Genomic DNA, 55944 nt, shown 5'->3' with positions numbered 1-55944 from the left:
GTCGCCGCGCTGATCGGCGCGCACACCGTGCTCACCGACCCGGCCCAGCCCAGCACCGCCCGGGTCGACTGGGACGCGGCACGGGCCACCCTCGACCGGTATGGGATCGAGACCATCAACGAAGGGCTGCAAGGAGCCCTGACCGAGTCAACCGGAACCCACCACCCCGACCCCCACCAACACAGTGGACGGCCGCGGCGGCCGCAGCCCACCACCGGCCAACACGGCCAGCGGCAGGGCGCTCGGCGAACCTTCGGAACGAGCCCTCGACAACCCCGGATGAGCCCCACCACCACACCAGTGGCCAGGACCACACCGGAACGACGAGACGCACACCCCGGACTGTTCATCAAGCCCGGCATTACAACCGGACTTCGACACAGACCTTAGCGAGGTGCGTGTTCCAGCTCAACATCGCCGGCGGGGTGGTGCGGGCGATCCGGTCGGTGGTGAACCCGGACGAGCCGCGGGCACGGCCGAGGGGTGACGGGCCGCGGGACGACTCAGATCGGGTGCTCCCACGGCACGAGCGTCTCGAACGCCCGCCCCAGCAGCAGCCGCAGCGGCTCGGTGTGCTCGTGGAGGTAGGGCAGCAGCGGCGCTCCCGGCTGCGGCGGGTCGGGCAGCCCGCCGGGGTCGAGGCGGCACAGCCCAAGCAGCGCATCCGGCCCCAGCCCGGGATCGTCGAGCGCGGCGAGGGCGGCGCGAAGGTCCGGCGGCCCGGGCGGCACCGGCCGGACGTCGTCCCACCACTCGACCGTGACCCAGTCGCCGGGGAACCACTGCAGGGCCTGCCGCAGCAGCTCGGCGTGGGCGGCGACGGGCGGGCCGAAGAGCCGGTCGAGCGCGGGCCCGGCGGCGGCGAGGTTGGCCAGGGCCCGCTCGCGCCCGGCGACCGAGGCGCTCGCCTCGACCCATTCCTGCTCGTCGTCGGTCCCGACGGGCGCCGGGCCGTGGCGCACGTCGCCTTCGCGGAACAGGGCGAGCCACAGCAGCGGCACGGCCCCGTCGGCCACCGCAACGATGTGCTGCGCCTCGAAGGCGCCGTGCTGCTCGCTCGGGTAGACCTCCGGCCAGGGGCTCACGCACAGAAAGGCCTTCTCGTCCACCCTTGCACCCTATCGGCGCGGGCGCGTCAGCACTTCGGGACCGGCGGGAACGAGGAGGCGGCCGCGGCGGGGGACGGGGCTGAGGACTCCACAGTGGACGGCGACGGGGACGCCGTCGGGGACGGCGACGGGCCGCCGTACAGCAGCGTCTGGGTGGGCTGGAAGTCCTTCGGGCCGAGCGCCAGGCCCTCGACCGTGGCCTGGTGGCCGTACACGTCGGCGACACGCAGCGTGACCGGGGACGTCACCGCGCCCGAGGGGGCCGCCCAGGTGTTGTCCTCGCCCCGGCGCATCGGGGCGAAGCCGGCCGGCGTCTGCAGCTCCACAGTGGACAGCGGGTTGCCGTGGTTGTTCAGCACCGCGGTCAGGGCCGAGTAGGCGGTGCCGCCCTTGAGCTTCACCTGCAGCGGGCCGACCTGCGGGTCGCGGGCGGTGCCGTAGGTGACGGGGATGATGCCGGCGCTCAGCGCGCCTACCCGGGCGAAGGCGCCCTTGCCGAGGTCGATCTTGCCGGTCGGGCAGCTCGGGCACAGGTCCACGACCTGGACGCGCGTGGTGCCGTTCGGGCCGGTGACGTCGAGATAGGTGCCGCAGGCCTTGCCGCCGGCGTACTCCGCCCTGCCGACCGCGGCGTAGAGGCCGTCGGCCGGGGTGCCGAGGTTGCACATGCCGTTGCGGCCGGCCGAGTAGTACGACGCCGAGCCACCGGCCGCGCACGCGGCGCTACCGCCGACCTGCGTGGCGAGCACCACGGCCACCACGGCGGCGACGAAGACGGTCACGGCGGGCACGGCCCAGCGAAGATGACGGCGGTTCACGCCGCGGATTGTACGGTCTGGTAATTCATATCCATGGACTTCCCGTCGTACCTCGGCACGATGCCGATGCACGCGATCACCGAGATCTATGGCGAGCCGGGACTGCGGGAACGCTTCCGGATCGAGATCGAGCGCTTCGCGCCGCCCGACCGGCAGCGGCTGGCCGCGGCCCTCGAGCTGGCGGCCGAGCTGCACCGCGACGACCGGCGGGTGCGCGAGCCGTACCTCAACCACCTGCTGCGGGTGGCGATCCGGATCATGCACCACTACGAGGTGTCCGACGTCGACGTGATCGCCGCCGCGGTCCTGCACGACAGCGCCGAGGACCACCCGGCGGAGCTGGCCGGCCGGGACGGCGGCAGCACCGAGGAGGCCCTCACGGCGCTCGCCGCGCGGTTCGGGGCGCGGACCGCCGGGCTCGTGGCCGCGGTCACCAACCCCGAGTACGACCCGTCATACGACCGGCACGAGCAGTACCGGGAGCACGTCAGGGCCAGCCTCGACCGGGAGCCGTGGGCCCGGGTCATCAAGGTCTCCGACTTCACCGACAACGGGGTCGGTGTGATCCACACCACGGGGCCGAAAGTGGAGCGGTCGGCAACGAAGTACCGCCCCATGGTGCCGGTGCTGCGCGAACTCGTCGCCCGCCCGGACACCCCGCTGTCGCGTCTGGTGAAGCAGCACATCTTCCGTCAGCTCGACCTCGCCGAGGAGCGGTTCGCGGCCATTCTTGACGGGAGGTAAATATGCGAAGGTATTCACTGTGACGATGGTGGAACTCGCGGTCGGGTGGCTGGCGTCGCACCTGTGGAGCCACGGGCAGGCCGAGCCGCGGGAGCCGGCCGTCGAGGAGCAGCTGCGCGGGCTGGCCGGCCTGGTGCGGGCCAAGCTGGAGGACGAGCCCGCCCTGGCCTCGCTGGAGCGCGAGGCCGCCGGCTCCCCCACCCCGACCGCCGGCACCCGGCGCCGGGTGGTGCAGGCCCTCGAGGACGCCGTGTGGACCGACCCGCATTTCGGCGAGGCCCTCGCCGCGGTCGTCGAGCGCCTGCGCCCCGTCATGGCCCGGCCGGCCGACTGACGCCGAGCAGCACCACAGTCGTCGAGCGCCTGCAGCCGGTCATGGCCCGGCCGGCCGACTGACGCACAGCAGCACCACAGTCGTCGAGCGCCTGCAGCCGGTCATGCCCCGGCCGGCCGGCTGACGCCGAGCAGCACCACACCGGCGACCCCGCCGATCTGAGCCCCGCTTTGCCTGTCCCCGGCCGCCGACGGCGGTCGGGAAACTGACCGTTGCCACTCCGCTATACGCGCGTACAGTCAGCAATACGCACGTACAAGGAGGCGGGTGCCATGCCGGAGCCGGAGTTCGAGGACCTCACCGCGCGGGCGCGCATCCGCGAAGCCGCGGTCACGCTCTTCGCCGAGCGGGGCGTCGACGCCACCACCGTGCGCGACATCGCGCAGCAGGCCGGGGTGTCGCCGGGGCTGCTGCGCCACCACTTCGGATCCAAGGAGGCCCTTCGCGAGGCGTGCGACCACTACGTGCTCGAACGGCTGGTGAAGATCAAGGAGGAGCTGGTCTTCGACAACCCCCGCTTCCTGCCGGCGGTGCACCCGACGATCGTGCGCTACAACAAGTACGTCACCCGCGCCCTGCTCGACGGTTCGCCAGCCGCCGCGGCGATGTTCGACGACATGGTGCGCCTCACCGCGGAGTGGATCGAACAGCACCTTCCCGGGTTGACCGACGACCACCGCAGCTTCGCCGCCGTGCTCGTCGGCATGCAGGCCGGCCTGTTCGCGATGCACGAGCACGTCTCCCGCGCCCTCGGCGCCGACATGTTCACCGCCGAGGGGCACGTACGGATGTCCACGGCACTGATCGACTTCTACTCGAAACCGCTACTCACCCCCGACCTGGTCGCCAAGGCCCACAGCGCGCTGGACGCGCTGCGGGCCAAGGCAGAAGGAGCATGAGGACCATGACCGAGGCGATCCACGCAGACGCACTGGTCAAGACATTCGGGCGCGCCCGCGCGCTCGACGGGCTCGACCTCACCGTGCAGGCCGGGGAGGTGCACGGCTTCCTGGGGCCCAACGGCGCCGGCAAGTCGACCACCATCCGGATCCTGCTGGGGCTGCTGCGCGCCGACGCCGGGACCGCCCGGCTGCTCGGCGGCGACCCGTGGCGAGACGCCGCCGACCTGCACCGCCGCCTCGCCTACGTGCCCGGCGACGTCACCCTGTGGCCGAACCTGTCCGGCGGCGAGGTCATCGACCTGCTCGGCCGGCTGCGCGGCGGCCTCGACGCCAGGCGCCGCGCCGAGCTGCTCGAGCGCTTCGACCTCGACCCGACGAAGAAGGCCCGGACGTACTCCAAGGGCAACCGCCAGAAGGTCGCGCTGGTCGCCGCCATGGCCTCCGACGTCGAGCTGCTCGTGTTCGACGAGCCGACCTCCGGCCTCGACCCGCTCATGGAGGAGGTGTTCCGGCAGGTGGTCCGAGAGGAGCAGCGCCGCGGCGACCGCACCGTGCTGCTGTCCAGCCACATCCTGTCGGAGGTCGAGGTGCTGTGCGACCGGGTCACCATCATCCGGGCCGGCAAGGCCGTGGAGACGGGGACGCTCTCCGAGATGCGCCACCTGACGCGTACGTCGATCCAGGCCGACCTGGCCACCCCGGTCGACGGCCTGGGCTCCCTGACCGGCGTGCACGACCTGCACACGCAGAACGGCACCGTCCGCTTCGACGTGGACAACGCCGAGCTCGACGCGGTGCTGCGCCGGCTCGCCGCGGCCGGCGTGCGCAGCCTCACCAGCCAGCCGCCGACCCTGGAAGAGCTGTTCCTGCGCCACTACAACGGTTCGGAGGCGGCGAAGTGACCGCGTTCACCGGCACGCGGGCCCTCGCCCGCCTGGCGCTGCGGCTGGACCGGGTCCGGCTCACCGTGTGGGTGCTCGGCCTATCGGTGATGCCGATGGGCACCGCGGCGAACTACTTCAAGCTGTACCCCACCCAGGCCGACCTCGAGGCGGTGCGCGGGGTGCTCAGCAACCCGTCGCTGGTCGCCATGGAGGGCCCGCTCTACGGGGTCTCCATCGGCGGGCTCACCGCCTGGAAGATCGGGGTGACCGAGTTCATCCTGGTCGGCCTGATGAGCCTGCTGACCGTCGTGCGGCACACCCGCACCGAGGAGGAGACCGGCCGCCTCGAGCTGCTGCGGGCCACCGTCATCGGGCGGTACGCGCCGCTGACCGCCGCGCTGCTGGTCACCGCGCTGGCCAATGCGCTGATCGCCCTGCTGACGGCGCTGGGTCTCATGGCGACCGGCCTGCCCGTGGCCGGATCGGTGGCGTTCGGCCTCGCCACCGGCCTCGTCGGGCTGCTCTTCGCCGGCGTGGCGGCCGCCGCCGCGCAGCTCACCACGAGCGCCCGGGCCGCCAACGGCATCGCCGGCGCCGTGCTCGGCGGCACGTACCTGCTGCGCGCCGTCGGCGACACCGGCCCGACCTGGCTGAGCTGGCTCGCCCCGACCGGCTGGGGCCTGGCCATGCGCCCCTACGCGCACGAGCGCTGGTGGGTGGCCGCCCTGTTCCTGGTCTTCGCCGCGCTCTTCACCGCCGTCGGCTACGCCCTGTCGGACCGCCGCGACGTCGGCGCCGGCCTGGTCCCGCCCCGCCCCGGCCCGGCCACCGGCGCCCCGTCCCTGCGCAGCCCGCTCGCGCTGGCCTGGCGCCTGCAGCGCGGCCTGCTGCTGGGCTGGTGCGTCGCCCTGGCCCTCAGCGGCGCGGTGATGGGCGGTGCCGCCAGCGGCATCGCCGGCCTCGAGTCCCCCAGTCAGCAGCTGACCGACGTGCTGGACCGGATGGGTGGACGCGGCGCCCTCACCGACGCGTTCCTGGCCGCCATCTACGGCATCATCGGCATGCTGGCCGCCGCCTACACGATCCAGGCCACGCTGCGGCTGCGCCAGGAGGAGGCCAGCGGCCGCGTCGAGGCGCTGCTGTCCACCCCCGTCAGCCGCATCCGCTGGGCCGCCGGCCACCTCGTCTTCGCGCTGCTGGGCACCGCCCTGCTGCTCGCCCTCGCCGGCGTCACCGGCGGCCTGGTGTACGGCGCCCAGTCCCACGACGTCGGCGGCCAGGTCGCCCGCCTGCTCGGCGCCGCCATGGTGCAGCTGCCGGCCGCCTGGGTGCTCGCCGGCCTCGGCATCGCCCTGCTCGGCCTGGCCCCGCGCCTGAGCGCCCTGACCTGGGCCGCGCTCATCGTCTCGGTGCTGCTGTTCGAGCTCGGCGCGCTGTTCGGCCTCAACCAGTACCTGCTGGACCTGACCCCGTTCGCCCACGTCCCGAAGCTGCCGGGCGAGGCCTTCACGATCGTGCCCGTGCTGTGGCTGACGCTGGTCGCGGTCCTGCTCGGCGCCGCCGGCCTGGCGGGCCTGCGGCGAAGGGACATGCCGGTAGCCTAAACGCAGTGAAGCCCGTGGATTACGACGGACGCCAGCACACCGTCTACGCCACCGGCCGGGCCCTGCCCGGCGAGACGGCCCGGACCTGGGCGGAGGCCTTCTCCGCCCGGGCACCGGCCCACCGCCCGCTGACCGTGCTCGACCTGGGCTCGGGCACGGGCCGCTTCACCCCGCTGCTCGCCGGCACGTTCGGGGGCCAGGTGTACGGGGTGGAGCCCTCGTCGCGGATGCGGGAGCAGGCCGCGGCGCATCCCGCAGTGCGGTACCTGGAGGGCCGCGCGGAGGCCGTCCCGCTCCCGGACAGCAGCTGCGACCTGGCCCTGCTGTTCCTGTCCCTGCACCACTTCACCGCCCCCCCGGCCGCCGCCGCCGAGATCCGCCGGGTCCTGCGCCCGGGCGGGCGGGTCCTCATCCGCAGCGCGTTCAGCGATCGCATGCCGGATCTGCTCTGGCATCGGTACTTCCCGAGCGCCCGCGGCGTCGAGGAGCGCATCTTCCCGTCCCTGCCCGCGGTGCTGGAGCTGTTCGCCGCGGCCGGCCTGGAGTTCGTGGCGCTGGACCGGATCCGTGAACTGTCCGCGCCGAGCCTGGCCGCCTACGCGGAACGCCTGAAGCTGCGCGCCATCTCCACCTTCGAGCACCTGCCCGAGGCGGAGATCGAGCGGGGGCTCGCCGCCCTGGAGTCCGACGCCGCCGCCGAGCGGGTCCCCCGCCCGGTCCACCTCGACTCCGACCTGCTGACGTTCGCGGTTCGCGGGCCGCGGTAGACCAGGCCGCCCGGGGCCGGCGTTTGAGCGGGCCGTCGTGGGTAGCTTTCCCGCGGCGACCCGCCGGATGCCCTGGCTCGAGGAGGAATTGGCATGCTCGGAACACGGCCGACGGTGCCGGGTGAGGACCGGCGGCACGGGATCACCGTGACGGCGCAGGCCCAGCCGGACAGGTGGTGGTTTGGCATCGGCCGGCCGACGCGGCCCATCGAGTCCGGCGCCAGCCCGCCGGAGGGCGGCCGGGCGCAGACCACGCAAGGGTACGTGTGGGCGTTCACCGCCGACGAGGCGCAGCGCAGCGTGTGGTGGGGCACGGTCACCAACGTGACCGGTGGCGGGTTCGCCACGGCGGCCGGCGACTTCACCGGCACGAGCCTCGGCGTGCCGCTGCAGGCCTGGGACGACCCGGACAACGTCACGTGCGAGTTCGCGGCCTCGTACAACTCGGTGCACGGGATCCCGCCGGCGCAGGGCGTTGCCGGTGACACGGTGCCGGCGCAGGTGTGGCAGTACGACATCGCGTCGGAGACCTCGTTCAACCGGACCCCGACCGCGCAGCAGTGCCCGGACTTCGACCGGCTCGCCGGCCTGCGGGCCGCCGGGTCGCTCGGCGACGTGGTGTTCATCGGCGGTATCGAGACCGACGTCACGGCGGGCTCCCAGGCCGGTGGGGTGGTCGTGCTGCTGGCCTACCGGGCCGCCGACGGCGCGTTCCTGGGGTGGCGGAAGTACCCCGGGTGGAACAACATCAAGAACTTCGTCGTCGCGGGCGGCCGGCTGTACGTCGGCGTGGGCCTGGCCGAGCCCGGCGCGGCGGGCACCGGGTCCGGGCCGAACCCGCCGACCGGCAGCGTGCAGCGCTGGTGCGGCGACGCCGCCGACCCGTTCCGGTTCGAGGAGGTCGGGCTGCTGGGCAACCAGCCCAGCTACTTCACCGTGCATGAGGACCGGATCGTCACCGGCACCTGGGTGGGCACCGGCAGCACCGAACACGCCGGCGTCTACGTGAGCCCGCCGCTGCGCGAGCTCGCACCGGCGACCCGCGCCGGCTGGAGCCTGGTGTTCACCGCGGCGCAGCTGTTCCCCGACCCGGTCACCGCCCGGTCGATGGTGTCGTTCGCGGTCACCTCGTTCGGCGGCTGGGTGTACGGCACGTTCGGCGTGCTCACCATGGAGCCGTCGTTCACGAACCACCTGACCGCGTACCCGCAGATCCCCCGGGACACGATCCCCGACCTCGCCCTGGCCTACCTGAAAAGCTCACCGGGCGGGGTGGTGTACCGGCTCAAGGACCTCGGCGAGCCGAACCAGCAGGTCGAGTTGCTCTACGGCGAGCGGAAGTACTGGACCTTCGAACCGGACCGCGGCGAATGGGCGCTGCGCGACAACCTGCTGCACCAGGACCCGAAGTTCGGCGGCGGCGGCTTCGGCAGCCGGTGGAACGACTACGTCGGCTGGGGCGCCGCGGTGTTCCGCGGCAAGCTCTACATGGGCACGTTCAACACCGAGAAGGTCCTGCGCGACATCACCCTCAACCCCGCCACCGGGCTGCTCACCCGCCTGCTCGGCCGCTCGGTCAGCGACGTGGAGCTCGCGATCCTGCGCCGGCTGGTCTTCCGTGACAAGTCCACCGCCGGACAGGTGTGGGTGTTCGACGACGCCGACAGCCCGGCCTGGCCGCTGACCACCACCGGCTTCAACAACGCCTGCAACTGGGGCATCCGCGGCATCCTGCCGGTCGGTGACGAGCACCTCTTCTTCGGCACCAACCAGGGCTGGCAGTACCCGACCGAGCCGCGGGACGATCCGCCGCGGCGGGCCGGGTGGCAGCTGCTCAGGCTCACCCCGCCCGCGCACGACGGCTCGCCCGGGGGCCCGGTCCCGGCGTGGCTCGATCCGCTCGGCGTGCTCAACCGCGTGGCCACCGCGGTACGGCTCCCGGCGCTCACCGCCCGGCGCTGACCGAGGGCCTGAAGCCCAGGGGGCCGCGGGCCTGAAGCCCAGGGGGCCGCGGGCTCGAAGCGCAGGGGGCCGCCGCGCGTCGCTCAGAACGGCAGGGGCTTGGTGTGCAGGATGACCAGCTCGGCCACGGCCCGGGTCAGGGCGACGTAGAGGCGGCTCATCCCGCGGGGCTCGGCGGCGACGATGTCGGCCGGCTCGACCAGCACGAACTCCAGGCCCTTGACCTGGCTGACCGGCAGCGCCGAGAGCGCCTCGGCCAGGTCGTCCGGTGCGATGACCGTGCCGTGCTCGGCCGCGACCGCCTCCGCCAGGTCGTCGACCTCGCGGATCCGCAGCGTGCCGCCGGGGCGGAACGAGCGGGTGGGCTCGATCCCGGGCGGCAGGGCCAGGGCGGCGTAGTCGGCGATGGCCTGCGGCACCCGGTAGCCGGTCGGCAGGTCGAGCGTGCGGACCAGCCGCTTGCCCAGCCGCTGCGCCAGCTCCGGCCAGGACGCGGCGGCGAGGGGGTGGGTGGCCTGGCCGAGGTCGCCGACGACGGTCATCGAGGCGTGCGCGGCCCGCCGGGCGATCATCCGGCACTCCATCGGCGAGAGGTCCTGGGCCTCGTCGAGGATGACGTGCAGGTACACGTCCTCGGCCGGCTCCTCGGCGGCGGCGACGGGCAGCGGCTCCTCGAGGGCCGGCACGAAGCCCTCCTCGCCGTACGGGTCGAAGCCGTCGGCCCAGCCCGTCACCTTGTGACCCTCGCGCAGGATGATGCCCGCCGCCCAGCGCTGGGCCGCCCAGTACCCGTTGTGGTCGATCGCCTGGCCGGACTGGGCCAGCGGGGTGGCCAGGCCGGGCGCGAAGAGCTGCCAGCCGTCGCCCAGGCTCCAGCTCAGCACGAACGTCTCCGGCAGCCGGACGCCGCTGCGCAGCTCGCGGGCCTGCCACTCGGGGATCCGTTCTGCTGCCCGCACGGGCGGGCCGAGGATCTCGGCGAGCTCGTCGAGCAGCGGCACGTCGTCGACCGTCCACCGGCCGTGCTGGGCCGGCAGCACGTCCTGCGGGGTCAGCGGGGGCCACCACGCGTCGAGGAACGCGTCGGGGATCTCCCGGCCTTCGAGGAGCTCCGACAGTACCGCCGCGGCCTCCTGACGACCGGCGTTGGGCTTGACGCCGTTGGCCTCGCAGCGCCTGCGGACCTCGGCGCGGGCCCGCGCGAGGTCGTCGGCCCGCAGGGTGCCCAGCCGGTCCGGGGCGCCCGGCGGGGTGTCCCAGGCCAGCTCGGTCAGGGCGCGGACCATCTTCAGGTCGCCCTTGGCGCGGGCCACGTCGGCGGGGTCGCGCCGGGTCGCCACGACCCCGTCGAACAGCTCGCCGAGGGCCCGCAGGTGCACGCTGTCCTCGCCGAGGCCCGGCAGGACCCTGCCGATGTACTCCGTGAAGACCGTCGACGGGCCGATGACCAGCACGCGGCCGTCGGCGAACTTGCCGCGGTCGGAGTAGAGCAGGTACGCGGCCCGGTGCAACGCGACCTGGGTCTTGCCGGTGCCCGGCCCGCCCGTGATGAGGGTGACGCCGTGCGCGGGCGCCCGGATCGCCTCGTCCTGCTCGCGCTGGATGGTGGTGACGATGTCGCGCATGTGCTCGCCACGCTCGCGGGTCAGGGACGCGAGCAGGGCGCCCTCGCCGACCACGCCCTCGACGTCCTCGCCGGTCAGCACGTCGTCGTCGACGCCGACCACCTTCGGCCCGGAGCAGGTGATGACCCGGCGGCGGCGCACGCCCAGCGGCTCGCCGGGCGTGGCCCGGTAGAACGGCGCGGCGGCCGGCGCCCGCCAGTCCACGACCAGCGGCTCCCGGTCCTCGTCGCGCACCCCGAGCCGACCGACGCGGAAGGTGTAGTCGTCGTCGAAGTCGAGCCGGCCGAAGACGATCCCGTCCTCCTGCGCGTCGAGGTCGGTGATCGTCGCGGCGGCGCGCAGCACCATGGCGTCGCGCTCGACCAGCCCGGTGAGCGGCCCCGCCGCGGCCCGCCCGTGCCCCTCCGCCTTGAGCTCCCGGGCCTGCTCGCGCATGACCTCGAGCCGCGCATAGACCTTGTCCACGACCTGCTGCTCGATCGCGATCTGCTGTTCCGCCTCGGACACAGTGCTCCCCCCTGGTTGGCCCGTTGAGACTATGCGCAGGTCAGGGCCACAAAATCAGCATCCGGGACGATTTGGGCGACTTGACGGGCCGATATGATGAAAAGGGCAGGGGGGCAGAAGGAGCGGCTAGAACGCGTCTCAAAGCTGATCAGTTCAGCAGGTTGAGGAGTCGCTCGGCCTGCTGGTCGAGGGTCCCAGGCGGGTTGCGGTGCTCGGCGGGGCCGCCGGGGCGGAGCATGTGCAGCCAGAAGGTGGCGTAGAGCCGGCGCGCGTCGAGGAGCCGGTCGCCGTCGAGGTCGAACATCGTGAGGAACCCGGTCCAGTCAGCGCGCCGGGCTGAGAGGTGTTCGACCAGGTCGGCCAGTTCGAACTCGCGGTCGGACCGTCCGGCGTCTTCGAAGTCGACGATCCGGATCCGCTGCCCATCCCACAGGTAGTTGGCGAGGTTCGGGTCGGTGTGGCCCAGCACGGTGTTGCCGGCGGGGCCAAGGCGAAGCCTGCCCAGGAAGGACCGGGCCGCGCGGGCGGCCTCGCCCGCCGAGCCCGGCAGGTCCAGGCCGGCCATGCGCTCCGTCATCAGCGCGTGGATCTCGGCGGGGTGATCGCGGCGTGCGGGGAGGTCGGCGCACGGTACTGACCACAGTTGGCGCAGGGACGCGGCCAACGCGGCTTGCTGGTCTGTATCCAGGCCGTCGGTCAGTGGCGTGCCGGGCAGCAAGCCCATGCTGACGGTGGGTGGATCGGCATCCAGGTCAGCCTCAATCGGCTCGGGCACCAGGTCGGGATATCGGGCGTACACCCGGTGCAGCACGGCCCACTCCCGGCGGTGTTCCCCGCGCGACCACGACACGTACCGCTTGGTCAGTCGATCCCCGTCGACGAGAAGATGGTGCGTCTGCGACACCCGTCGAATCTAGGTCGTGGCCTGGCTGACTCGCGACGGCAGCAGCAGGGACAGCAGCGCGGCCGCCACGGCCAGGCTCGACAGGATCAGGCCGATCTCGTGGAAGCCCGTAATCGGGCCGACGACCGCGGCCCGGGCGGCCAGCAGCGAGCCGAGCACGCCCACCCCGATCGATCCGCCCAGCCGCTGCGCGATGCTGAACAGGGTGTTGCCGTCGGCCAGCTGGGCGTCGGTCAGCGGCGCCAGCATCACCGACAGCAGGGGTGTGAGGCCGAAGCCGATCGCCGCCGCCCGACCCGACAGGATCGCCGCGGTCACCCACAGCGGCGTGCCGACCGTGATCAGCAGCAGCCCCGCGCCGGCCGCCGCGAGCAGCACGAAGCCGGCGAAGACGAGGTAGCGCACGCCGTACCGCTCGGCCAGCCGCTGCCCGGCGGCCGCGCCGACGCCGGTGATGAGGCCCTGCGGCAGCAGCGCCAGCCCCGTCGCGAAGGCGGTGTGGTGCTGCACCGACTGCGTGAAGACCGGCAGCAGGAACACCGCCGCGAACGCGACCACCGACGACGCGACGCTCAGCAGCAGCGCCAGGGCCGAACGCCGGTGCTGCAGCAGGGTCAGGTCCACCGCCGGGGTGCTGCAGTGCAGGGCCCAGAAGGTGTACGCCGTGAGCAGTGCCCCGCCGCCGATCAGCGCGACGAGGGCGACGGGCCGGGTCCACCCGTCGACGGTCGCGCGGCTGGCCCCGTAGAGGACGGCGACCAAGCCGGCGCCGAGCAGGACCAGGCCGAACGGGTCGGGCCGGGCGTGGCCGTCGGCCCGCGGGGCGACCCCGGCCGGCAGGCGGCGCACGCCGAGCAGGGCGAGCGCGCCGATCGGCAGGTTGACCAGGAAGATCCAGCGCCAGCCGCCGGCCGCGATGAGCAGCCCGCCGAACGACGGGCCGATCGCGGGGGCGAGGAAGAACAGCAGGCCGGCCGTGAGCGGGATCTTCCGCGCCGCGCCGCCCCGCCCGAGCAGGACGCTCATGGCCAGCGGTACCAGCGGCGCTCCGGTGAAGCCCTGCAGCGCCCGGGCGCCGATGAGCACGCCGATGCCCGGCGCCGCCGAGCACAGCGCGGAGGCGAGCACGAAGGCGGCGAGGGCGGCGCCGTAGACGCGCATGGTGCCGAAGCGGCGGGCGAGGTACGACGTCGTGGTGAGCCCGGCCGCGAGGGCCAGCAGGTAGCCGCTGACGACCCACTGGGTGACGGGCAGCCCGGCGTGCAGCTCGCGGGCGATGTCGGGGGTGGCGACGTTGACGATCGACGAATCGATCATCGACAGCAGGGGCCCGGCGAGCAGGCCGAGCTGCATGAGCCCGCCGAGGCGGGGGCCGGCCTCGGCCTCGGTTGCGGTCCCGGTGTCCGCGGCCATCGCGCTACTCCTCGCCGGCCAGCTCGGTGAGGCGCGCCAGCCACGCCAGCTCCCGCTCGACGCGATCGGCCAGTTCGGCGACGACGAGGCCGCCCCAGTGGTGGCTGCGGCTGCTGGCGGTGCGCTCGGCCAGGTCCCGCATGTGCCGCGCCTGGCCCCGCAGGGCGTCGACGCGGGCCTGCAGGACGCGCCGCCGCTCGTCGGGGGTGAGGTGCTCGAACTGCCCGAGCCGGGTGAGGAACTCGGGTTCGTCGGCGGCCAGCTCGGCCGGCAGGTCGGCGAGCATGTCGTGCAGCAGCTCCCGGCCGAGGTCGGTGATCTCGTACACGTGCCGCGGCGGCTTGCCCTCCTGCGCCTCGGCCGTCTTGGTCACCGCCCCGGCCTCTTCGAAGCGGCGCAGCGCCGGATAGAGCGTGTTGTTGTGCAGCGCGTAGGCGGTGGTCTGGGACACCCGTCGCTTCAGCTCGTAGCCGTGCACCGGCCCGCGCTGCAGGTGGCTGAGGATCACGATGTCCATGTACATGTCGTCCAGTCTGACATAGGTACAACTGGACGAATAGCGGCGCTCCTCAGAACTGGTCGTAGCCCTGCGCTTCCTCCGTCACCTGCACGTACTCGTCCACCGTCTCCAGGCGGAACATGATGGACGCCAGGTTGAAGATCCGCGGCGACAGGACACCGACCTCGGCGGCCAGGTCGCGCAGGAGGCTCGGGTGGCCGGAGAGCTCCCGGGCCGGGGCGTCCTCGGCCAGCGCCACGGTCTCGGCCCGCAACGGGTCGACGACCGGCTTGGGGCGCGCCGCGTGCCGGGCGATCCGCAGCAGGCTGGTGAGCAGCACGAGGTCGCGGGTGCGGGTGCCCGGCTCGATCGGGCCGCCCCGGGCCCGCGCGGCCCGGTCCAGCGCGGCGAGGGGCTCGAGGAGATCCCAGGCCTCGTCGAAGCGGCCGCCCCGCTCCAGGATCCGGGCCTGCTGCACGATCAGGTCGCGGACCCGGGCGTCGTCGCCGAGCGCCGAGGCCCGCCGCCGCTCCCGCTCGCACAGCCGCAGCGCGGCCGCCTTGTGCCCGAGGCGCTCCAGCACCTCGATCTCCAGGTCGGGCAGCAGCGACCGGCCGTCGCCGCCGCGGCGCTCGGTGATCAGGGCCAGGGCCTGGTCGTACTGCCGCCGCTCGATCATCGCCACGGCGGCGGGACGGGCCGTGCGCTCCCACTGCTCGTCGTCGGCCCGGGCGCGGACGTCGGGGTCCAGCCGCAGGCCACCGATGCGGCCGGCGACGTACACCTGCGACCCGGGCGGCAGCTCGTCCAGCACCGCGGCCAGCTCCGCACCGGCCGGCTCCTCCCACCGCCCGTCCAGCTCCCGCGCGGGCCGCGCGAGCATCAGGCGGTGGTAGAGCTCCTCGCGCCGGGCGACCGGCTCCGCGCTGTGCGCGTAGTAGTCCACCGCCGCCTCGTGGATGGAACGCGCGGCGGCCGGGCGGTCGCGGGCGATGGCCGCCAGCATGATGGCGCGGACGTCGGGGCGGTGCACGAGGGCGCCGTCGCCGTCGGACGACGGCTCGCACAGGGTCGCCTCCCGCTCCAGGGCGCGGAAGATCTGCGCCGCGTCCTCGGCGGTGAGCGGGGCCAGGCCGCAGGGCCCGGCCAGGACCGCCCGGATGACGTCGGGCGTGATGCGGCGCACGACCAGGCCGGGGTGGGCGACCGCGCGGGCGCGCCGGTCCCGGACGTGTTCGAGCAGCCTGGAGTACAGCTGGCCCTGGATGTCGCCCTCGCCGAGCGCGATGAGCCGGGTCGGGTCGGTCCCCGTGCGCCGCAGCACGTCGGCCGCCAGGTGCAGGCTGAGCGGGTTGCCGCGGGTCAGCCGGGCGATGCGCGTCAGTAGCTCGGCGCCGGTGTCCGCGCCGAGCATGCGCAGCAGCATGACGCTGTCCTTGCGGCTCAGGCCGGTCAGCGGCCACACCCGGCCGGCGCCGAAGCCCGAACGGGGGCGGGCGCGGCCGGCCGCCACCACGCGCAGGCCCGGCACCAGCGCCTGCAGCACGGCCAGGAAGGCCGACAGCTCGCGGGCCACGTACTCGTCGCGGCGGGCCAGCTCCTCGAGGGTGTCGAGCACGAGCAGGAGCCGCCGGTCGCCGACGATCTCGCCCAGCCGGGCCATCAGCTCCTCCGGCACCCGCTCGATGCGCTGGCTGCCGCGGGAGGCGATGTCGGTGTAGCCGCGGCGCCCGGCCGCCTCCCGCAGCCGCGCGCGCAGCCCGGCGATCCGGCCGTCCACCGGCAGCTGCAGGGCGACCTGGCGGGCCAGCTCGTCGAACAGCGACCAGGAGCCGCCGTCCAGCAGCCACGAGCGGTCGAGGCCCGCGTAGCAGACGAGGTGACCGGCGGCGATGCTCTGCTCGACCAGCCGGGCGAGCACCGTCGACTTGCCGCTGCCGCCGACCCCCTCGACCACGAACGGCGCGGCCGGTGCCCCCGTGACGTGCCGGGACAGCGCCTCGACCAGGTCCGCGCGGCCGAGGAAGCCGGCGGCGAGGAGCCGCCGCAGCGGGGCGAGGAGCTGCCGCCACTCCAGGAGCGACTGTGCCTCGGCGGCGGCCGGCAGGGCCGGGTCAGGGCCGAACCAGCGCTGCAGCTGCAGCGCCGCGGCGAGCTCCGCGGTGCCGGCATCGTCCTGCAGGACCGGGGTGCCGCGCAGGTACCGCTCCATCAGCCGCTGCACCGGCTCGTCCGGCCGCCCGGACGTCTCCCCCAGGGCGGCCAGCAGCTCCTCCCTCGGCGTGCCGCGCAGCACCCGCAGCCGCTCGTCGTCGCGCAGGCGCCACCGCGGGGTGCCGCCGGCGTCGACGACCCGCTCGCAGTTGGCGGCCAGGAACGCCGCGAGGCGCTCGCCGGCGTCGTCCGGGCCGGGCCCGAGCCAGTCGAGGTCGAACACCGACAGCACGGCGGCCCGGGTGAGCCACGGCTGGTCAGGCATGGGCGCTCACCCACCGGGTGGTCACGAGGCGCACCACGGACTCCTCCACGAGGGCCAGGTCGGGCGGCTGCGTGCCGGGGCCGAGGATCTCGGCGACGCAGGCGTCCAGCTCGGCCTCGGTGGTGTCGCGGCCCAGGTGGCCGGCGACGTCGGCGAGGAAGCGGTGCAGCACCTCGCCGTCGATGGCCGGAATCTCCTCGACGCGCACCGCGTGGCTGCCGGGCAGGCCGTACGGGTCCAGGCCGGTCACGACCAGGCGGGTGTGCGGCAGCTCGGCGTCCTCGACCCGCGCGATCAGGCCGCGGGCGAGGTCCCGGGCGCTCTCGTGGACGCCGGGGCGGTCGAGGCCGTCGAGGATGATCCAGCGGGTGGCGTGGTCGTGGGGGTAGGCGCCGACGAGGCTGTCGAGGAACTTGCGGACCCAGGCGTCGTCCAGCTCGCCGCTCGGCGTGACGTCCACGCGCAGGCCGAGCTTGGCCGCCAGGGACTCGGCGAACGCGGGGCCGGTGACCTCGCCGGTCCAGTAGTGCGTGGTGACGCGGGCGAACCGGTGGCCGGCCAGGCCGCCGGCCGAGCGCAGGTGCTCCAGCAGCAGCCAGGTGTGCGACTTGCCCGAGCGGGGCGGGCCGTGCACGACCAGCACCCAGTAGTCGGCCCGGGCCAGCTGGCGCAGGCCGGCGCGCAGCTCGTACCGGTCGATGACGGCGCGGACGGTCCGCGGGCCGACGAAGCACCACGCGTACGGGTCGGCGTGGTGGTACCAGCCCACGCCGAGCGCCTGCTCGAGGCGCCGGTCCAGCTCCTGCCGGAACGCCGGGCGCATCTCGCTCACCGCGTCGACGAGGGCGCCGAGCCGGCCCCGCTGGAAGGCGTCGGGCACGGCCTGGGTCCACGCGAGCCGGGCGGTGCTCAGCGGGTAGAGGCCCGGGTTGAGGCCGGCCTGCTCCAGCGTCGGCGGCACCGCGTCGCCGTAGACCGTGCGGGTCAGCAGGTCGACGAGCGCCTCCGTGCGCGGGTGGCGCAGGTCGGCGTACACGAGGTCGTCAGGGCTGAACACGGCCCACCTTGATGCCGCGGGCGGACAGTCCGGCAAGGACGCGCTCGATGCGCCGGCCCTGGTTGCGGTACGAGATGCCGTGCTCCTCGGCGGCGCTCACCCAGCGGTGGTGCAGGCCGACCACCCGCCAGTGCCGGTCGAACACCGGGGAGCCCGACGAGCCGGCCTTGGTGTCCGTCCAGTACTGCACCACGTCGTCGTCGACGTGGCGGACCAGGTTGTGGCTGAGGCCGATCATCTTCGGGCCGCCGTCCGGGTGCTGGATGATGAACACGTAGTCGCCCGGCCGCGGCGGCTCGGCGCCGGTCAGGTCGAGCACTTCGGCGGTGGCGGGGGCCGGCGCGGCCAGCCGGACGACGGCCCAGTCGTGCTCGCGGTCGCCCGCGATGGTGGCCGGGTCGCAGGGCACGACCGTCAGCTGGCGGGAGGCGCCGGCGGCGTCGACCTCGTAGTCGAACCACGCCTCGACCGGGCCGGCCGGGCGGTCCCCGCGCTCCCAGTCGTGCAGCACGTGGTGGTTGGTGAGCAGCAGGTCGGGCCCGATCAGGCTGGCTGTGCCGTGCGCCGGGCCGCCCGCGAAGGTGGCGGTGACGCGGCACACCGACCGGGCCCGCTCCAGCCCGACCCCGAGGAACGCGATGCCGAGCAGCGTGTCGACGCCGTCGACGACCAGCCGCTCGTTCCCGGCGAACCCGACCCAGCCGGGACCCCGCGGGTCGGACAGGCCGTCGGGCGCGCCGGTGCCCGGTTCGAGGACGGGCCGCGGGCCGACCAGCTCGTCGATGCGCCGGCCGAGCGGGGGCTGGCGCCGCCGTACCGCATCCAGCAGCTCAGCGACGAGGTCCTGGGCCCGGGCCTCGGACAGGACGCTCTGCCACTGCTGCAGCGCGCTGCCGGTGAAGGTGACGGTCGCCGGGTTCATCCCGGAGTCGAGCACCACCGCGATCACGTCGGCGGGCTGGAACAGCACCCGGGCGACGAGCGCGTGCAGCGCCCGCAGCGGCGGGCGGGAGAAGTCCAGCGGATACTCGTCCAGGACGCCGCCCACGAAATCCACGGCGTCCAGCCTCCCATCGTCCCGTGCCGGAAACCACCCCGCCGATCGGCGGTGTTTCGATCCGCCAGGGTGCACCCCATAAGGTGGCCGCATGCCGAGCCCGGACCTGGATGCCGCCGCCGAGGAGCTCTTCGCGGCCTTCGCCCACCGGCCGAGGCCCTCCGCACCGCGGCTGTGCGCTGGTCACTGCACCGGCGAGGACGACCACGAGCTACTGAACCGCATCGACCCCCGCGACCTCGACGGCGAGCTGCTGGACCGCTACTGGTGGAACACCTCGTTCGACTGGGAGCTGATGACGTACTTCATGCCGTCCCTGCTGCGCGCCCTGCCGGCCGACGACGGCATCGGCGACTTCATCGTCGCCATCGGCCTGCACGCCCGCTGGCCCGAGCTGACCGGCCGCGAACGCGCCGCGGTCGAGGCGTTCGTCCGCGCCTGGTTCGCCGACACGCTGCGCCACCTGCCGTCCGACGGCCGCACCGCCGGGCGGGTCCTCGATGCCGCCGCGACCATCGGCCTGGACGTCGAGCCGTACCTCGAGCACTGGGCCACGGTGGGCACCCGCGAGGCCCGCTGGCAGCTGGTCGACCTGGTGGTGCCGGGCCCCGACGCCTGCGCCGAGCCGTTCGGCCGCTGGCTGCTGACCCCGGCACCGCGCGCGATGCTCGCCGCCTGCGCGCCCGACGCCCGGACCGAGCGCGACCGCGACCGCCTGGAGACCGCCCTGGGGGTGCTCGCCCTGCGCGAACAGGGCCGGTGGTAGCCGCGTCAGGACTGCGCCGGGGACGGGGTCGCGGTGGAGACGATGTTGCCGTGCTCGTCGACGGTCACCGTGCGCCAGTAGCGGTCCCACTGGTCGTCGACGTAGACCGGCTGCTTGTCCTTCGGGTAGCGCACGTAGCCGGCCGGCGGGTCCTGGCCGTCGGGGACGCAGGTGCGGCCCGTCGTGTTGCCCACCGCCTTGGCCGGGTACGAGTCCGACCCGCAGATCCGCTCCCGCACGTGGCAGCCGGCCGCCGGGAGCAGCGCGGTCGCGAGCAGCAGGGCGAGGAAGCGGCGCATCCGTCTATGGTGTACCACGATGGCGCTGTATGAGCGGCTGCGCGACGCCCTGCGCGACCCCGACCCCGCGGTCCGGCTCGACGCGGCGCGGCGGGCCGGGGAGGCCGGGGATCACCGGCTGGTCGATGCGCTGCTGCGGGCGGCGCTGACCGACGGGGCCGAGGTGCGGGTGGCCGGGGGGCTCGGGGAGACCTTCGAGCACGCCGGGGACGCGGCCGCGGTGGCGCTCGGGGAGATCCTGGCCCGGCGGGGCGGCATCGACGAGCGGGTCGCCGGGGAGGTGACGGACCCGGCGCACGACGACGACCGGGTGGCGACGCTGCTGTACTACCTCGGCCCCCGCTACGAGCCGCTGCGCCAGCGTCTCGAGGCCCATCCCGACCCCCGGGTGCGGCTGCGGGCGGCCCGGGCCGTGCTGTCCATACACCGCACGGCGGCGTACGCGGCGAAGCTGCTGGCTGACCCCTCGCCGCTGCTGCGGCTGGAGGGGCTGCAGGTGCCGGCGGGCGTGCGCGACGACGACGTCTGCCTGCGGCTCATGGCCGGGGATCCGGCGCCGGAGGTACGGGCCGGGGCCGCCCTGCTGCTGCGGTTCGCCGCGATCGGGGTCGAGCCGTTCGTGGCCGCGGTGCGAAGCGAGCGTGATCCGGGGGTGCGGGCGGCGCTGCTGGCCTGCCTGGCGCACCGGCGGCGGGACCCGGAGGCGGTCCGGGCCATGGTCGGGCTGCTCGGCGACGCCGCCACCGCGGTGCGCAAGGCCGCGGCGGAGGCCCTGCGCGACGCCGGCGAGCCGGGCGTCGCCGGGCCGGCGATCGGGCTGCGGGTGCTGGCCGAGCCCGACGAGGGCGTGCTGGCGGTGCTGCTGCGGTACCGGCCGCTGCTGCAGGAGGCGCCGCAGCTGCGCCCGGTCATCGAGCGGCTGCACCGGTACGCCAACTTCGACGGCGACCGGCACGCGCTGGGCGCGCTGCTGTCGGTGCCCCAGCGGGCCGCCGGCGCCGCCCGGGCCGGCGGCGACGCCTTCCTGCGCGAGGTGGCCCGGCAGGCCGCGGACGCCGCCCCGACGCCCCAGCCGGGCATGGCCGAGATGGCGGACGCGGTCGCCGCCCACGACGCCGAGCGGGCGATGACGGCCGGGGAGATGGTCGCCTACCAGGTGGCGCTGGAGGACCCGGCCCACGAGTACCCCGACCCGGTCCGCGGGCCGACGACCGCGGCCCGGCGGGCGCTGCTGCTCACCCGGGCCGCGCACGCCCTCGCGGCGCGGCTGCTGGCGGCCGGCGTGCAGCCGCCGGTGGCGGCGCCGATCGTGCGGCTGCTGCTGCCCGGCGAGGACCCGGTCGAGGCGCTGCGCTCGGTGCTCGGCGTCGAGGAGTGCCGGCGGGCCCGCAACGTGACCTGGCTGCGGCTGCTCATGCGCCCCGCGGACGAGACCTGGTACCTCGAGCAGCTGCGCGCCGCCAGCCCGCAGGACCCGCCGTCGGAGATCGACGTGGCCGACTGGCACCTGGAGCTCGCGGTCGCGGCCGCCGAGGGCCGCCGCACCAGGTAGTCACAGCCGGGCGGCGAGCTTGCGCAGGTGGGCCTCGACCTGCGCCGGATCGTAGCCGCGGGCCACGACGAGCAGGTCCGGCCGCTCCAGCGCGGCCCGGGCCTCGGCCCGCGCGGACGGGTCGTCGCCGAGCAGCGCGTCGGCGGCCTGGCGCAGCAGGCGGTCGATCCGGCCGCGCTCGTAGCCGCGCAGCACGACCTCGAACCCGGGACCCTCGCCGCGGCGCGCGATGCGGTCGTCGAGGCGGCTCCCGCCGTACCGCTGCAGGGCCTCGACGATCTGCTCCCGGGACTGCTTGACCTCGTCGAGCTTGAGCACTACCCGCTCGCCGGGCTCCAGCACGAGGTGGGGGCCGGAGGTGGCCGGCGGGGCCGGCTCGTCGAGCACGACCCGCTCGATCCCGGCCCAGGCGACGAGGGTGCCGTCGCGCAGCGTCACGCCGTCGGGGCCGATGGCGAAGCGGAACGGCCGCAGCTCGTCGCGGGCGAGGACGGCGCCCAGGCCGAGGGCCAGGACGCCGCCCGCGACGAAGATGACCGCGCCGAGGGAGGCGCGGGCGCCCCACGCGCAGAGCAGGGCGACGACGCCGAAGGCCATGACGAGGAGGGCGAGCCCGAGGGACCGCCGCCGGCGCTGCAGCTCCATACGTCGTCACCTTAGCGGGGCCTACTCGGTGCGCAGGGCCCGGGCGGTGCCGGTGCGGGCCGCCCAGCCGGCCGGCAGCAGGGCGCCGGCCAGGGCGATGGCCAGGCCGCCGAGGGCGAGCGCGGCCAGCAGCGGCGGGTGGTACACGTGCAGGATGTGCGCCGGGAAACGGGTGCCGGCGGCGTGGCCCATCCGGGGCAGGATCCAGTCGTGCACGGCGATCCCGGCCGGCACCCCGACCAGGCCGGCCAGCAGGCCGATCCCGGCGACCGAGGTGAGCACCATGGCGACGGTCTGGCGCGGAGCCATGCCGAGGGCCTTGAACACGCCGAGCTCGTGGACCCGCTCGCGGGTGTCCAGCACGACGGTGTTGAGCACGCCGAGCCCGGCGACGGCGACGAGCAGCAGGGTGAGCGTGCCGGCCAGGGTGTCCATGGCCACCACGGTCCCGCTGATCTCGCCGACGTTGACGTCGGCCTCGCCGCCCTGGTCCTGCACGACCTTGCTCAGGGCGGCGGCGTAGGCGGCGAGGTCGGTGCCGTCGGCCACGTCGATGTGGTAGGCGCCCTCGCCCCGGCCGGAGTCCAGCCGCAGGCCGGCGACGGAGCCGGCGTCGGTGACGATCCGCTGGCCGTTGGAGCTCAGGTCCATGACCTCGCCGACGATGCGGACGGTGGCGGTGCGGCCGGCGTTGGTGATCGTCACGGTGTCGCCGATCTTCGTGCCGGCCCGGTCGAGGAAGGCGGTGGGGACGACGGCCTCGCCGGGGCCGGCGAACCAGCGGCCCGCGATGACCTCGTACGTGCCCCAGCTCGCGTCGCCGGTGAAGGTGACGACCTCGGTCGTGCCGGTGAGGTTGGCGACGGTGGCGTCGAACTCGTTGCTCTGGAAGTACCGCACGGTCCCGGCCTGCGCCTTGATCGCCGCCTCGACCGCGGCCGCGTCCCAGTTGCCGGGCGGGCCGGAGTACACGATGACGTCCCCGGCGTCGCGGCGGTTCAGCGCGGTCTGCACGCCGCCGACGGACAGCGCCAGGCCGGCGCCGAAGGTGACGCCGAGCGCGCCGAGGGCGACCGCCGCGGCGATGGTGGCCGAGCGGCCGGGGCGGCTGAACGGGGTGCCCAGGCCGAGGCTCACCGGCCGGGGCAGCGGCAGCCGGCCGAGCAGCTGCCGGGCCCGCCGGCCGCGGCCGAGCGACGGGGTGCGGCCCACGGCGAGGGCGTCGATGGTGCGCAGCCGCCCGGCCCGCAGCGCCGGCCCGAACGCGGTGGCGGCGACGATGGCGAGGACCGCCAGCGGTACCGCCGCGGAAACCCACCAGTCCAGGTGGACCGTCCCGGTGCCGAAGGCGTCGCCCTCCTCCTTCAGCACCGGCAGCGCCGCAAGGTTGCCCAGCGGAATGCCGAGCACCGCCCCGACGGCCGCCGGGACGAGGGCCTGCCGCACGTAGATCCGCACGACCTGGGCCGGGGTGTGGCCGAGGGCCTTGAGGATGCCGATGCGGCGGGTGGCGGAGCTGACCGAGCCGCTCACCACGATGCCGATGATGAGCACCGACATGGCCAGCCCGAGCACGCCGAACGCGACGACGAACGGGGCGAAGGTGCCCGCCACCTTCTCCGCGTCGGCCTTGACGCTCAGGTAGGAGGCTGCGCCCTGCAGGGCGTCCGGGGGCACGGCGGCGGCGATGGCGGCCCGGTCGGCGTTGATCGCGGCATCGGTGCCGGCGTCGGCGAACCGGTAGAGCATCTGCAGCCCGGTCGGGTGCAGCGCCGCCACGGTGTCCGGCAGCGCCCAGGCCTGGGCGGTCCGGCCGATCGAGCGGGCCGTCCCGACGATCTTCATCCGGGTGGCGCCGAAGTCGAGCTCGTCGCCGACGTCGATCGGCGACCCGTCCGCCGCCCACACGATCTCGTTCGGGCCGGTCGGCCAGCGCCCGGCGACGACCTCGAGCGCGTCCACGCCGCCGGTGCCGAGGTCCGGGCGGCCGACCACGGTGGTGGGCGGCAGGTCGATCCCGGGCGGCAGGCCGAGGCCCTGCCCGTGGGTGGCGGTGCGCGGGCGGACGGTCACGGTCGCGAACGGCCCGGCGGTCGCGGTGACCCCGGTGGCGTGCGCGGTCGCGGCCAGTTGCGTGGCGCTCACCTTCGCGGCGTCGAACTGGGCGGCGAGGTGGGCGCCGCGCTGGCGGTCGAAGGCCCGGGCGAACGGGGCCGAGGAGGCGACGAGCAGCCCGACGGCCAGGACGGACGCGGTGACCGTGAGCAGTGTGGTGAGGGCGACGACGACCCGCTTCACGCCGGCACCCCGCTCCCGGCGAGGCGGCCGTCGACGAGGTAGATGGTCCGGGTCGCGCACGCCTCGGCCAGGGCCAGGTCGTGGGTCACCAGCAGCAGGGTCTGCCCGTCGCGGTTGAGCTCGGTGAGCAGCTTGCGCACCTCCTCGCCGGAGGCGGTGTCCAGGGCGCCGGTGGGCTCGTCGGCCAGCAGCAGCGGCGGCCGGTTCATCAGCGCCCGGGCCACCGCGACCCGCTGCCGCTCCCCGCCGGACAGCCGCCCCGGGAAGGCCTTCGCGTGTTTCGCGACGCCGAGGTGCTCCAGCAGCTCGTTCGCCCGCCGCAGCGCCTTGGCCCGGTGCGTGCCGGCCAGCTGGGCGGGCATCAGCACGTTGTCGAGCACGGTCAGGTCGTCGAGCAGGTTGAAGAACTGGAAGACCATGCCGATGCGGCGGCGGCGGTACTGCGCGGACGCCGCCTCCCCCAGCCGGTCCACCCGCACCCCGTCGACGGTCACCGTGCCGCTCGTCGGCCGGTCCAGCCCGGCCACCAGGTTGAGCAGCGTGGACTTGCCGCTGCCGGAGGGGCCGAGCACGGCCAGGGCCTCCCCGGCCTCGACCCGCAGGGTCAGCCCGTCCAGGGCGGCGGTCCCGCCCTCGTAACGCTTCGTCACGTCTTCGAACTCGATCAGCATGCGGCGACGCTAGGCCCGCACACGCTGCGTGGTCGTCGCCCACGCTGCGGGTTTCCGGCGGACCCGTCATCACTGCGATGTACATACCGGTCGGGACGCGCGGGCGCCGGGCCGTCGGCCAGACTGGGCGGATGGAGGTGCGTGCCGCGATCGCGCGCGGCCGGCGGGCCGCGCTGGCCTGGCTGCGGGTGAAGTCGCCGGCCCCGCCGCCGGTGACGGCGTGGGCGTGGGCGGCCGACATCATCCTGGCCGTGCTGCTGGCCGTCGGCGCGGTCAACGGCGCCACGGAGCCCTACGCCGGGGCCGACGAGAAGATGCCCGTGCGCATCCACGTCGTGCCGCACGCGGTTGAGGCGCCGGGCGCGCCCGACGCGCCCGGCGGCGTCTTCGTGCCGCCGCCCGGCGACGATGACCAGCCGGCCGGGTGGCTGCTGGTGGTGGCCGCCCTGACCGCGCTGCCCCTGGCCGCGCGCCGCCGCTACCCGCTGGCTTCGTTCCTGGTCATCGCGGTGTGCGCGTTCCGGGTGTACCGCATGGACGCCGATCCGACCTGGACGGTGGTGGGGTCGGTGATCGCCGCGTACAGCGCGCCGATGTACAGCCGCTACCGCAACCTGGCGCTGGCCTGCGTGGTCGTGGCCGGCGCGCTCGTGCTCGGCTCCAACAGCGACATCCTGCCGAGCCTGCCGTCGGGCCTGGCGATGTTCGTCGCCCTGTCGGCGGTCGGGCTGGGCGCCAACGCCATGCACGCGTGGCGGCAGCGGGCCGCCACGCTCGAGCGTGAGCAGGCGGCGGCGACCCGGCTGGCGGTCGACCGGGAGCGGGCCCGGCTGGCCCGGGAGCTGCACGACGTGGTCACCCACAACGTGAGCGTGATGGTGGTGCAGGCCGGCGCGGCCCGCAAGGTGATGGACACGGCGCCTGAGCTGGCCCGGGAGGCCCTGCTGTCGGTGGAGGCCGGCGGGCGGGCCGCGATGACCGAGCTGCGGCAGGTGATCGGGCTGCTCACGGTCGACGCGGACGGCACCGACCTGGCCCCGCAGCCGGGCCTGGACCAGATCCCGGCCCTGGCCGGGCGGGTCCGGGAGACCGGGGTGCCGGTCACGCTGAGCGTCGAGACCCCGGAGGTCTCCCCCGGCGTCGGGCTGGCCGCCTACCGGGTGGTGCAGGAGGCGCTCACCAACGCGGTGAAGCACGCCGCCGGGGCCTCGGTGCACGTCGGGGTGGCGGCGGCGGGCGGGGTGCTGCGGGTCGAGGTCGTCGACGACGGCGGCGAGGTGTCACCGGGCGCGAAGGGCAGCGGGCGCGGGCTCGCCGGGCTGCGGGAGCGGCTGGCGGTGTACGGTGGCACGCTCACCGCCGGGCCCCGGCCCACCGGCGGGTTCCGGGTGGTGGCCGAGATTCCCTTGCAGGAGGAGGGCGGTTGAGCGAGCGGCTGCGGGTGGTGATCGCCGACGACCAGGCGCTGGTGCGCACCGGGTTCCGGATGATCCTCACCGCCGACGGGATCGAGGTGGTCGCCGAGGCCGCCAACGGGCTCGAGGCGGTGGACGCGGTCCGGCGCACCCTGCCCGACGTGGTGCTCATGGACGTGCGGATGCCGGAGATGGACGGGCTGGAGGCGACCCGCCGCATCCTGTCCCCGGCCGCCGCCGACCCGCCGCGGGTGGTCATCCTGACGACGTTCGACCTCGACCGGTACGTCTACGCCGCCCTCTCCGCCGGGGCGAGCGGCTTCCTGCTCAAGGACGTGAGCCCCGAGCAGCTGGTGGCGGCCGTGCGGCTGGTCCGGGCCGGGGACGCGCTGCTGGCCCCGGCGATCACCCGGCGGCTCATCGAGCGGTACGCGATCCGCGACGAGCGCGCCGCCGCCCTGCACCGGGACCTGTCCACGCTCACGCCGCGGGAGCTCGAGGTGCTGGCGCTGCTGGCCCGCGGGCTGTCCAACGCCGAGCTGGCCGAGCGCCTGCACCTCAGCGACGCGACGGTGAAGACGCACGTGGCCCGGATCCTGTCGAAGCTGCGGCTGCGGGACCGGGCCCAGGCGATCGTGGTCGCCTACGAGACCGGGCTGGTGACTCCGGGCTCGGCGGGCGGCTGAGGCCTCAGCGGGCGGACAGCTCCACGTAGTCGAGGTCGCCGGCGTAGTAGTCGCAGCCCACGCGCACCTGGTCGCAGGCGGTCTTGCCGCCGATCGACAGCGGCCACGAGTTGGCGATGTAGCCGGTGCGCCCGGCCCGCCGCGCCTCCGTCGTGCCGTCCACGGTCAGCACCACGCCGGGCGAGCCGCCGGACTCGACGCGCTCGCAGCGCACGGTGTGCCAGGCGCCGTCGTTGAGCCGGGTGCGCGAGGAGACGATGATCGACCCGCGGTCGCCGCGGAAGAGGCACTGCACGATGCCGTTGGGGATCTGCAGCTTGAAGTTGCCGCCGTCGACGGTGGCCTGGCCCTTCTGCACGATGTTGCCGAAGTGGTACTGCGTGCGCAGCCGGATCGTCACCGCGTAGTCCCGGCCGCCGGGGTTGAGGTCGCTCGCGCTCGGCACGGTCGCCAGGTGCCGCGGGTGCGTCGGCGGGGTGTCCGGGTCGAGGCGGGTGAACCGGTAGCCGGTCGCGCCGCCGCCGGAGACGCCGGTGACCACCTCGCTGCCGATGGTGCCGTTGAGCCCGTGCCCGGAGCCGTCGACCATCGTGCGCGCCGCCGGCCCCTCGTTCATGTCGTAGCGGGCGATGAGGTGCCCGCCGCCGATCTCGGCCGTGGCACCGGCCCCGGTGGCGGTGCCCGCGAGGGTCGCGGCGGTGGTGAGGAGTACGGCGGCCATGTGCCGCGACCGTGTGCGCATGCCAGTCATCCTAAATGCCCGGATCTTGCGTAAATGTGGACTTTCGCGCAGATGCCGAACCGTTATTTCACCGGACCTCCTGGCATGATTCGGACATGGATGCGTCTGCTCACCGGGTCACGCTGGACCGCGGCGAGGTCTCCCTCTCCTGCCTCGTCGCAGGTGCCGGCGGCGGCCGGGTGGTACTGCTGCACGGCCTGGCCGGCGACGCCGGGGAGCTGCACCCGACCGCCGAGGCGCTGGCCCGCGGCCACCGGGTGGCGGTGCCGGACCAGCGGGGCCACGGCCGCAGCACACGGCGCCCGGCCGACGTGTCCCGCCGCGCGTACGCCGCCGACGCCGCCGCCGTGATCGAGCGGCTCTGCGACGGCCGCCCGGCCGTGCTGGTCGGGCAGTCGATGGGCGGGCACACGGCGATGCTGACGGCGGCGTGGTACCCCCACCTCGTCCGCGGCCTGGTGATGCTGGAGGCCGGCGTCGGCGGGACGGCGCCCGGCGACGAGGACTACCCGGCCCGGCTCGGCGCGTGGTTCGCGGGCTGGCCGGTGCCCTTCGCCGACCGGGCGGCGGCGGTGCGGTACCTCGGCGCGAACCCTCTGGCCGAGGCCTGGGCGGACGCAATGGAGGCGGGCGAGGACGGCCTGCGCCCGCGCTTCGACGCCGACGTCATGCGGGCCGCGATCGAGCCGGTGGCGGCGCGGGCCCGCTGGGAGGAGTGGGCCTGCGTGACCGCCCCGACGCTGCTGGTCCGCGGCGAGCACGGCAAGATCCCGGCGGCCGAGGACGAGCGGATGCGCGCCGAGCGGCCGGACGCCGGATACGCCGTCATCCCGGGCGCCGGCCACGACGCCCACCTCGACGCCCCGCAGGCCTGGCTGGCCGTCCTGCGCGACTTTTTGGACTCGATCGACTGACCGCGATGTGCTATCAACATCGCCGTGTCGATGAATCACGGGGATGACCACGAGGACGAGCCGCCGGCGCCGCGGCCGTCCAACCGAATCCTGATCGTGTCGTGCGCCGTCGCCGCGGCGATCCTGGCCGCCGCGGCGATCTTCATCGTGCTGGACCGCCGCGGGACCGGCGGGAGCGAGGCGGAGCCGGCCGCGGCCGGCACGCCGAGCCCGAAGCCGCCACCGGGAAGGCCGTCGGGCGACGACATCGTGCTGCCGTCGGGCCCCGTGACCGTCGTGCTGGACGGCGAGACCGTCACGCTGCAGCCCGGCCAGATCGGCGCGTTGTCGCTGCCGGTGTCCCTCACCGACTGGGCCGCCCGGCTCCCCCGGCCCGTCACGCTGGCGACCGCGGGCGGCGCCCGCCACGGCGAGGTGCGCCTCGACAAGGCGCTCGCCGTGGTCGAGGTGACGATGGACCACGGCGATGCGATGTTCAAGGTGGACTGCCAGGTCCGTGGCGACGACGACGGCAGGCTGCCGCAGTCGGCGCTGGACTTCCTCAAGGCCTGCACGACCGCCACGCTCACCACGGGCGAGCCGATCGAGGCGCCCACCGCGAACTGGCTCGCCGGCCGCCTCCACCCGGTCGCCGACCGGCAGCCGGTGGTGAGCTGGAACTGCGGCTGGCTGCAGGCCCGGCTGATCCTGGACCGCAGCACCGCCGACCTGGAGCTGCAGGCGGCGTCCCCCGGCCCTCCCGGCGACTGCCAGGAGGTCCGCTGGTGAGCCGCCTATCGGCGCTGGACGTCGTCGAGGCCTGCGGGGTGGCCGCCATCCCGGCCGGCGACCCCGTCGCCGACGTGACCCGGGCCCGGCTCGACGGCTACCTCCTGCCGGTCGAGAAGCCGCTGCCGCAAGTGCGCTGGGACCGCGCCACCGACTTCCCCCAGTACTCCGTATGACGGCACTCGCCGCGCCGCTGCGTGCCTGGGTCGAGTCCGCCGCCGGGTCGCGGGTCGCCGGGGTGCGCGCGCTCACCGGCGGGTACAGCAACGACAACGCGGTCCTCACGTTCGCCGGCGGCGGCGAGCTCGTGCTCCGCCGCTACCTGCGGACCAACGCCTGCGCGGTCGAGGCGGCCCTGGCCGCCCGCCTGGCCGGGGTCGTGCCGGTGCCCGAGGTGGTGGCGGCCGACCCGACCGGCGAGGCGGCCGGCGAGCCCGCGATGCTGTCCGCGCTGGCGCCGGGCCACCCGGCCGGCGAGGTCCTCGACGGGCTCGCCGGGCCGGAGGCGGCCGAGCTGGGCGGGGCGATCGGCGAGGCGCTGGCCGCCGCCGGCACGGTGACCTTCGCCGCGCCCGGGTTCTTCGGCGACGGCACGCTGACCCCCGGGCCGGAGGGCGCCGAGCCGGCCGCCGGCCTCGGCGCCTGGGTGGCCCGCTGCCTCGCGCACGGCAACGCCGAGGGCCACCTCACCGGCCACGAGCGCCGCGAGCTGCAGCGGATGGCCGACGAGGCCACGCCGCAGCTCGCGGTGCTGCACGGCTCGCGACGGCTCGTGCACGGCGACTTCAACCCGAAGAACCTCCTGGCCGAGCGCCGCGGCGGCCGCTGGCGGGTCGCCGCGGTGCTCGACTGGGAGTTCGCGTTCAGCGGCGCCCCGCTCTTCGACGTGGGCAACATGCTGCGCGACCCGCGGCCGGCCGGGTTCGAGGAGGCGTTCCTGGCCGGGTTCCGCGCCGGCGGCGGGGAGCTGCCGCCGCGGTGGCGCCGGCTGGCCGGGGCGCTGGACCTGTACTCCCTCGCCGATCTGCTGACCCGGCCGGCCGGGCACCGCTACTTCGCGAGGGCGATCGAGCGGATCCGGGCCAGGGTGTCCAGCTGAGCCGGGTCGTCGGCGTAGCAGTACAGGACGACCTCGTCGGCGCCGAGCGCCCGGTAGGCCTCGATCGCCCCGGCGATCTGCTCCGGATCGCTCAGCGGCGCGCCCCAGCCGGGCCGCCCGGTGAACGCGTAGTAGTCCGCGACGGCCCGCCGGGCCCGCTCGACCGTCGCGGCCGGCCCGGCGGCCACGTTGACCTGGCAGACGAGCCGCGGCCTGCCGGACCGCCCGGCCGCGTCCCACTCCTGCCGCACGGTGTCGAGCAGCCCGCCCGCCCACTGCGGCGGCGCGGCGCAGATGAAGCCGTCGCCGTGGCGGGCCACCCGGCGCAGCGCGGCCGGGGCGAACCCGCCGAGCAGGACGGCCGGGCCGGTGGGCGTCAGCGGGCGGGGGCCGATGTTCGTGCCGCGGTACGCCCCGCCGCCCCAGATCCGGCGCAGCGCGACGATCTGCTCGTCGAGCGCGCGGCCCCGCCCGCCGGTCGGGGTGCCGGCGGCGGCGTGGTCGTCGTCGCGCCCGCCGATGCCGAGCCCGAGCACGAACCGCCCGCCGGCCATCCGGTCGAGCGTGGCGGCCTGCTTGGCCAGCAGGGCGGTGCTGCGCAGCGGCCCGAGCAGCACCTCGGTCTGCAGCCGGATGCGCCGGGTCGCGCCGGCCAGGACGGCGAGCGCCGCGAGGGGCTCGGGGTTGTCGTAGGCGAGCCGGTCGAGCAGCGCGAGGGTGGCGAAGCCGTGCGCCTCGGCGGCGCGGGCCCAGTCGGTCAGCCGCTCGGGCGCGCTGATGGGCAGGCCGATGCCGATGTCCATGGGTGGTTCCTCCGTGAGGTGGGCAGCAAAAACTGAGCCGCCCCCTCCTCCCCGCGCCTCGGCGAGGTCCCCGGCCCATCTGCGACGTGGTTCTCGGCCCGGGAATTCGGATTTCCCCGGCACTATAGCCGCTCGGGCCGCGGGGCCTACAGCAGCGGGGTCGCGGGGTCCGCCTCGGTGATCGCGGGGTGCCGGCCGGGGTCGTAGCGGGTCAGGCCGACGGCCCACCAGAACTCGCCGCGCGGGATGCCGGCCTGCTTGAACCGGCCGTCGGCGTAGAGCACCGCCCAGCCGTCGGCCCAGGGGCGTACCGTCGCCAGGGAAACGCCGTCCGCGGCCCGCCAGACGCGCAGGGTGCGGTCCGCGCCGGCCGTGGCCACGTGCCGCCCGTCGGGCGACCAGGTCACCGACCAGACCGGGCCGAGGTGGCCCTCCAGGGTGTGCAGCGGTGTGCCGTCGGACGACCACAGGCGGGCGGTGCGGTCCTCGCTCCCGGTGGCCAGGAGGCGCCCGTCCGGGGACCAGGCCACCGACCGCACGCCCTCGGCGTGGCCGTCGAGCGTGATCCGCGACTTGCCGTCGGAGGCGGTCCAGATCCGGGCCGTGCGGTCGGCGCTGGCGGTGGCCAGCAGCCCGCCGTCGGGCGACCAGGCGACGGCGGCGACCCGGCCGGTGTGCCCGAAGAGGTCACCGAGCTGCTCGCCGTCGGTAGTGCGCCAGACGCGGACGGTGTTGTCGGTGCTGGCGCTGGCGAGCCGGTGCTGGTCGGGCGACCACGCCACGTCCCAGATCCGGCCGAGGTGCCCGGTCAGGACCCGCAGCGGGGGGCCGCCGGCCTGCCACAGGCGCACGGTGCGGTCGACGCCGCCGGTGGCCAGGTACCGGCCGTCGGGCGACCACGCGACCGCCCACACGGCGCCGGTGTGGCCGGTCAGCACGGCGAGGGGGCGGCCGGCGTCGGCCTGCCACACGCGCACGGTGCGGTCCTCGCCGGCCGTGGCCAGGAACCTTCCGTCGGGCGACCAGCCGGCCCCGCGGACCGGGCCGTCGTGACCGACGAGCGGCGGGCGCGGGCTGCCGTCCGGGGCGTGCCACACGTACGCGGCGCCGTCGGCCCCGGCGGCGGCGAGGTGCGTCCCGTCGGGCGACCAGGCCGCCGTCCACAGCCCGCCAGCGGGCGCGGTGAGCACGCCGCGGGCCGCGCCGTCGGCGATGCCCCACAGGCGCACGGTGCGGTCGGCGCCGGCGGTGGCCACGGTGTGCCCGTCGGGCGCCCACGCCAGGGCGCGGACCTCGCCGGTGTGGCCGTTGAAGGTGTACTGCGGGCGCCCGTCGACGGCCAGCCACAGCCGGGCGCTGTGATCGGCGCTCGCGGTGGCGATGAAGTGGCCGGTGGGCGACCACGACACCGAGGCGATGCCGCCGGTGTGGCCCAGGATGGCGCCGAGCGGGCGGCCGTCGGCGGCGCGCCACAGCCGGACGCTGCGGTCGGCGCCGCCGGTCGCGAGCATCCCGCCGTCCGGGGACCAGGCCACGGACCAGACCGCGCCGGCGTGGCCGGTGATGGTGCCGACGGGGGCGCCGCCGGCCTGCCAGACCCGTGCGGTGCCGTCGGTGCCGGCGGTGGCGAGGAGGTGCCCGTCCGGGGACCACGCGACGTCGCGGACCCAGTCCTTGTGGCCGCTCAGGGTGTGCTCGTGGGTGCCGTCGGCGCGCCACAGCCGTACCGTGTGGTCCTCGCCGGCGGTGGCCAGCCGCAGGCCGTCCGGGGACCAGGCGATGCGGCGGACCCGGTCGTCGTGGCCCTCGAGGACGTGCAGCGTCGCGGCGTCGGCCACGCGCCACAGCCGTACGATGTTGTCCTCGGCCGCGCTCGCCACCAGGTCGCCGCGCGGGGACCAGGCGACCGCGGTGACGGGTCGCGCGTGCCCTCGCAGGGTGCGCACGTGGGTGCCGTCGGCGCGCCAGATCTGCACGCCGGCCTCGGCGGCGACCGCCAGCAGCGTGCCGCTGGGATCGAACGTCACGTCCGTGCCGGGCGGGGCAGAGAACTCCAGCACCGGCGCGCCGGGGTCGGCCGCGGCCTCCGTCACGGCGACTTCGGCCGGAGCCGCCTCGCCCGCGGCAGCCCGGATCGGGGCGGCCACGGCCGGGGCGGGCTCGCTCGGGGCGGCTTGAATCGGCGCGGCTCGGATCAGGGCGGCCTGGATCGGCGCGGCTTGGATCAGGGCGGGCTCGATCGGCGCGGCTTGGATCAGGGCGGGCTCGATCGGCGGGGCTGGAAGCGGTGGCAATTCGGCGATCGGCGCCATCACCGGCGCTGGCGTCGCGAGCTGTGGACCCTGCCCGACTTGCGGGACGGCACCGACCCGAGGCGCCTGCGGGGCGGCCGGGAGCGCGAGCAGGCTCCCCTCCGCCACGACCAGCTCCGGCATGTCGACGACCGTCGGGCTGATCCGCAGCGTCCGGTGCAGCAGCGTGGCGGCCAGGGGAATCCGCGACGACCCGCCCACCAGGAACACGCCGTCGATGCGCTCCGGCCCCACGCCGGCCTCGCGCAGCACCTTGACGGTCAGCGCCACGGTCCGGTCCAGGTGCGGCCGCGCCGCCTTCTCGAACTCCTCCCGGGTGAGGTGCAGGACGGCGTCGACCAGCGGCACGTACAGCTCCGCCGTGGAGTGCCGGGTCAGCTGCTCCTTCGCCGCCCGCGCCCCGCTCCACAGCGTCTGCCGGGCCTGCCGGTCGGCGACGGTCTGCGGCCAGTCGAGGACGCCCCACACCCCGGCCGCCGTCGCGGTCAGCCCCTGCACGTGCGCCACCACGGCCGCGTCGAGGTCGAGCCCGCCGACGTCGTTGAGCCCGTCGGACGCGACCACCTCGAGCCCGTCGCCGGTCCGGCGCACCACGCTGACGTCGAACGTCCCGGCGCCGAGGTCGAACACCACGACGTGCCGCCCGGGCGCGACCTGGCGTTCGAGGGTGGTGACGAAGTACGCCGCCGCCGCGACCGGCTCGGGCACCGTGCCCGCCACCTCGAGCCCGGCCCGCCCGGCCGCCGCGAGCAGCACCGCGAGCCGCGACCGCCCCCACGCCGCCGGGTGGGTGAGCACGACCGACCGCGGCGCCTCCCCGGCCACCCGCCGGGCCTCGGCCGCGACCCGCCCGAGGATGGCCGCGAGGACCTCGGCGACCTCGTACTCCTGCTCCCCCAGCCAGATCGTCCCGTCGTCGATGCGCCGCTTCGGGTTGGCCTCGAGCCCCTCCGGGTACGCCGTCGCCGCCAGCTCCGCGTCCCGCCCGGTCCGCAGCCCCGTGCCGGCCCCCGCGAACACCGCGGAGGACAGCAGCGGCGAGGCGTCGAACAGCAGCGTCCGCGCGGGCCCCTGCGGCCCGGCCAGCACGGCGACGGTCGTCGACGTGCCCAGGTCGATCCCGAGCCGATACGTCACCGGGACACCCTACGGTCGCCGCCGCGCCCCGGGCCTCCCCCGAGCATCCAGGTGCGTTCATCCCCGGGGCCGGCAGTGCGTCACCGGCCGGGGCGGCGCGGGTGGCGGACCCGGAGGCCGGGCCCGCCACCGTGCGCGCTACTTGAGGTGCGGCTTGACCTGCGAGGTGTAGATGCCCTCGAGGGTGGACTTGAGCTTGGTCATCTCGGCCTGGACGTCGCCGTTCTTGGTCAGGATGGTGGCGCAGGCGTTGGCCATCTCCTGGTCGGCGCCCGGCAGGAACACCCGGGCCCAGTCCTGGTTGCGGGTCACGGACAGCTGGTCGATCGCGACCTTGGCCTGCGGGGTCTTGGCGATGATCGCCGAGGCGTCGGCCGACTTGCGCACCGGCATGTACCCGGTCGCCTGCGCGAACTTCAGCGTGTTCTCGGGCGAGGTCAGGAACTTGATGAAGGTGGCCGCGGCGACCTGGTTCTCCGGCTTGATCTTCTTCGGGATGCCGACGCCGGCGCCGCCCGTGGGGCAGACCGGGGAGGTCGACTTCGGGCCGCCCGGCAGGAAGCCGGCGCCGACGTCGAACTTGGCGACCTTGAGGATGCCGACCAGGCTGCCCGTCGAGCCGATGGTCGCGCTGACCGCGCCGGCGGAGAGGTCCTGGGTGGAGTCCTTGCCGGCCACGCCCGACCACTTGCCCTTGTACACGGCGTCGGCGAGGAACTGCAGGCCGGCCACCGCCTCGGGCTTGTCGCAGGTGACGTCGAAGCTCTCCTTGGCCGACCAGCCGCCGCCCTGGCCCCACAGGTTGTTCTGGAAGCTCCAGCCCGCGTAGCCCGCGAGCGCCGGCAGCTGGAACGCGTGCTGCAGGCCGGCGTTGGCCGACTGCAGCTTCGGCGCCCACTCGGCGAACTCGTCCCAGGTCGTCGGGGCCCGGTCGGGCAGGCCGGCGGCCGCCCAGTGCGCCTTGTTCCAGTAGAACAGCGGGGTGGAGCGGGCCCACGGCACGGCCCAGGTCGAGTTGTTGTACTTGTAGTCGGTCAGCAGCTGCTCGCGGTAGTCGCTGGTGTCCCAGTTGAGGGCCTTGAACAGCCCGTCGAGCGGGATGATCGAGTCCTGCAGGAAGTAGCGGAACCACCACACGTCCGACAGCACGACGAGGTCGGGCAGCGTGCCGCCGGCCTGCGCGGCCTGGAACTTCTGCGCGATGTCCTCGTACGTCGAGCCGGCCGACACCAGCTGGACCTTGATGTCCGACTGGCTCTGGTGGAACGCGTCGATGATCTCCTGGGTCACCTGCTGCGACGACCCGGGGTTGGACGACCAGAAGGTGATGTTGCTCGCCGGCTTGACGCCGGTGAAGTCGAGCTCGGGCTTGGCGGACGAGGCGGGCTCGTTCGACGTCGAGGGGCCGCCGCCGCACGCGGCCAGGGCGGCGGCGGACAGGCCGCCGGCGGCGAGGCCGAGGAACCGGCGCCGGTTGAACTCGGCGGGCTGGGAAAAGGACACGTTGAACCTCCAGGTCGATCGGCTGATCACCCCTTGACGGCACCCTGCGTCAAGCCGGTGACGATGTAGCGCTGCAGCGCGGCGAACACCACGAGCACGGGCAGCAGAACCATGACGGTGCCGGCCATGACGATGCCGTAGGAGGCGGCCGAGCTCTCGCTGTTCTGCAGCAAGGTCAGGCCGACCGGCAGCGTCATCATGTCCGGGTTCGAGACGATCACCAGCGGCCAGAGGTAGTCGTTCCACTCGAACACGATGTTGACCAGCGCGACGGTGGCGATGCTGGGCGCGGCCATCGGCACGACCATGCGCCACAGCCGCCGCCAGTGCCCGGCCCCGTCGGTCTCGGCCGCCTCGAGCACGTCGGCGGGCAGGGTCAGGAACGCCTGGCGCAGCAGGAAGGTGCCGAAGCCGCTGCCCAGCCCGGGCAGGATGATGCCCCAGTAGGTGTCCTGCCCGCCGAGGCTGCTGATGAAGGTGAAGTTGGGCACGACGCTGACCTGCGGCGGCACCATCAGCGTCGCGAGCACCGCCCAGAACACGAAGCGCTTGCCCGGGAAGCGCACGAACACCAGCGCGTACGCGGTGACGATGGCCAGCAGCACCTTGAGCCCGGCCCCGACGACGGTGACGACCGCCGAGTTGAGGAACAGCCGGCCGAACGGCACGACCTCGGCCGCCGTGCTGTAGTTCTGCGGGTGCCACGGGTCGGGCAGGATGACGAGCTTCTGGGTGATGACGTCGCCCGGCGTCTTGAACGACGACAGCACCAGGTACGCCAGCGGCAGGATCACCACGAGGATGGCCAGCACGATCGGCACGTAGCCGGTGGCCAGCGCGGCGACCAGGTTGCGCCGCGAGAGCGGCCGACTGTCCACAGTGCTCATCCGCGCGCTCACCGGTAGTGCACCCGCCGCTCGAGGACGATCAGCTGTACCAGGGTCAGCACGACCAGCAGCACGAACAGCACCGTGGAGAGCATCGCCGAGTAGCCGGCCTGGTTGTAGCCGCCGAACGCCCGCAGGTAGGCGTCGTAGATGAGGGTCGTGGTGCCGCGGCCGAGCGGCGTCATCGCCCGGATCAGGTCGAAGGCCTGCAGCGAGTTGAGCAGGCTCGTGACCATGAGGAAGAACGTGGTCGGCGACAGCAGCGGGAACACGACCTTGAAGAACTTGCGCAACGCCCCGGCCCCGTCGATCGCGGCGGCCTCGAGCACGTCGCTGGAGATCGACTGCAGCCCCGCCAGGTAGATCACGGCGGCGTAGCCGAGGTTCTTCCAGACGTACACCAGGACGACCATGACGAGGCTGAGCGTCTCGTCGTTGAACCACTGGGGGCTGTCGAGGCCGAAGCCGCGCAGGACCGCGCCGAGCGCCCCGACCGTGGGGTCGAAGATGTACTGCCAGGCCAGCCCGACGCCGACGCCGGAGAGCACGAACGGCGAGAAGACCGTCGCCTGGGCCAGCCCGGCGCCGCGCACCTTCCGGTTGAGCCCCAGCGCCACCAGCAGTCCCAGCCCCATGGACAGCACGACCGTGGCCACGGTGAACAGGGCGGTGGTGAGGAAGACGTCGCCGGCCTGCGACGAGGAGAAGAACTGGACGTAGTTGTCGAAGCCGACCGCCCGCGCCGTGTCCGACCCCAGCGTCCAGTCCAGCGTGGAGTAGTACACGTTGAGGATCAGGGGCCGGTAGGTGAACGCCACGATCAGTGCGAGGTTGGGCGCGGCCAGCGCCACGAACACCAATGCCTCGCGCCAGCCGCGCCTGCGCCGGGCCCGTCGCACCCTGGCGCGGTCGTCTGCGGCGACGGGTTCAGGCGGCGACGGCTCGGCCGTGGTCCTGAGCCCAGCAGTCATGATCGGCAGCTAACGCGGAACAGCTGTACGGACCGCAAGCGCTCGGTGAACGCCTTGCATCGACCTATTTAAGGCATATGGAAGTACCGACCCGATTTGGGTTACCACGGGCGGTACAGCTGGGACGCCGCCGGGCCGTTCGCGGCACGGGTCAGGCGGACTCCGGCACGACCTCGTGGTCCGCGGCCCGGGTTGCCTCGGGTCGCGGTCGCGGCGTGCGGTTCATGTCCCGCATGGCAGGCAGCATGAGCGGAACGGTGGTGGCGACGACGAAGATCGTCGCGAAGGCGAGCAGGGTGGTGCGCAGGCTGGTGGCTTCGATGAGGCCGCCCGCCAGCAGCGGGCCGACCGGGGTGCCGATCCAGGCGCTGGCCTTGAGCGCGCCGAGCGTGCGGGCGCGCAGCCGCGGCGGGACGCGTTCGAAGAGCACGGCGTTGAGGATCGGGTTGAGCCCGCCGACGGCGAGTCCGGCGACGAACGCGACGGTCAGCGCGGGTGGCAGTGTGCCGGTCAGGGCGAGGACGAACGACGTCGGGGCGCCGGCGATGAGCACCCCGGCGGTGAAGACGACCCGTCTGGGCAGCCTCGGCCCCAGCCAGGCGGCGACGAGCGCGCCGATGAGGGCCCCGGCGCCGAGCGCGCCGGCGATGAGGCCGAGCGCCCGGGGTTGGTGCAGATGCTCGCGCACCCACACGGGCACGAGCACGGCGTTGATGCCCTGGTCGAGCAGGTTGGTCAACGCGATCATGGCGACCAGCACGAGCATCAGGCGGTCGGCGCGGATGAACCGCACGCCGTCGGCAAGGTCCGCCACGTACTGACGGGTGCCCAGCCGGCGTCCCACGGGCGGCGGCTGGGCGCCTGCGGGGACGAGCAGGGCGACGAGCACGGCGGCGAGCGCGAAGCTGATGCCGTCGACGAGCACGACCGCCGGGGCCCCGAGCAGCGAAATCATGACGCCGGCCGCCGAGGCGCCCACGAGCAGGCCGGTCTGGTTCGCGCTGCCGTGCAGACCGGCGGCGCGTTCCAGCGGCACCGCTCCCAGGCCTGCCGTCACGGGCACCAGGACCAGGCCCGCGCAGTCGGCTACGCCCCGGACCGCGCCCGCGACGGCCACCAGGCCGGCGAGCGCGCCCGGCGGCAGGAGACCGAGGGCGTGGAGGGCGGGAATGGCGCATACCGCAACGGCCGCCGCGGTGTTGCCGAGCACGTACGCGCGCCGGGCGCCGACACGATCGACCAGCGGTCCACCGAGCGCTTGCATCGCGACGTACGGCGCCATCTCGGCGAAGGCGACGAGGCCGGTGCGGGTGGCGCTGCCGGTCGAGGTGAGCACCAGCCAGGGGATGGCCAGGGCCGACATCGACGTGCCGAGCACCGAGACGAGTTGGGCGACCAACTGCCCGGTCAACGGCCGCAGTGACTCCCGCTCCATGGCAGCCCCCGTGGTCAGTCCCGCAGCGGTGTCCTTCGGGCCCGGACGATCCGGTGACCGATCCGCCAGCCGTCCGCGCCGCGCACCACGGTGTCGGTGTAGGTCAGGCTGCCGACCGTCCCGTCGGCGCGCACGCCGAGCGCCTTCGACACGGCGTGCACGACCCCGTCCCCGGCTTGGCTCAGCACGATGTTGGTCACGTGGTGCGCGACCGGGTTACGGTCCCCCAGCGCCAGCGCGGCCTCCCGGATGGCGTCGACCCCGCTCAGCACCCCGCCCCCGAGATCCGTGACGTCGTAGGCGATGTCGGCGGTGAAGATCTCGGCGAACCCGTCCAGGTCACCGCTGTCGCTGAGGTGCCCGTGCCGGTTGATGAGATCCGTGATCGCCACCCGGTCCTCGTGACTCAGGCTCATGCCGCCCCTCCCGGGCCCGCTCGGACTCGCCAACCCTACCGGGACGCAGGTACCAATGCGGACCCGATAAGTCGGGCGCCGGCGCGCCACGACTTATCGGATTTATGCCCCGTCAGGCTATAAGTCGAAAATGTTGTGATTTACAACTGCTGGGCGATCTGGATCAGGTTGCCGCAGGTGTCGTCGAAGACGGCCGTGATCACCGGCCCCATCTCGATCGGCGGCTGGGTGAACACCACGCCCGCCGCCACCAGCCGCTCGTACTCCTTGTGCACGTCGTCGACGGCGAACGACGTCCACGGGATGCCGTCGGCGACGATCGCCTCGCGGAACGGCCGCACCGCGGGGTGCCCGGACGGCTCCAGCAGCAGCTCCACCCCGTCGGGCGCCTCGGGCGACACGACGGTGAGCCAGCGGTCGGTCTCGCCGATCGGCACGTCGTGCTTGACCGTGAAGCCGAGCACCTCCGTGTAGAAGCGCAGGGCCGCGGCCTGGTCGTCGACGAACACGCTGGCCAGGTTGATTCTCATCTCGTCTCCTTCGGACGCCACCGGTCGACGATGGCCTCCAGCGGGCCGGCGTCGACGTGATGGAACTTGTACCGGCCCTCGCGGCGGGTCCGGACCAGGCCGGCCGCCTCGAGGACGTCGAGGTGCTGGGAGATCGCCTGCCGGGACGAGGCGATGCCGTGCTTCATGGCGAGCCTGCCGCACAGCTCGAACAGCGTCTGCCCGTCCCGGTCGGTGAGCTCGTCGAGGATCGTGCGCCGGGTCGCGTCGGCGAGCGCCCGGAACACGTCACCATCGGCCACGACCACCAGCATAGGCAAGTATCGGCTTGCCTATCAAGTCCGGCAGACTCGACCGGATGACGACGTCGTTCACGCTGACTTTCGACTGCGCCGCGCCTGGCAGGATGGCCGCGTTCTGGTGCGAGGCGCTGGGGTACGTGCCGGCCGGGCCGCCGGCCGGGTTCGACAGCTGGGAGCAGTGGCTGCGCGCGTTCGCGGTGCCGGAGGAGGAGTGGGACGACGGGGCGGCGATCGAGGACCCGTCCGGGACCGGGCCGCGGATCTCGTTCCTCAAGGTCCCGGAGCCCAAGACGGCCAAGAACCGGGTGCACCTCGACGTGCAGGCCGGCGGCGGGCGGGCGGTGCCCTGGGAGACCCGCTGGCCCCGGGTCCGGGCCACCGCCGACCGCCTGATCGCCGCCGGGGCCACCGTCCTGACCGAGGCCGAACTGGACGGCCACCTCGACCACATCGTCCTCGCCGATCCGGAGGGCAACGAGTTCTGCGTGGTCTGACCGTCATGGGACAGCGCCGGCGCGGCCGACCTGGCAGCATGCCTGACCGTGGGCGAGCTGTGGCAACGCGCGCGCGACGGGGTCGACGCCGGCGACCTGGACGGCCTCGCCGACCTTCTCGCCGGGGCGGACGCGGCGGACCGGGCGGCGCTGCTGCCGCTGCTGGAGGAGCACCGGCCGCCGGTCGCCCAGGCGGAGCCGGTCGAGCTGCCGCCGCTGGAGCCCGAGCCGGAGCCCGAGCTGCCCACGGGCAGCTTCGCCGTCGCCTTCCTCACGTACGGCAACGAGCCCCCGAAGATCCCGCAGAACACCGGCGAGTGGCGGGCCCACCTCGCCGCCCAGCGGCTGCGGGAGCGCGAACGGGCGCGCGAGCAGGAGCTGTACCACCTGCGGCACGAGGCGACCCGCGCGGCCACCCGGCGCAACATCGCCCGGCAGGCGGCCCACGCCTTCGCGATCCTGGCCTGCACCGCGAAGGCGCCCGACGCCGTGCGCGCGTGCTTTCGCCCCTGGCCGGACGCGCTGCTCGACCCGGCCGGCCTGCCCGCCCGGATCACCGACCCGCGCGGCGCCGCCGAGCGGGTGAACCACGACTGGCCGCCGCCCGATCTGCCGCTGTGGCCGATGATGACCCCGTCGCGGCCGGAGATCGCGGCGATGCACATCCAGCCGTACGCGGTCTCCTGGCTCGACGGGAACAACCTCGGCACCGGGGTGCTGGCCGCCCTCGCCTCCCTGGACGGGCCGGACGGCCCCGCCATGGCGCTGCTCCTGGCGTACACCTTGGGCAATCACCGCTCCCAGGTGCGCCTCGCCGCCGCCGACCTGCTGCTGGCCCGGGCCGCGCGGCCGGGCTGGACCGGCACCGCCGCGGGCGAACAGGCCGGCGAGCTGGCCGCCGCGGGCCTGCTGACCCTCCAGCGGATCGTCGCGCCGCTGACCGAGGCGCTGCGCGGCGGCGCGCACGAGGCGGTGTGGCAGTTCGCCGCGGCCGCCCTGCCGCCGCTGCTGGCCCTGCCGCCCCGGCCCGGCCTGGCCGACCTGGTGGAGCTGGCCGCGACCGCCGCCCGCACCGGAGGCGGCCCCCGCCCGGCCATTGCCGGCCTGTCCCAGGCCGCCGCGGGCCGCAACCGCCTCGCCACCGCCGCCCGCAGACTGGAGGCATTGACCGCCCCATGACGGTGTTCGAGTGCGCGCGGTGCGCGGCGGTCCTGACCGTGCCCGTATCCCGCGTGGCGCTTCCCGTTCACGCGCACCAGCACTACGGCAACGGAATACAGCTCGGCGTGCTCATGGAGCCGTCGACGTACGCAGAGGACCCCGAGCCGTCCGGGCCACCGTGGCGGCGGTGGGACGAGCTCGGGCCGGAGGCGGCCGAGGCCCGGGGGCTGTACGCGCCGAGGTACACCGTGTCGTTCGGCCCGGCCGGGGCGGTGGTGGTGGCGCCGGGCGACATGCGCGGAACCGTGTTCATCCAGGAGCGCGCCAGCGGGTACTGCTGCGGCCTGTCCGGCGAGGACGGCCCGAACCTCGCCTGCGCCCGCTGCGCCACGCCGGTCGCGACGCGCATCGACGACTGCTCGCTGTGGCAGGCGGTGTGGCTGGACCCGCACGCCGTGCGACGCGCCCCGGGCTCAGCGCACGAGCGGCCGCCGATCGACTGGGCGGCGCTGCACGTGGAGCGGCCCGGAGTGCCGCCGTCCGATCCGGAGGGTCACGCCAGCCCGATGTGGGCGGCGGCGGTCGGGGCCGCGCTGGCCCACCTGCTGGCGGTGGCCGGCGGCGGGCCGATCGCGGTCCCCGACGGGCCGGTCGCCAACGCGTTGCGCCGTCCGCTGGACACCCTCCTGCGCTCGCCGGGCCCGACCCATAGCCTGGCCCTGGACGGGCCGGGACTGCCCGCCGTGACCTCGGGCGTCGCCCTCGTTCCGCAGCACCCGCAGACCGGCGAGGTCTGGGCGTCGGCCGTGCCCGCGGCCCCGCTGAGCTGGGACGTCTGGCGGTACCTGGCCGTTGGACCGGCTCCGGCGCACGACGACGAGCCGCCACCGCTCGTGCCGATCGCTCACCTGGAGCCTTCCTGGGACGTGTTCCTGGCGACGCTGGCCCGGTTGCCGGAGGTCCGCCGGCCCTGGCTGCGCGAGATCTACGACCGCGTCCGGACCCACGCGTACGGCCTCGGGTGTTGACCCGCGGAGCCAGGCCGTGGCCTAGCGTTGCTGGCGGACCGTGTTGATCGCCGCCTGCAGCCGCAGCCAGGTCGGGTCGGTGTCCTCGGCCGCGGTCACCGTGTCCAGGTCGTCGGCGCTCCACACGCGCTGTCCGTCGTGACGGATCAGGGCCGTTTCCAGGTCGGCGTCGTCGGGCAGCTCGGTGGTCGCGGCCAGGAACTCCTCGACCCGGGTCCGGGCGGCCGCCGCGCCGACCTCGCGATCCGTGTCCCCCGGGGCGGACATCACCGCGATCTGCCCCGACCGGTCGGCGACGACCAGCTGCCCGGTCGGCATGACCGCCAGCGCGCTGATCGGCGCCGGGGCGACGTCGTGCTCGGCCGCCTGCTCCCGCTCGAGATCGAGCGAGATGACGGTTCCCCCTGATGTGCCGACGAGGAGGGTCCCCGAGCCCGGCGCGAAGGCGATGTTGTGGCGGGACCAGAGGGACTGTTCCGCGAGCCACTCGGGCGGGTACGGGTAGCCGGGGTAGGCCTCGCCAAGGGTCGTGTGCAGCACCCTGCGCATCGAGGGGAACTCGAAGACGTCCAGGGAGTGCACGTACGCGTTGCCCCGCAGCGCCAGGTACCGGCCGTCGCGGGAGAACACCGGGGCCTCGTAGCAGTCCACGTCGAGGATGATCGCGTCGCGGAGGAGCCGCAGGCTCGCGGGGACGTCGCCGTCCGGCCGGGCGAAGAGCACATCGGTCGCGCCCTGGTCGCTGGACAGCGTCGCCACCAGGCCGCCACCGGGGTGCTCGACGACTCCGGTGTCCCAGGCCGGCCCGCACCGCACGGTGCCCGTGGCGAGGTCCAGGGCGTCCGACCGCTGCCACGCCTCGTCCTCGTCCGGCAACGACGCGGGCCACGCCCACAGCGTGCGACCGTCCGGGCTGTACGCGACGGCGCGGTAGCCGGCCTCCGCGGGCGCCCCGGTCACGGCGGAGACGCCGTCCGGGGTCCAGCGCCGCAGTCCCGCGCCCGCCACCACCAGGCCGGGGTCGTACGGGTGCCAGGCCAGTTCGGGGACCATGCGGTGCCGCTCCCACGGCTCGGGCGGATAGGCGTCCGGCCCGGCAGCGACGACGCCGAGCTCCCGGAGGCCGGTGGCCCCGAACTCCCACACGTGCACCGCCGGCCGGGCGGAGTCCAGCCCGGCGATCAGCGGCAGCCGCGCGTGGCACACGAGCCGCTCGACGTAGGAGCCGCCCGCAATGACCCGCTTCACGCTGTCCCCGTCAACCATTCCGCGACCCTACGCCGACGGGATCCGGCGCGGGGGTCGCCAGGCGGGGCAGCAGCAGCGGGCTGGCGAGGATCAGCAGGCCGGCGACGGCGATGGCGGCGCGCGGGCCGACGGCGTCGGCGAGCAGGCCGCCGAGCGCGCTGAGCGCGGCGATGGCGGCGCTGCTGCCGATCGACCAGGCCGTCAGGGTGCGGGCGAGCAGCTCCGTGGGCGTGTGCTCGAGCCGGTAGGTGGCCAGCACCGGGCTGTACAGGCTCATGCAGATGATGATGGCGAGCTCGACCGCGATCACGGTCACCAGGCCGGCGACGCCGGGCCGGACGAAGACGAGGCCGAGCAGCCAGACCGCGCGCAGGGCGCCGACGGTGCGCAGGATGCGGTGCTGCCCGAAGCGGGCCACGGTCCGGCGGGCCAGGCGCGAGCCGATGAGGCCGCCGACGCAGGGCGCGGCGAAGGCGAGGCCGTACTGCCAGGGCGCGAAGCCGAGCCGGCCGAGCAGCAGGACGGCCAGCAGCGGCTCGGTGGCCATGATCAGCCCGGAGACGACCAGCTGGTTGACGTACAACATCCGAAGCCCGGGATGGGAGAACAGGTGCCGCCAGCCGTCGAGCAGCTCGCCGGCCCGCACGCGGCCCCGGCCGGTGCGCGCGGGGCGCTCCTCGCGGCCGCCGATCGCCGCGATGCCCAGCGCGGAGAGCAGGTAGCTCAGCGCGTCGGCGACCACGGTGGTGACCGGGCCGAGGACGCCGATCGCGGCCCCGCCCAGCGGCGGCCCGACCGCGATCGAGCTCCACGTCGTCGACTCGAACCGTGCGTTGGCCACGAGCAGGTCCTCCGGCCGGACCAGGGCCTTGAGGTGGGCGCCCGAGGCCGCGTTGAAGGCGATCTTCGCGGCGGCGACGACGGCGGAGACGACGAGCAGCTGCGCGAAGCCGAGCCGGCCGAGGGCGTAGGCGAGCGGGATCGACATCATGACCGCGAACCGGGCCAGGTCCATCGCGACCATCACCGGCCGCTTGCGCTGGAACTCCACCCACGGCCCGAGCGGCAGGGCGAGCAGCGCGCCCACCGCCGGCCCGACCGCGGCCAGCGCGGAGACCTGGGCCGGACCGGCGTGCAGCACCACCACCGCCAGCAGCGGCAGCGCGCCGAACCCCAGGCCGGAGCCGTACGCGCTGACCGCGTACGCAGCCCACAGCCAGCCGAACCGCCGGCCCAGCGATCGTCTCGTCAACACGCCGGGATCAAAGCAGGGGGCCGGGGCGCCGATCAAACAATCGGACCGGCGGCGAGCCACAACCAATCGTTGTACCGATAGGCTCTCCCGCGTGGATCTCGAGGCCGTGCGGACGTTCGTGGTGGCCGCGGACGCGGGCCGGTTCCAGGACGCCGCCGCAGCGCTGTCGGTCACCCAGCAGGCCGTGTCCAAGCGCATCGCGGCGCTGGAGAAGGACCTCGGGGTGCGGCTGTTCACCCGCACCGCCCGCGGGGCCCGGCTGACCGTCGACGGCCAGGCGTTCCTGCCCCACGCCCGGGAACTGCTGCGGGTGGCGGCGCGGGCGGACGCGTCCGTGCGCCCCGGCCGGCGCGCGCTGCGCGTCGACGTCCAGAGCCGCCGGACCGCACCGGCGGTCCTGCTGCAGGAGTTCCACCGGTCGTACCGCGACATCGAACTGGACGTCGTGACCCTCACGGTCGACGTCGAGGGCGCGATCGACGCCGTCGAGGCCGGCACGGTCGACGCCACCTTCCACGCGGTCAGGGTCCCCGCGGGCCGGCTGCCGCCCCCGATCCGCGCCGCCCCGGCGCTCGACGAGCCGCACGAGCTGCTGGTCGGCCCGCGCCACCCGCTGGCCGGCGCCCGCAGCGTCACGCCCGCGCAACTGGCCGCGCACCGGATCTGGATGCCGGGCATGGCCCCCGGCAGCGAGTGGGCGCAGTACTACGCCGAGCTGTCGGCCGCCTTCGGGCTGACCATCGACGTGGACGGCCCCGTCTTCGGCTACGAGGCGCAGCTGGCCGAGATCGCCGAGTCCCCGCGGCTGGCCACCCTGGTCGGCGAGCACTCGCGGTACCTGTGGCCGGACAGCTACGACCTGCGCCGCATCCCGGTCCGCGACCCGGCCCCGATCTATCCGATGTCGCTGATCTGGCGCGACGACAACCCGCACCCCGCCCTGAGCAGGCTCCGCTCCTACGTCGGGTCGAGGCCGGCCGGAGGACCCGCCGGCGAGCGCTGGCTGCCGAACTGGGGACGGGTCAGGGAATGAGGGCGACCTTGCCGCCCGGGTGGCCGCCGCGCACCAGCTCGAGCGCGGCCAGGGCCTCGGTCAGCGGGAACGTCCGGGCGACGGGCACGACGAGCTTGCCCTCGCCGGCCAGGTCCAGCAGCCGGCCGCGGACGCTGTCGCGGTACGCCGCGCTCTGCGGCAGCGCGCCGGCGATCGCGGTGATGCCGGCCGCCCGCGACCGGTCCGACGGGGCGATCGTCACGGCCCGGCCCGCGTCGGGCAGCAGCTTCCCGACCGAGTCGGTGGCCTCGTCGGTGCCGACCGTGTCGATGATCGCGGCGATGCCCTCCGGCGCGGCCGCGCGCACCCGGTCGACGAGCCCGGGCCCGTAGGCGATCGCCTGCGCGCCGGCGCGGCGCAGCAGGTCGAAGTTGCGCTCGCTCGCCGTGCCGACGACGTTGACGCCCATGAGGCGGGCCTGCTGCAGCACGCTGATGCCGACCGCGCCGGACGCGCCGTGCACCAGGATCGTCTCGCCCGCCCTCACCCCGGTGACGTGCAGGGCCTCGGCGGCGGTGGTCCCGGCGAGCAGCAGGTTCGCCGCGGCCGGGAAGTCCAGCGCCTCGGGCTTGGCGAAGACGTCCTTCGCCGGGACGGTGACCTGGGTGGCGTACCCCCCGCTGATCCGGAACGCCACCACCGCGTCGCCGGCCGCACCGCCGCCGGAGGCGATCTCGGTGTCCGGGCCGAGCGCGCTGAGCACCCCGGCGACCTCGTACCCGATCGCCAGCGGCAGCTCGCGGTCGGTCCCGTGCGCGGCGGAGATGGACTTGTAGTCGGCCGGGTTCACCCCGGCCGCCCGCACGTCGATCGTCACCTCGCCGGCATCGGGCGGCCGGACGTCGGTCTCGACGAGGGTGAGTACCTCCGGCCCGCCGAACTGCGGCGCGATCCATCGCAGTGCCATGGCGCCCTCCTTACCCCGCCGGTGACCCGGTAACCCGGCGCGGCGCAGGATCACGGCGCCACCGCCGCGGTCGCGGACCTCGGCGGGCTGTCGTAGGCTCGCCGCTCGTGACCGTTGATATCGCCGCTGAGACCCCCGAGGCGCAGGCCGAGCCGGCCGGGCCCGCCATCATCTACACCGCCTACTTCTCCGCCGTCGAGGAGTTGGTCGAGCACATGCGCGCCGCGGACGTGCTCAACCTCGGCTTCCGCGTCGAGTCCTACCTGGTCGCGCCGGAGGAGGCGCCCGACACCACCCAGGTCGAGTTCGAGTTCACGTTGCTCAGCGAGCAGCCGACCCGCGAGGAGGAGCGGGACTGACCCAGCGCCCCGTGGCCGGACCCGACGACAGCCGCGTCCGGCTACGGGGCCTGCGGTGCGCGCGCCTGGAAGGCCATCAAGGTCTTGCCGGCCTGGGTCATCCGGATGTACTGGGCGCTGCCCATCAGCGTGTCGCGGATCCGGGCGAGGCTCTCGCTCGACAGGCCCGAGCCCTCCATCAGCCACACCACGTCCTCCATGCCCAGCCGCTCCAGGACCGACCCGTTGATCTTGGAGCCGACGATGCACCGGCAGATGAGGCCGTGCAGCTGGTGCCGCCGGCTCAGCGCGACGATGGATGCGATGTCCGCCGGTGTCAGGCCGGCCAGGTCCGCGTCGGGCAGGCGCTGCAGGAGGCGGCGGGCCTCGGCGCTGTGGCCGCGGTCGTCGGTCTCGCGGATCAGCCGCAGCAGGAACGAGCCGCGCACGTCCGGGCCCACCACGTCGGCGATCAGCGCGGCCACGTCCCTGAGGAAGTGGTTGTCCCAGGTGCCGAGGCCGCCGTCGACGATCTCCAGGATCCTGCCGCCGTGGGCGGACAGCTCGTGCAGCACGGCCTGCTCGGCCGCCCCCTCGCTGACGACGGTCGGCGCCGAGCGGACGATCGCGGCCGCCAGCCGCCACTGCGCCCCTCCGGGGTCGAGGCCGGGTTCTTGCGCCCCTTCGAGGAGGGCCAGTTCCATCCGCAGGTGCGACCACGCGGTGCCGGCGGCCGCCAGCTCCCGGTCGCCGACGAGCCTGGCCTCCAGCACGGTCCGGTGCAGGTCGAACTTCCGGACCGCCGGTTCGAGCGTGGCCCATGCGCCCCGGTCGAGGTCCTTGGCAGAGCCCATCCGGATGGCCGGCCCGCCGGTCTGCGGCTCGACCAGGACGAGGGAGCCGAGGATGCGGTCCCAGTCGTCGGTCGCGAGGTACGTCCGCCACAGCACCGTCAGCCGGCGCCACTCGCCGCCGGGATCCTGGCCGGGCAGGCAGAACGCGCTGAGCGGGACCGGATCGGCGGCGGTGTGCAGGGCGGCCAGGACCAGGTTGACCGAGAACGTCGCCATCCGCTCGAACCGGTCCTGGTTGTCGGGGATCGAGCCGATGGCGTCGTCCGCGCCCGCCCGCAGCACCGACGGCATGAGGCCGGCGATGGCCGTGGCCGCCTCCGCGCGGCTGCCGACCAGGCCGCCCATGATCTGGCTCAGGAAGGACAGGACCTGCTCCTCGCCGGCCAGCGGGCGCCGGGCCAGGTGCGGGATCAGCAGCGACCGGGCGTGGCGCTCCGCCTCCGCGCGATCCCAGACCGGTGCCCGCTGCGTGACCGCCGCGGCCTGGGCCAGCTGGTGCGCGACCATCCGGGCGCCGAGGAACTCCCCGAAGGTGGCGTGGATGAACTCGTACCCCTCGTTGAGGACGGAGCCGCGGTGCTGGGCCATCGCGCGGTACAGGAAGAAGAACTGCCCGACGGCGTCATCGGCGCTCACGACGTGCTCGTTGCCGAGCTTCCCGGCCCGGCTCAGCCCGAGCGCGCGGTAGTCCTGCTCCAGCTCCTGCCGCGTGATGAAGCGGCGGCCCCGGTTGAGCATCCCCATGGCGATCGTGGCGAGCTCCCGGAACCGCTGTTCCACCTGCTGGTCGCGGTCCTGCTCGCGGATCGGCAGGGACTCCTTGCCGATCTCCCGTTCGAGGTACCGCCGGAACAGCCGCTCGTACAGCTCGGCCTGGCTGAGCGTGCCGGTGTTGTTCAGCGCGTTGTCCTCGGCGTCGTACAGGGCGAGGAGGGCCAGCAGCAGCGGCTGCCGGGCCAGCTCGGAGTAGCGGCCGAGGCTGACCGTGCTGAGCCGCTCGAGGCCGCGGCGGGCGAAGTACTCCCCGTTCTGGTCGTTCCAGACCGCGATCCACGAGCCGATCTGCTCGTCGGTGAACGCTTCGAGCTTGACCACCGTGGTCTGGCTCGGCACGTAGACCCGGTCCATGACGATCGTGCGGGCGGTCGCGATGGCGATCACCGGCCGCCCGTAGGCCGCCTCGACCTCCTGGAACTCGGCGAGCTTCTCCAGGTACCGCCCCAGGCCCTCCTGCGAGGAGAGCTGGAGCAGCTCGTCGAGGCCATCCATGATCACCACACGGACGATCCGGCCGTCGGCGTCGGTGAGGTCCGCCAGGGTGAGGCGCTTGTTCGTCTGGCGCTGCAGCTCCAGGTCGACCTGGTCGCTCACCTCCTGCGTCAAGCGGACGTGGCGCAGCTCGACGCGGGCGACCGCGAACTCGTCCGACGGCAGCTGCGCCGCCAGGACCTTGCTGAGCAGGGACTTGCCGCTGCCGGGGTCGCCGAGCACGAGCAGCGGCCGGCGGGTGGCCTCCTCGGTGCGGAAGTACGCGCCGAGGTGCACGCCGAGGCCGCGCCGCAGCGGGCAGTCGTCCCACCACTGCTCCTGCGCGAGCTGGGTGCCCTCGTCGCTGCGGCGGGTCTCGTAGATGCGGAAGTTCGGGCTGATGTACCCGGCCCGGTTCTCGGGAAATGTCAGCCCCTCGAGGTCCGCGTCCAGCCGGGGCGTCAGCAGCGGCTTGCTCAGCACGAGCTGGTGCACCCTGTTGCACTCCGCGATGCGGCCGGTGAGCGCCGGGTCCCCGGCCGTCTCCTTCGGCGCGAGCGAGGCGATCGCCGACGGCAGGTCCCCGAGCGCCGCGGCGCCGTCCTGCAGCATGGCCCGTAGGGCGTCGAGGTCGCCGGCCAGCCGGTCCAGGATCTCCGGCAGCCGCTTGTCGAAGTGGGTCCCGCGGCTCGACGCGTCGGCCAGGATGTCGCGGGACTCGGCGGGCTCGCTCAGCAGCGTCCACACCAGGAACTCGGGCACCTCGTCGGCGAGCCTGAGGTAGTGCTCGCGGTAGCGGTCGACGGCGCGGACGAGCAGGTCCGGCGAGCGCAGCGCGGTCTCGGCGGCTCGCCGCCGGGCCTCGGGCAGCCCGTCCCAGCGGCCGAACCCCTGCAGGTACTCCAGCGCCTGCCGGGCGAGCGCGACGTAGACGCGCCGCAGGTCGGCCGTGACCTTCTCGAACGATCGGGCCGGCCCGGGGAGCGCGACGACGGCCAGGTTCGACCACACGACCGGCTGCTTGCGGGCGGGCACCCGCCCGTCGGGCGAGCTCCCGGCGACCCGCCAGGCCTTGACGGTCTCGCGCCACTTGCCGTCCTCGTCCAGCCGGTGCAGGCAGGCGGCCAGCTCCTGCGAGAAGGCGGCCATCACGATGACCGCGTGCGAGGCCGCGATGAGCTGCTCGTACTCCAGGCGCCTCGACCCGCGCACGCGGGCCCGCAGGCCGCCGGTCAGGCCTTCCAGCTGGCCGATGAACGCGCTCTTCGCCTCGAAGTAGGGCAGCGCGGCCAGCGGGCTCACGGCGTTGGCGGCCACCAGGCCCAGGCCGAGCGCGCGGTCCAGGGACTCGACGAGCTTCGGGTCGTCGCGGGCCAGGAGCTCGACCGCGCTGCGGTAGGTCATGACGGTCATGCGGCCTCACGAACGGAGCGTGAACGAGGCGTTGCCGGGCCCGAGTGTAGGGGCGGCGGTCAACGTCAGCGCAGCAGCAGCGCCTCGAGGATGTCGGCCTGCCACCGGCTGTGGGCCTGCTCGTCCGTGCCGATCCGGTCGATGAGGCACAGCACGCTGAACCAGTTGTGCGTCGCCCACACGGCGATCGCCCCGGACTCCTGCGTCACGCCCGGCCGCAGCGGACCGCGGGAGGCGACCGCCGCGACGAACCGGCGCGAGTCCGTGAGCCGGTCGTCCTCCAGCTGCCGCCAGTGCTCCCCCAGCTTCTCGTCGCCGCTGGCCGCCTCCAAAAACGCCCGCGCGAGCGGGGCACCGCGCAGCAGCAGCGGCGCGCCGTACCGCGCCATCTCGGCGATCATCGCCCGCTGGTCGTCGAGGGCCACCGCGCTCAGCCATCCGTCGCGGGCGGCGAGCGCGACGGGCTCGTCGTCGCCGGCGAGCGCGCGTTCGAACGCCAGCTTCAGCAGCTGCGCCTTCGGCGCCAGGCCGTAGACCGACTCGACCGCCACCTCGGCGGCGGTGGCGATGGCCTGCATCGTCGTGCCGGCGTAGCCGCGCTCCGCGAAACAGCGCCCGGCCGCCACCAGGATCGCCTCCCGCGTGGCGCGGGCCTGCTCGGCCCGGCGCGGCGAGCGGTACGGGCGAGACGTTGTCGGTTTCACGTCAACTTCACTCCAGTCCGACTGTAACGAATGCAGGATAGCTCCAACGAAATCCTAATCGAAGGACGAGACCATGGCCGACCCCGGCAACTACCTGCTGATGCACGCCGCCATCCGCCACGAGCTGGCCCGCCTCGCCCGGCACGCCGCCGACCTGCACGCCGGCCGGCGGCACGCCACGGCCGGCTCGGCCATCGCCCTGCGCGAGCACATCGACCTGGCGTTCCAGGCGATCCACCACCACCACGTGGCCGAGGACACCCTGCTGTGGCCGATGCTGGCCGAGGTCGGCGTCACCGAGCTCGGGGAGCTGGCCGCCGAGCACGAGCTGCTCGACCCGATGATGGAGCGCATCGGCGCCGCGCTGGACGCCCTCGTCGCGGACGGCGGCGACCGGGCCGCCCGCGCCGCGCTCGCCACCACCGCCGGGGAGCTCGACGCGCTGATGCGCCACCACCTCGAGATCGAGGAGGCCGTCGTCGTCCCCGCGGTCGCCGATCTGGTGTCGAGCGAGCGGCACGCCCGCATGGAACGCGACATGCAGCAGGGTCAGAAGATGCCGGTCGGCTTCATCCTGTCGTGGGTGCGGGAGGCCGACCCGGGCCGCTTCGCCGACCTGCTGCGCCACGGCGGGCTGCCGCTGCGCCTCATCGCGTCGATGGCGCCGCGCAAGCGGTACTTCGACCGGGTGCACGCCGCCTACGGCGTCGAGGCCGCGGCGCCCGCCGTGGTCGACCTCCACGCGGAGGTCGAGGTCCTCATCCCCGCGGGCCCGCTGGAGGTGTACCGCAGGATCAGCGACCCGATCGCCATGGCGTCGCACTCGCCGGAGTGCTACCGCTGCGCGTGGGTCGACGGCGGACCGGAGCCGCTGCCCGGCGCCCGCTTCCGTGGCTGGAACCGGTTCAAGGGCATGACCTGGAACCGGCTCTGCGAGATCGTCACCGCGCGGCCGGGCGAGGAGTTCGCCTACCGCACGATCCGCACCACGACCCGGCCCGACTCGACCCTGTGGCGCTTCCGGCTGCGCCCGGTCGACGGCGGGACCCTGCTCACCCAGTCCTACGAGCTGTCCGCGAGCCCGCTGGTGATGCTCTTCGAGAAGGTCAGCCGCCGCCCGGCGGCGATGCCGCACGCGATGCGCCGGACCCTCGAACGGCTGGCCGCCGACCTGGCCCGCGATCCCGCACCCGTGCCGTGAACCCCTCGGCCGGGCGGCCCCGGGAGACCGCCCGGCCTGCCCCTCACGCGCCGCCGAGCTTGGTGTAGACCTCCGCGGCGTTGTCCTTGGGGATCTACATGGTGGGCAGGGTGGTGTTGCGCGGCACATCCTTGCTGCAGTCGACCAGGATCTTCTTCGCGAGGTCGATGGCCTCGCGGCCGCCGGTGGCGTACTGGAACGTCGTTGACCGCCGACCCTGCTCGACGGCCTTGATGCCGCCCGAGGGGACCGGCAGCGCGTCGATGCCGGTGAACTTGATCTTCGTCTCCAGGCCGGTCGACTTCGCCGCGAGGTAGGCGCCCTCGGCCATCGGGTCGTTGTGGGCGTAGATGGCGGCGAAGTCGGGGGGGGGCCTTGAGCAGCGCGTCGGCCACGGACTGGCCCTTCTCGCGCAGCCAGTCGCCGGGCTGCGACGCGACGATCTCGACCTTCGGGTTGCTCGCGATGCCGTCCCGGAAGCCCTTGGCCCGCTCGGCGGCGGGCGTGGAGCCGGGCAGGCCGGCGATCTCGATCACCTTGCCGCCGTCGGGCAGCAGCGTCTTGGCGTAGTACTCCCCCGCGGCCTTGCCGATGGCGACGTTGTCGCCGCCGATGAACGCGGTGTAGGCGTCGCCCTCGACCTTGCGGTCCAGCACGATGACCGGGATGCCGGGCGTCGTAGGCCTTCTTCACCACGGCGGTGAGCGGCTTGGCCTCGTTCGGCGAGATGATGAGCAGGTTGATCTTCTGAGTCAGGAAGCTCTCGACGTCGGCGACCTGCTTGCTGTTGTCCTGCGCGGCGTCGGAGACGACGACCTTGAAGCCGGGGACGGCCTTGACGGCGGTCGTCACGTCGTTGTTCATGACCTGGCGGTACGGCTCGGCGTTGTTCGCCTGGGACATGCCGATCAGGTAGTCCTTGCCGGACCCGCAGGCCGCCGCGCCCGAGGCGGCGCCAGCGGAGTCGGACGGCTTCTCGACGCTGCAGGCACTGACGGCCAGCAGCGCGGCGGCCGTGGCGATGGCCAGCATACGCATGGAGGGGCTCCTTTCAGGCGATGCTGCGGTGCAGCTTCTGCAGGGCGGCGGCGGCCACGATGACCAGGCCCTTGATCAGCAGCTGCACGTTGGCGTCGATGTTGTTGAGGGCGAGGATGTTGTTGAGAATCCCGAGCAGCAGCGCGCCCGCGAGCGTGCCGCCGATCGAGCCGGAGCCGCCGGACAGGCTGGTGCCGCTGATCACGACGGCCGCGATGGCGTCCAGCTCGTAGCCGGCGCCGTCGTTGGGACTGCCCTGGTTGAGCTGGCCCGCGTGGACGATGCCGGCGGTGGCGGCCAGGAGCCCGGCGATGGCGAAGACGGCGACCTTGACCCGGGTGACCGGGACGCCGGCCAGGCGGGCCGCCTTCTCGTTGCCGCCGATGGCGTAGACGTGCCGGGCGAACGCGGTGACGCGCAGCACGACGACGGCGGCGGCGCCGATGAGCACGAACAGCAGCGCCGGGACGGGCATGACGCCGTTGACCGAGCCGTTGAGGAACTCGAACGCGGGCGGCGCCTCGCCCGGCCCGTCGCCGTAGGCGATCGGGATGCCCAGGCCGCCGGACCAGATGCGCGCCAGGCCGCGGGCGACCTGCAGGCCGGCGAGGGTGACGATGAACGACTGGATGCCGAGGCGGGCGGTGGCGTACCCCTGCAGGGCCCCGAAGCACGCGCCGATGGCCAGCACCGCCAGGACGGTGGTCAGGATGCCCCAGCCGGAGTTCACCATGAGGGTGGCGGTGCCGACCGCGGCCAGGCCCAGGATCGCGCCGACGGACAGGTCGATGCCGCCGAGCAGGATCACGAACTTCATGCCGACGGCGATGATGCCGATCTCGGAGACCGCGCGGACGATGTTGCCGAGGTTGCCGGCGGACAGGAACAGGTTCTCGCCGTTGCGGGTCGGTGACAGCGCGATCGCCAGCACGAAGACCACGGCGAGCCCGAAGAGGCTCTCTGCCGTTCGCCCTATTGTCCGGTGGCGGGGCGCGGCAGGCGGACCCCGCCGGCGCCGCCACCGCGTTCGAGCAGCTGCTGACCGACCAGCTCCGAGTCCTCGACCCGGACCACCCCGACACCCTGACCACCCGTGGCAACCTCGCCCACTGGCGCTCCAAGACAGGAGGCGCGTAGCTGCCTAAGGCGTGTTTCATAACCCGTCATAGCCAGTCGTTGATGATGGCGATGGTCAGGACGGCTTGG

The 55944-nt window shown here is 74.4% G+C and carries 53 protein-coding genes and 2 pseudogenes (1 of these 55 only partly in view); 23 read left to right on the top strand and 32 right to left on the bottom strand.

Annotation, left to right across the window (positions count from 1 at the left end; all coding sequences use genetic code 11):
* Positions 1-390, top strand: the final stretch of a protein-coding gene (locus ABD352_RS41035; protein WP_344617994.1) for a hypothetical protein. It extends 1563 nt beyond the left edge of the window; only the last 390 of its 1953 coding nucleotides appear in the window; the start codon falls outside the window, past its left edge; its stop codon occupies positions 388-390.
* Positions 391-503: 113 nt separating this feature from the next.
* Here ABD352_RS41035 and ABD352_RS41030 read toward each other — a convergent pair whose 3' ends face one another.
* Together ABD352_RS41030 and ABD352_RS41025 are read right to left on the bottom strand one after the other, a co-directional pair.
* Positions 504-1109 (bottom strand): hypothetical protein, encoded by a 606-nt coding sequence (locus ABD352_RS41030; protein WP_344617993.1) that lies wholly within the window; start codon positions 1107-1109, stop codon positions 504-506.
* A gap of 26 nt (positions 1110-1135) precedes the next feature.
* Positions 1136-1927, bottom strand: a complete 792-nt coding sequence (locus tag ABD352_RS41025) for an expansin EXLX1 family cellulose-binding protein (RefSeq protein WP_344617992.1) — start codon at positions 1925-1927, stop codon at positions 1136-1138.
* 33 nt (positions 1928-1960) lie between these two features.
* Between ABD352_RS41025 and ABD352_RS41020 the strand changes: the two genes are divergently transcribed.
* The 7 genes from ABD352_RS41020 to ABD352_RS40990 all read left to right on the top strand — a co-directional run bounded on the left by ABD352_RS41020 (position 1961) and on the right by ABD352_RS40990 (position 9124).
* Positions 1961-2671: an HD domain-containing protein gene (locus ABD352_RS41020; RefSeq protein WP_344617991.1), complete on the top strand. Its 711-nt coding sequence runs from the start codon at positions 1961-1963 to the stop codon at positions 2669-2671.
* A 19-nt stretch (positions 2672-2690) separates the two neighbouring features.
* Positions 2691-3005 (top strand): hypothetical protein, encoded by a 315-nt coding sequence (locus ABD352_RS41015; RefSeq protein WP_344617990.1) that lies wholly within the window; start codon positions 2691-2693, stop codon positions 3003-3005.
* Positions 3006-3277: 272 nt separating this feature from the next.
* Entirely contained in the window at positions 3278-3904 is a 627-nt protein-coding gene (locus ABD352_RS41010; RefSeq protein ID WP_344617989.1) for a TetR/AcrR family transcriptional regulator, read from the top strand.
* 5 nt (positions 3905-3909) lie between these two features.
* Positions 3910-4809, top strand: a complete 900-nt coding sequence (locus ABD352_RS41005; protein ID WP_344617988.1) for an ABC transporter ATP-binding protein — start codon at positions 3910-3912, stop codon at positions 4807-4809.
* The gene (locus tag ABD352_RS41000; RefSeq protein WP_344617987.1) at positions 4806-6395 is read left to right on the top strand and encodes an ABC transporter permease; all 1590 of its coding nucleotides are present in this window, start codon (positions 4806-4808) and stop codon (positions 6393-6395) included. Before ABD352_RS41005 ends, ABD352_RS41000 begins: the two co-directional genes overlap by 4 nt.
* A gap of 5 nt (positions 6396-6400) precedes the next feature.
* Positions 6401-7162: a class I SAM-dependent methyltransferase gene (locus ABD352_RS40995; protein WP_344617986.1), complete on the top strand. Its 762-nt coding sequence runs from the start codon at positions 6401-6403 to the stop codon at positions 7160-7162.
* Between the two features lie 93 nt (positions 7163-7255).
* Positions 7256-9124, top strand: a complete 1869-nt coding sequence (locus ABD352_RS40990; RefSeq protein WP_344617985.1) for a hypothetical protein — start codon at positions 7256-7258, stop codon at positions 9122-9124.
* An 83-nt stretch (positions 9125-9207) separates the two neighbouring features.
* On the opposite strand, the gene ABD352_RS40985 is transcribed toward ABD352_RS40990, so the two are convergent.
* The 7 genes from ABD352_RS40985 to ABD352_RS40955 form a co-directional block, all read right to left on the bottom strand.
* The gene (locus ABD352_RS40985) at positions 9208-11256 is read right to left on the bottom strand and encodes a HelD family protein (protein ID WP_344617984.1); all 2049 of its coding nucleotides are present in this window, start codon (positions 11254-11256) and stop codon (positions 9208-9210) included.
* Between the two features lie 148 nt (positions 11257-11404).
* A complete protein-coding gene (locus ABD352_RS40980; protein WP_344617983.1) occupies positions 11405-12160 on the bottom strand; it encodes a phosphotransferase in 756 nt (251 codons plus the stop codon).
* A gap of 9 nt (positions 12161-12169) precedes the next feature.
* The gene (locus ABD352_RS40975) at positions 12170-13573 is read right to left on the bottom strand and encodes a DHA2 family efflux MFS transporter permease subunit (RefSeq protein ID WP_344617982.1); all 1404 of its coding nucleotides are present in this window, start codon (positions 13571-13573) and stop codon (positions 12170-12172) included.
* A gap of 4 nt (positions 13574-13577) precedes the next feature.
* Positions 13578-14096, bottom strand: coding sequence for a PadR family transcriptional regulator (locus tag ABD352_RS40970; RefSeq protein WP_344617981.1), 519 nt, complete (start codon positions 14094-14096; stop codon positions 13578-13580).
* 46 nt (positions 14097-14142) lie between these two features.
* Positions 14143-16551, bottom strand: a complete 2409-nt coding sequence (locus ABD352_RS40965) for a hypothetical protein (protein ID WP_344617980.1) — start codon at positions 16549-16551, stop codon at positions 14143-14145.
* Positions 16544-17608 (bottom strand): hypothetical protein, encoded by a 1065-nt coding sequence (locus tag ABD352_RS40960; RefSeq protein ID WP_344617979.1) that lies wholly within the window; start codon positions 17606-17608, stop codon positions 16544-16546. Before ABD352_RS40960 ends, ABD352_RS40965 begins: the two co-directional genes overlap by 8 nt.
* Positions 17595-18665 carry a trypsin-like serine peptidase gene (locus ABD352_RS40955; RefSeq protein ID WP_344617978.1) on the bottom strand — a complete coding sequence of 357 codons (1071 nt, stop codon included), beginning with the start codon at positions 18663-18665 and terminating at the stop codon, positions 17595-17597. The genes ABD352_RS40960 and ABD352_RS40955 overlap by 14 nt, the downstream gene beginning before the upstream one ends.
* A gap of 91 nt (positions 18666-18756) precedes the next feature.
* Between ABD352_RS40955 and ABD352_RS40950 the strand changes: the two genes are divergently transcribed.
* On the top strand, positions 18757-19431 hold the full coding sequence (locus ABD352_RS40950; RefSeq protein WP_344617977.1) for a hypothetical protein: 675 nt from the start codon (positions 18757-18759) through the stop codon (positions 19429-19431).
* A 5-nt stretch (positions 19432-19436) separates the two neighbouring features.
* Here ABD352_RS40950 and ABD352_RS40945 read toward each other — a convergent pair whose 3' ends face one another.
* Positions 19437-19730 (bottom strand): SCO0607 family lipoprotein, encoded by a 294-nt coding sequence (locus ABD352_RS40945; RefSeq protein ID WP_344617976.1) that lies wholly within the window; start codon positions 19728-19730, stop codon positions 19437-19439.
* 19 nt (positions 19731-19749) lie between these two features.
* Here ABD352_RS40945 and ABD352_RS40940 point away from each other — a divergent pair, with 19 nt between their 5' ends.
* Entirely contained in the window at positions 19750-21282 is a 1533-nt protein-coding gene (locus tag ABD352_RS40940; protein WP_344617975.1) for a HEAT repeat domain-containing protein, read from the top strand.
* Here ABD352_RS40940 and ABD352_RS40935 read toward each other — a convergent pair whose 3' ends face one another.
* Genes ABD352_RS40935 through ABD352_RS40925 form a run of 3 tightly spaced genes read right to left on the bottom strand, consistent with a single transcriptional unit; the run spans position 21283 to position 24896 of the window.
* A complete protein-coding gene (locus ABD352_RS40935) occupies positions 21283-21927 on the bottom strand; it encodes a hypothetical protein (protein ID WP_344617974.1) in 645 nt (214 codons plus the stop codon).
* Positions 21928-21948: 21 nt separating this feature from the next.
* Complete coding sequence (locus ABD352_RS40930; RefSeq protein ID WP_344617973.1) at positions 21949-24225, bottom strand: ABC transporter permease; 2277 nt, start codon at positions 24223-24225, stop codon at positions 21949-21951.
* On the bottom strand, positions 24222-24896 hold the full coding sequence (locus ABD352_RS40925) for an ABC transporter ATP-binding protein (protein ID WP_344617972.1): 675 nt from the start codon (positions 24894-24896) through the stop codon (positions 24222-24224). The genes ABD352_RS40930 and ABD352_RS40925 overlap by 4 nt, the downstream gene beginning before the upstream one ends.
* 131 nt (positions 24897-25027) lie before the next feature.
* Between ABD352_RS40925 and ABD352_RS40920 the strand changes: the two genes are divergently transcribed.
* A complete protein-coding gene (locus tag ABD352_RS40920; RefSeq protein WP_344617971.1) occupies positions 25028-26323 on the top strand; it encodes a sensor histidine kinase in 1296 nt (431 codons plus the stop codon).
* A complete protein-coding gene (locus tag ABD352_RS40915; RefSeq protein WP_344617970.1) occupies positions 26320-26997 on the top strand; it encodes a response regulator in 678 nt (225 codons plus the stop codon). Before ABD352_RS40920 ends, ABD352_RS40915 begins: the two co-directional genes overlap by 4 nt.
* Before the next feature lie 4 nt (positions 26998-27001).
* Here the strand turns inward: ABD352_RS40915 and ABD352_RS40910 are convergent, their stop codons facing one another.
* Positions 27002-27739 (bottom strand): laminin G domain-containing protein, encoded by a 738-nt coding sequence (locus ABD352_RS40910; RefSeq protein ID WP_344617969.1) that lies wholly within the window; start codon positions 27737-27739, stop codon positions 27002-27004.
* A 95-nt stretch (positions 27740-27834) separates the two neighbouring features.
* On the opposite strand from ABD352_RS40910, the gene ABD352_RS40905 reads away from it, so the two are divergent.
* From ABD352_RS40905 to ABD352_RS40890, 4 genes are read left to right on the top strand one after another with little or no spacing between them, the layout of a single operon-like run.
* The gene (locus ABD352_RS40905; protein ID WP_344617968.1) at positions 27835-28653 is read left to right on the top strand and encodes an alpha/beta hydrolase; all 819 of its coding nucleotides are present in this window, start codon (positions 27835-27837) and stop codon (positions 28651-28653) included.
* Between the two features lie 30 nt (positions 28654-28683).
* Complete coding sequence (locus tag ABD352_RS40900; protein WP_344617967.1) at positions 28684-29421, top strand: hypothetical protein; 738 nt, start codon at positions 28684-28686, stop codon at positions 29419-29421.
* On the top strand, positions 29418-29597 hold the full coding sequence (locus tag ABD352_RS40895; protein ID WP_344617966.1) for a hypothetical protein: 180 nt from the start codon (positions 29418-29420) through the stop codon (positions 29595-29597). Before ABD352_RS40900 ends, ABD352_RS40895 begins: the two co-directional genes overlap by 4 nt.
* Positions 29594-30520, top strand: coding sequence for a phosphotransferase family protein (locus tag ABD352_RS40890; RefSeq protein ID WP_344617965.1), 927 nt, complete (start codon positions 29594-29596; stop codon positions 30518-30520). The genes ABD352_RS40895 and ABD352_RS40890 overlap by 4 nt, the downstream gene beginning before the upstream one ends.
* Here the strand turns inward: ABD352_RS40890 and ABD352_RS40885 are convergent.
* From ABD352_RS40885 to ABD352_RS40845, 9 genes are all read right to left on the bottom strand, one after another.
* Entirely contained in the window at positions 30472-31323 is an 852-nt protein-coding gene (locus tag ABD352_RS40885) for an LLM class flavin-dependent oxidoreductase (RefSeq protein ID WP_344617964.1), read from the bottom strand. The two genes, ABD352_RS40890 and ABD352_RS40885, sit on opposite strands and share 49 nt — an antisense overlap.
* A 146-nt stretch (positions 31324-31469) precedes the next feature.
* Positions 31470-34772, bottom strand: a complete 3303-nt coding sequence (locus ABD352_RS40880; protein WP_344617963.1) for a WD40 domain-containing protein — start codon at positions 34770-34772, stop codon at positions 31470-31472.
* 138 nt (positions 34773-34910) lie between these two features.
* Complete coding sequence (locus ABD352_RS40875) at positions 34911-36275, bottom strand: ABC transporter substrate-binding protein (RefSeq protein WP_344617962.1); 1365 nt, start codon at positions 36273-36275, stop codon at positions 34911-34913.
* 26 nt (positions 36276-36301) lie between these two features.
* Positions 36302-37162 (bottom strand): carbohydrate ABC transporter permease, encoded by an 861-nt coding sequence (locus tag ABD352_RS40870; protein ID WP_344617961.1) that lies wholly within the window; start codon positions 37160-37162, stop codon positions 36302-36304.
* 8 nt (positions 37163-37170) lie between these two features.
* Positions 37171-38133: a carbohydrate ABC transporter permease gene (locus ABD352_RS40865; protein ID WP_344617960.1), complete on the bottom strand. Its 963-nt coding sequence runs from the start codon at positions 38131-38133 to the stop codon at positions 37171-37173.
* Positions 38134-38284: 151 nt separating this feature from the next.
* On the bottom strand, positions 38285-39568 hold the full coding sequence (locus ABD352_RS40860; protein ID WP_344617959.1) for an MFS transporter: 1284 nt from the start codon (positions 39566-39568) through the stop codon (positions 38285-38287).
* A 14-nt stretch (positions 39569-39582) separates the two neighbouring features.
* Positions 39583-39984, bottom strand: coding sequence for a nuclear transport factor 2 family protein (locus ABD352_RS40855; RefSeq protein ID WP_344617958.1), 402 nt, complete (start codon positions 39982-39984; stop codon positions 39583-39585).
* Between the two features lie 140 nt (positions 39985-40124).
* Positions 40125-40514, bottom strand: a complete 390-nt coding sequence (locus ABD352_RS40850; protein ID WP_344617957.1) for a VOC family protein — start codon at positions 40512-40514, stop codon at positions 40125-40127.
* Positions 40511-40807: an ArsR/SmtB family transcription factor gene (locus ABD352_RS40845; protein ID WP_344617956.1), complete on the bottom strand. Its 297-nt coding sequence runs from the start codon at positions 40805-40807 to the stop codon at positions 40511-40513. The genes ABD352_RS40850 and ABD352_RS40845 overlap by 4 nt, the downstream gene beginning before the upstream one ends.
* Before the next feature lie 44 nt (positions 40808-40851).
* On the opposite strand from ABD352_RS40845, the gene ABD352_RS40840 reads away from it, so the two are divergent.
* Genes ABD352_RS40840 through ABD352_RS40830 form a run of 3 tightly spaced genes read left to right on the top strand, consistent with a single transcriptional unit; the run spans position 40852 to position 43478 of the window.
* A complete protein-coding gene (locus ABD352_RS40840; RefSeq protein ID WP_344617955.1) occupies positions 40852-41289 on the top strand; it encodes a VOC family protein in 438 nt (145 codons plus the stop codon).
* Between the two features lie 48 nt (positions 41290-41337).
* Positions 41338-42468 (top strand): hypothetical protein, encoded by a 1131-nt coding sequence (locus ABD352_RS40835; RefSeq protein WP_344617954.1) that lies wholly within the window; start codon positions 41338-41340, stop codon positions 42466-42468.
* Complete coding sequence (locus tag ABD352_RS40830) at positions 42465-43478, top strand: hypothetical protein (RefSeq protein ID WP_344617953.1); 1014 nt, start codon at positions 42465-42467, stop codon at positions 43476-43478. The genes ABD352_RS40835 and ABD352_RS40830 overlap by 4 nt, the downstream gene beginning before the upstream one ends.
* A 21-nt stretch (positions 43479-43499) precedes the next feature.
* Here the strand turns inward: ABD352_RS40830 and ABD352_RS40825 are convergent, their stop codons facing one another.
* Together ABD352_RS40825 and ABD352_RS40820 are read right to left on the bottom strand one after the other, a co-directional pair.
* Positions 43500-44744: a WD40 repeat domain-containing protein gene (locus ABD352_RS40825; protein ID WP_344617952.1), complete on the bottom strand. Its 1245-nt coding sequence runs from the start codon at positions 44742-44744 to the stop codon at positions 43500-43502.
* Positions 44737-45981 carry an MFS transporter gene (locus tag ABD352_RS40820; protein WP_344617951.1) on the bottom strand — a complete coding sequence of 415 codons (1245 nt, stop codon included), beginning with the start codon at positions 45979-45981 and terminating at the stop codon, positions 44737-44739. The genes ABD352_RS40825 and ABD352_RS40820 overlap by 8 nt, the downstream gene beginning before the upstream one ends.
* A gap of 91 nt (positions 45982-46072) precedes the next feature.
* Between ABD352_RS40820 and ABD352_RS40815 the strand changes: the two genes are divergently transcribed.
* Positions 46073-47014 carry a LysR family transcriptional regulator gene (locus tag ABD352_RS40815; RefSeq protein WP_344617950.1) on the top strand — a complete coding sequence of 314 codons (942 nt, stop codon included), beginning with the start codon at positions 46073-46075 and terminating at the stop codon, positions 47012-47014.
* Here the strand turns inward: ABD352_RS40815 and ABD352_RS40810 are convergent.
* On the bottom strand, positions 47004-47942 hold the full coding sequence (locus ABD352_RS40810) for an NADP-dependent oxidoreductase (RefSeq protein ID WP_344617949.1): 939 nt from the start codon (positions 47940-47942) through the stop codon (positions 47004-47006). The genes ABD352_RS40815 and ABD352_RS40810 overlap by 11 nt on opposite strands.
* Before the next feature lie 107 nt (positions 47943-48049).
* On the opposite strand from ABD352_RS40810, the gene ABD352_RS40805 reads away from it, so the two are divergent.
* Positions 48050-48301 (top strand): hypothetical protein, encoded by a 252-nt coding sequence (locus tag ABD352_RS40805; RefSeq protein ID WP_344617948.1) that lies wholly within the window; start codon positions 48050-48052, stop codon positions 48299-48301.
* A 41-nt stretch (positions 48302-48342) separates the two neighbouring features.
* Here ABD352_RS40805 and ABD352_RS40800 read toward each other — a convergent pair whose 3' ends face one another.
* Both ABD352_RS40800 and ABD352_RS40795 read right to left on the bottom strand, forming a co-directional pair.
* The gene (locus tag ABD352_RS40800) at positions 48343-51795 is read right to left on the bottom strand and encodes an NACHT domain-containing protein (protein WP_344617947.1); all 3453 of its coding nucleotides are present in this window, start codon (positions 51793-51795) and stop codon (positions 48343-48345) included.
* A gap of 65 nt (positions 51796-51860) precedes the next feature.
* Positions 51861-52499 (bottom strand): TetR/AcrR family transcriptional regulator, encoded by a 639-nt coding sequence (locus tag ABD352_RS40795; protein WP_344617946.1) that lies wholly within the window; start codon positions 52497-52499, stop codon positions 51861-51863.
* A gap of 73 nt (positions 52500-52572) precedes the next feature.
* Between ABD352_RS40795 and ABD352_RS40790 the strand changes: the two genes are divergently transcribed.
* The gene (locus ABD352_RS40790; protein WP_344617945.1) at positions 52573-53700 is read left to right on the top strand and encodes an SRPBCC family protein; all 1128 of its coding nucleotides are present in this window, start codon (positions 52573-52575) and stop codon (positions 53698-53700) included.
* A gap of 94 nt (positions 53701-53794) precedes the next feature.
* On the opposite strand, the gene ABD352_RS40785 is transcribed toward ABD352_RS40790, so the two are convergent.
* The 4 genes and pseudogenes from ABD352_RS40785 to ABD352_RS40770 form a co-directional block, all read right to left on the bottom strand.
* Complete coding sequence (locus ABD352_RS40785) at positions 53795-54031, bottom strand: type 1 periplasmic-binding domain-containing protein (RefSeq protein ID WP_344618049.1); 237 nt, start codon at positions 54029-54031, stop codon at positions 53795-53797.
* 100 nt (positions 54032-54131) lie between these two features.
* Positions 54132-54356, bottom strand: a pseudogene (locus ABD352_RS40780) (substrate-binding domain-containing protein); the annotation flags it as partial.
* A 76-nt stretch (positions 54357-54432) separates the two neighbouring features.
* Positions 54433-54564: pseudogene (locus ABD352_RS40775) on the bottom strand (substrate-binding domain-containing protein); the annotation flags it as partial.
* Positions 54565-54751: 187 nt separating this feature from the next.
* Positions 54752-55678 (bottom strand): ABC transporter permease, encoded by a 927-nt coding sequence (locus ABD352_RS40770; protein WP_344617944.1) that lies wholly within the window; start codon positions 55676-55678, stop codon positions 54752-54754.
* Between the two features lie 35 nt (positions 55679-55713).
* On the opposite strand from ABD352_RS40770, the gene ABD352_RS40765 reads away from it, so the two are divergent.
* Positions 55714-55875: a tetratricopeptide repeat protein gene (locus tag ABD352_RS40765; protein ID WP_344617943.1), complete on the top strand. Its 162-nt coding sequence runs from the start codon at positions 55714-55716 to the stop codon at positions 55873-55875.
* Positions 55876-55944 lie beyond the last annotated feature (69 nt).

Origin of the sequence: Dactylosporangium salmoneum (assembly GCF_039532525.1) — a bacterium.
Lineage (GTDB): Bacteria > Actinomycetota > Actinomycetes > Mycobacteriales > Micromonosporaceae > Dactylosporangium > Dactylosporangium salmoneum.
This window is presented reverse-complemented; position numbering and strand designations above follow the sequence as displayed.

Excerpts from the sequence above, each read along its gene's own strand:
- ABD352_RS41020 (WP_344617991.1), top strand. The coding sequence starts at position 1,961 with ATGGACTTCCCGTCGTACCTCGGCACGATGCCGATGCACGCGATCACC.
- ABD352_RS41010 (WP_344617989.1), top strand. The coding sequence starts at position 3,278 with ATGCCGGAGCCGGAGTTCGAGGACCTCACCGCGCGGGCGCGCATCCGC.
- ABD352_RS41005 (WP_344617988.1), top strand. The coding sequence starts at position 3,910 with ATGACCGAGGCGATCCACGCAGACGCACTGGTCAAGACATTCGGGCGC.
- ABD352_RS40990 (WP_344617985.1), top strand. The coding sequence starts at position 7,256 with ATGCTCGGAACACGGCCGACGGTGCCGGGTGAGGACCGGCGGCACGGG.
- ABD352_RS40975 (WP_344617982.1), bottom strand. The coding sequence starts at position 13,573 with ATGGCCGCGGACACCGGGACCGCAACCGAGGCCGAGGCCGGCCCCCGC.
- ABD352_RS40970 (WP_344617981.1), bottom strand. The coding sequence starts at position 14,096 with ATGTACATGGACATCGTGATCCTCAGCCACCTGCAGCGCGGGCCGGTG.
- ABD352_RS40965 (WP_344617980.1), bottom strand. The coding sequence starts at position 16,551 with ATGCCTGACCAGCCGTGGCTCACCCGGGCCGCCGTGCTGTCGGTGTTC.
- ABD352_RS40950 (WP_344617977.1), top strand. The coding sequence starts at position 18,757 with ATGCCGAGCCCGGACCTGGATGCCGCCGCCGAGGAGCTCTTCGCGGCC.
- ABD352_RS40945 (WP_344617976.1), bottom strand. The coding sequence starts at position 19,730 with ATGCGCCGCTTCCTCGCCCTGCTGCTCGCGACCGCGCTGCTCCCGGCG.
- ABD352_RS40940 (WP_344617975.1), top strand. The coding sequence starts at position 19,750 with ATGGCGCTGTATGAGCGGCTGCGCGACGCCCTGCGCGACCCCGACCCC.
- ABD352_RS40935 (WP_344617974.1), bottom strand. The coding sequence starts at position 21,927 with ATGGAGCTGCAGCGCCGGCGGCGGTCCCTCGGGCTCGCCCTCCTCGTC.
- ABD352_RS40925 (WP_344617972.1), bottom strand. The coding sequence starts at position 24,896 with ATGCTGATCGAGTTCGAAGACGTGACGAAGCGTTACGAGGGCGGGACC.
- ABD352_RS40920 (WP_344617971.1), top strand. The coding sequence starts at position 25,028 with ATGGAGGTGCGTGCCGCGATCGCGCGCGGCCGGCGGGCCGCGCTGGCC.
- ABD352_RS40910 (WP_344617969.1), bottom strand. The coding sequence starts at position 27,739 with ATGCGCACACGGTCGCGGCACATGGCCGCCGTACTCCTCACCACCGCC.
- ABD352_RS40905 (WP_344617968.1), top strand. The coding sequence starts at position 27,835 with ATGGATGCGTCTGCTCACCGGGTCACGCTGGACCGCGGCGAGGTCTCC.
- ABD352_RS40900 (WP_344617967.1), top strand. The coding sequence starts at position 28,684 with ATGAATCACGGGGATGACCACGAGGACGAGCCGCCGGCGCCGCGGCCG.
- ABD352_RS40890 (WP_344617965.1), top strand. The coding sequence starts at position 29,594 with ATGACGGCACTCGCCGCGCCGCTGCGTGCCTGGGTCGAGTCCGCCGCC.
- ABD352_RS40885 (WP_344617964.1), bottom strand. The coding sequence starts at position 31,323 with ATGGACATCGGCATCGGCCTGCCCATCAGCGCGCCCGAGCGGCTGACC.
- ABD352_RS40870 (WP_344617961.1), bottom strand. The coding sequence starts at position 37,162 with ATGAGCACTGTGGACAGTCGGCCGCTCTCGCGGCGCAACCTGGTCGCC.
- ABD352_RS40865 (WP_344617960.1), bottom strand. The coding sequence starts at position 38,133 with ATGACTGCTGGGCTCAGGACCACGGCCGAGCCGTCGCCGCCTGAACCC.
- ABD352_RS40860 (WP_344617959.1), bottom strand. The coding sequence starts at position 39,568 with ATGGAGCGGGAGTCACTGCGGCCGTTGACCGGGCAGTTGGTCGCCCAA.
- ABD352_RS40855 (WP_344617958.1), bottom strand. The coding sequence starts at position 39,984 with ATGAGCCTGAGTCACGAGGACCGGGTGGCGATCACGGATCTCATCAAC.
- ABD352_RS40850 (WP_344617957.1), bottom strand. The coding sequence starts at position 40,514 with ATGAGAATCAACCTGGCCAGCGTGTTCGTCGACGACCAGGCCGCGGCC.
- ABD352_RS40845 (WP_344617956.1), bottom strand. The coding sequence starts at position 40,807 with ATGCTGGTGGTCGTGGCCGATGGTGACGTGTTCCGGGCGCTCGCCGAC.
- ABD352_RS40840 (WP_344617955.1), top strand. The coding sequence starts at position 40,852 with ATGACGACGTCGTTCACGCTGACTTTCGACTGCGCCGCGCCTGGCAGG.
- ABD352_RS40830 (WP_344617953.1), top strand. The coding sequence starts at position 42,465 with ATGACGGTGTTCGAGTGCGCGCGGTGCGCGGCGGTCCTGACCGTGCCC.
- ABD352_RS40825 (WP_344617952.1), bottom strand. The coding sequence starts at position 44,744 with ATGGTTGACGGGGACAGCGTGAAGCGGGTCATTGCGGGCGGCTCCTAC.
- ABD352_RS40810 (WP_344617949.1), bottom strand. The coding sequence starts at position 47,942 with ATGGCACTGCGATGGATCGCGCCGCAGTTCGGCGGGCCGGAGGTACTC.
- ABD352_RS40800 (WP_344617947.1), bottom strand. The coding sequence starts at position 51,795 with ATGACCGTCATGACCTACCGCAGCGCGGTCGAGCTCCTGGCCCGCGAC.
- ABD352_RS40790 (WP_344617945.1), top strand. The coding sequence starts at position 52,573 with ATGGCCGACCCCGGCAACTACCTGCTGATGCACGCCGCCATCCGCCAC.
- ABD352_RS40785 (WP_344618049.1), bottom strand. The coding sequence starts at position 54,031 with ATGGCCGAGGGCGCCTACCTCGCGGCGAAGTCGACCGGCCTGGAGACG.